Source organism: Streptomyces sp. NRRL B-24484, assembly GCF_000717715.1.
Classification (GTDB): domain Bacteria; phylum Actinomycetota; class Actinomycetes; order Streptomycetales; family Streptomycetaceae; genus Kitasatospora.
Window position 1 is genome coordinate 1 of sequence record NZ_JOAI01000036.1, and the last position, 57,292, is coordinate 57,292.

Genomic DNA, 57,292 nt, shown 5'->3' on the forward strand with positions numbered 1-57,292 from the left:
TGGATCTCGAAGGGCTCCCCGATGATGTCGCCCACCGTCATCCGCGGGTTCAGCGAGGTGTACGGGTCCTGGAACACCATCTGGATGTTGCGGCGGACGGCCTTGAGGGCCGCGCCGGACAGCCGGGAGATGTCCTCGCCCTTGTAGAGCACCTGGCCGGAGGTGGCCCGCTCCAGGTTCATCAGGACCTTGGCGAGCGTCGACTTGCCGCAGCCGGACTCGCCGACGATGCCGAGGGTCTCGCCCCTGTGCAGGTCGAAGGAGACGCCGTCGACGGCCTTGACCGCGCCGACCTGCTTCTTGAAGAGGATGCCCTGGTGGAGCGGGTAGTGCTTGACCATGTCCTTGACCTCCAGGATGGGCTCAGCCATGGAGGGTCTCCTTCCAGAGGTGGCAGGCGCTGCGGCGGCCGTCGAGCTCCGCGCCGTCCTTGTCGAGCACCTGGTGCAGCACCGGGACGTCGGTGCGGCACAGGTCGGTGGCCGCGTCGCAGCGCGGGTTGAACGCGCAGCCGGACGGCACCTTGAAGAGGTTCGGCGGCAGGCCCTTGATGGCGTACAGGTCCTCGCCCTTCTGGTCCAGTCGCGGGATCGACCGGAGCAGGCCCTTGGTGTAGGGGTGGGCGGGGTTCTTGTACAGCTCGTGGACGGGCGCCGTCTCGACGATCCGGCCGGCGTACATCACGGCGATCTTGTCGGCCACGTCGGCGACCACGCCGAGGTCGTGGGTGATCAGGATCAGGCCCATGTTGTGGAGGCGCCCTCGTGCACGCGGAACATCTCGCCGAGCTGGTAGCCGACGGAGAGCACCGGGTTCAGCGAGGAGAGCGCGTCCTGGAAGATCATGGCGATCTTGCGGCCGCGGATCCTCCGGCGCTGCTCCTCCTTCATGGCGAGCATGTCCTCGCCGCGGAAGAGGATACGGCCCTGGGTGATCCGGCCGGGGGGCATGTCGAGGATGCCCATGATCGTCTGGGCGGTCACCGACTTGCCGGAGCCGGACTCGCCGAGCACGGCGAGGGTCTCGCCGGCGGCGACGGAGTAGTTCACGCCGTTGACGGCCTTGGCGACGCCGTCGCGGGTGCGGAACTCGACGTGGAGGTCGCGGACCTCCAGCAGCGGCGTGCCCACGGCGAGCCGGTCGGTCTGCTTGGTCTCGGTGGCGGTGGTCATCCGATCGTCACCCTCTCTCAGCGCAGCTTCGGGTCGAGGGCGTCGCGGACCGCGTCGCCGACCATGATGAAGGCCAGCACCGTGACGCTCAGCGCCGCGGCCGGGAAGAGCAGCACGTGCGGCGCCTCCAGGAAGCGGTTCGAGGCGTCACTGATCATCAGGCCCCAGGAGATCTGCGGGGGCTGCACGCCGATGCCGAGGTAGGACAGCGCGGCCTCGGCGCCGATGTACACGCCCAGGCTGATCGCGGAGACCACGATGACCGGGGCGACGGCGTTCGGCATGATGTGCCGGAAGGTGATCCGCAGGTTGCCGGCGCCGAGCGCCTTGGCGGCCACCACGTAGTCGTTGTGCTTGTTGGCGATCACCGAGGCGCGCATGATCCGGAAGATCTGCGGCCAGCCGAGGGCGGCCAGCACCATCGACACCGACAGCACGTTGCCGGAGCCCCAGAACGACATGATCAGCATGCCGCCGAGCAGCGACGGGACCGCGAAGAAGATCTCGGTGAAGCGGGACAGCACGCTGTCGAGCACACCGCCGACCCAGCCGGCCAGCAGGCCGAGCAGGCAGCCGACGACGGTCACCAGGGTGGTGGTCAGCACGCCGACCACGATGGAGTTGCGGGCCGACCACACCGTGCGGGTGTAGACGTCGCAGCCCTGCACGTCGAAGCCGAACCAGTGGTCGGCGCTGGGCCGCTTCAGCGAGTCCGCGAGGTCGCAGGCGTCGTTGGCGAACGGGCTGCCGCTGGTGAACAGTTGCGGGACGGCCGAGACGATCAGCAGCAGCAGCACCAGGGTCGCGCCGATCACGAAGACCGGGTTGCGGCGCAGGTCGCGCAGGGCGTCGCTCCACAGGCTGGCGACGCGCTCCGGCTTCTGCTTCGGCTCCTGCCCGCCGGCCGCGGCGGCGCTGCCGCTCGGGGCCTCGGGGTCGACGACGATCGTGTCACTCATAGCGGATCCTCGGGTCGAGCACGGCGTACAGCAGGTCCACGAGCAGGTTGGCGACCAGGTAGACCAGCACCAGCAGGGTCACCACACCGACGATGACCACGCCCTGCTTGTTGTAGATGGACTGCGCGAGCAGGCCGCCCACCCCGTGGATGTTGAAGAGCTTCTCGGTGATGACCGCACCGCCCATGAGCGCGCCGAGGTCGGCGCCGAGGAAGGTGACGATCGGGATCAGGGCGTTGCGCAGCGCGTGGCGGCCGATGACCCGGCGGCGGCTGAGGCCCTTGGCGACGGCGGTGCGCACGTAGTCGGCGCGCATGGTCTCCATCAGGCTGGTGCGGGTCAGCCGGGCGACGTACGCCAGCGAGGTGGAGGCGAGCACGAGGGCCGGCAGCAGGTAGGCGCGCAGGCCGTCCTCCTCCCGGAAGGAGACCGGGAAGAAGTCGATGCCGTAGTCGTTGCGCAGCTTGACGCCGAGCAGCAGCTGGAGTGCGGAGCCGAGCACGAACACCGGGACGGAGATGACCAGCAGGGTGGAGATCAGCACCAGTTGGTCGAGGAACTTGCCCCGGCGCAGGGCCGCCAGCACGCCCGCGGACACACCGATCACGGCCTCGATCGCGAAGGCGACCAGGGCCAGGTTGACGGTGTACGGGAGCGCCTCGCTGATCATGTCGATGACCGCGCGACCTCGCATGTCCTCACCGAGGTTGCCGGTGAAGACCCCGCTGATGTAGTGCCAGTACTGCACCAGGAACGGGTCGTTGAGGTGGTACTTCTCGCGGATCAGCGCGGCGACCAGCGGGTCGGGGCGCTTCTCGCCGGAGAGCGCCTGCACCGGGTCGCCGGGCAGCGCGTTCACCAGGTAGTAGATCAGAAGCGTCGCGCCGAGCAGTACAGGGATCGCCTGTATCAGTCGGCGGATGACATAGCGGCCCATCAGACCTCCACACTTTCGGGCAAGGAAGGAGGCGGCCGGCCGGGTCCGTGGACCCGGCCGCCCGCCCCCGGTCGTCTGCTACCGGGTCAGCCGGCGAGCTCGACGTTGGCCAGGTCCATGCGGCCGAAGGCGTCGGTGTCGACGTTCTTCACGGACTTGGTGTACGCGGCGGAGGACATGTTGGTGTACACGGGGATGTACGGCAGGTCCTGGACGAGGACGTCGTCGGCCTGCTGGTACAGCTTCAGGCCCTCCTCCTGGGTCTTCGCCTGGTCGGCCTGGGAGAGCAGGCTCTCGAACTTGTCGTTGACGTAACCGCCGTAGTTCGAGCCCTGGTCGATGGCGACCTTGGAGAAGATCGGGCGCAGGTAGTTCTCGGCGGACGGGTAGTCCATCGACCAGCCCATGCGGAAGGCGCCGGAGTACTGCTTCTCGCCGAGCGAGTCGAGCAGCTTGCCGAACTTCTCGAACGGCTTGGCGGTGACCTCGACGCCGAGGTTCTTCTTCAGCTGGTTGGCGACGGCCTCGATCCACTCCTTGTGGCCGCCGTCGGCGTTGTAGCCCAGCTCGATGGTGTTGTTCGGGACACCGCCGGCCTGGGTGAAGAGCTCCTTGGCCTTGGCCGGGTTGTAGGTGCCCGACTCGCCCAGGGCGCCCTTGCGGTAGCCGGCCACCAGCGGGCTGATGAAGTCGTCGGCCGGGACGCGGCTGCCGTTGAAGATGGTCTTGCTGATGGCCTCGCGGTCGATGGCCATCGAGATCGCCTTGCGGATCTCCGGCTTGCCGTAGGTGGCCGGGTTGGTGGCGATCGGGAAGCCGATGTAGCCGACGCCGGACTCCGGCTTGTAGATGTAGCGGTCGCCGAACTCCGACTTCACCGAGGACATCGCCGAGGTGGGCAGCTTGTCGGTGATCTGGATCGCGTCGGTGCGCAGGTCGTTGTAGGCGGTGTCCAGGCTGTCGTAGATCTTGAAGGTGACGCCCTGGAGCTTGGCCTTGCCGTCCGCAGCCGGGAAGGCGTCGTAGCGCTTCACCTTGATCTGCTTGTTGTGCTCCCAGGAACCGTCCATCTGGAACGGGCCGTTGCCGACCGGCTTCTCGCCGAAGGCCTTGGGGTCGGTGAAGAACGCCTTGGGCAGCGGGTAGAACGCGGTGTAGCCCAGCATGGTCTTGAACTGGGAGAACGGTGCGTTCAGGGTGACGGTGAAGGTCTTGTCGTCGATGACCTTCAGGCCCTTGAGCTCCTTGGCGGTGGGCTTCTTGTCCTTGCCCGGGGCGAGCTCCTCGGAGCCCTCGATCTTGGCGAAGAAGGGCAGGCCCTCCTGCGCGTTGTCCTGGTTGGCGCCGTAGTTCCAGGCGTCCACGAAGGACTGGGCGGTGACCTTCTCGCCGTTGTGGAAGGTGTAGCCGTCCTTCAGCTTGATCGTCCAGACCTTGCTGTCGGTGGAGTCGATGGACTCGGCCACGCGGAGCTTGGGCTCGCTGGTCTTGACGTCGTAGTCGACCAGACCCGCGAAGAGGGCGTTCAGCACCTCGGCACCCTCGGACTCGGCCGTGTTGGTCGGGACCAGGCCGTGCTGCGGCTCGCCGAGCTGGACGGCGATCGAGCCGCCGTCCTTGGCAGCGGCCTTGTCGCTGCTCTTGCCGGACGTGCTGCACGCGGTCGCCGCGAGGGCGACTGCGGTGGCCGCGACGATCCACTTGGCCGGGGTTGCTCCGCGCATGGGGGGATGCCTCCTGATGTGGTTTCAACGCGGAGGCACCACAGGGGGAACGGCCGGCGGCTACGTCGCGGCCATGAGGTGCCTCCTCGCCCGAGGCTTCGGCGCGCACCCCTGCGCGTGACCCGTGACCCGAGCTCGACTGTCCCACTATCGGACACTCCGAGATGTGGATCTGACCATTAGCGATCTCAATTTGGTCACATGCGCGATGAATTGGTTTCGCAAATTGGACATCTGGGGCATACCCAACCGGCATCAAACGGACAGTCGTCCTGCATGACGGTCGGTCGCGCACGATTACCGGACGCCGTCCGCTCTCCGGATACCGGACGTCCGGCCCGGCCGGAGGGCGAACGAACGGCCGGCCCCCGCCCCCCGGAGGGGGTGGAGGCCGGCCGTCGGATGCCGTACTGCGGGCGTCAGCCCTTCTTGGCGCGCGAGGCCGTGCGGCCACGGTCCTTGGCGTCCAGGACGACCTTGCGGATGCGCACGGTCTCCGGGGTCACCTCGATGCACTCGTCCTCGCGGCAGAACTCCAGCGACTGCTCCAGCGAGAGCTTGCGCGGCGGAACGATCGACTCGGCGACGTCGGCGTTCGAGGACCGCATGTTGGTGAGCTTCTTCTCCTTGGTGATGTTCACGTCCATGTCGTCGGAGCGCGAGTTCTCACCGACGATCATGCCCTCGTACACCTCGGTGCCCGGGTCGCAGAACAGCACGCCGCGCTCCTGCAGGTTGGTCATCGCGAAGGCGGTGACCACACCGGAACGGTCGGCGACCAGGGAGCCGTTGTTGCGGGTCGTCAGGGCGCCGAACCACGGCTCGTAGCCCTCGTGGATCGAGTGCGCGATGCCGGTGCCGCGGGTGTTGGTGAGGAACTCCGTCCGGAAGCCGATCAGGCCGCGGGACGGCACCACGAACTCCATGCGGACCCAGCCCGAGCCGTGGTTGGACATGTTGTCCATCCGGCCCTTGCGGATGCCCATGAGCTGGGTGACGGCACCCATGTGCTCCTCGGGCACGTCCACGGTGAGGCGCTCGACCGGCTCGTGGGTCTTGCCGTTGACCTCGCGGGTGACCACCTGCGGCTTGCCGACGGTCAGCTCGAAGCCCTCGCGGCGCATGGTCTCGATGAGGATGGCCAGCGCCAGCTCACCGCGGCCCTGCACCTCCCAGGCGTCCGGGCGCTCGGTGTCCAGCACGCGCAGCGACACGTTGCCGATGAGCTCGCGGTCCAGGCGGTCCTTCACCTGGCGGGCGGTGACCTTGCGGTCGACCTTGCCGCCGGACTTGGCGTCCGCACCCTTGCCGGAGCCGCCCTTGCCGACCAGCGGCGAGGTGTTGGTGCCGATGGTCATCGAGATGGCCGGCTCGTCCACCGTGATCAGCGGCAGGGCGATCGGGTTCTCGGTGTCGGCCAGGGTCTCGCCGATCATGATCTCGGAAATGCCGGCGACGGCGCAGATGTCGCCCGGGCCGGCCACCTCGGCCGGCTTGCGGGTGAGCGCCTCGGTCATCAGCAGCTCGGAGATGCGGACGTTCTGGATCGAGCCGTCGCGCTTGATCCAGGCCACCGTCTGGCCCTTGCGGAGCTCGCCCTGCTCGACGCGGAGCAGCGCGATGCGGCCGAGGAAGTTGTCGGCGTCCAGGTTGGTGACGTGCGCCTGCAGCGGGGCGTCCTCGTCGTAGGTCGGCGCCGGGACGTGCTCCAGGATGGTGGAGAAGAACGGCTCCAGGCTGGTGGAGTCGGCCGGGACGGTGCCGTTCTCCGGCTTGGTCAGCGAGGCGACGCCGTCACGGGCGCAGGCGTAGACGATCGGGAACTCGATCTGGTCCTCGTCCGCGTCCAGGTCCAGGAACAGGTCGTAGGTCTCGTTGATGACCTCGTCGATCCGGGCGTCCGGACGGTCGGTCTTGTTGATGCAGAGGATGACGGGCAGCCGCGCGGTGAGCGCCTTGCGGAGCACGAAGCGGGTCTGCGGCAGCGGGCCCTCGGAGGCGTCGACCAGCAGGACGACCGCGTCCACCATCGACAGACCGCGCTCGACCTCGCCACCGAAGTCGGCGTGGCCCGGGGTGTCGATGATGTTGATGGTGATCGGCGCGCCACCGTCCTTGGGGTGGTACTTGACCGCGGTGTTCTTCGCGAGAATGGTGATGCCCTTCTCGCGCTCCAGGTCGTTGGAGTCCATCATGCGGTCGTCGAGGTGCTGGTGGGCGGCGAAGGCGCCGGCCTGCTTCAGCATGGCGTCGACCAGGGTGGTCTTGCCGTGGTCGACGTGGGCGACGATGGCGACGTTACGGATGTCGTTGCGCGTGGGCATGCGGAGCGGATTCTCCCGGTTCGTGGGTTTCGGCGCCCGGCTGCGTGACGCCGACTTGCGATCCCTGTCGATCGCGGCCGCCCGTTCCGCCTGCTACTACCGGTCCACCCGCCGGGCACACCATGCCACGGCTCCTCCTATGGTACGGGGATTCGTGTCAAGGGCCGAAACGGCGGGTGGCACCGGGTGCAAGATCACATCGCGCCGCCGGACCGGGCGTACCCGTCCGGTGGCCCTCCCGGGTCAGTCCTGCCGGAAGCCGACGTCCTGGTAGCGCGGGGTGGTGAAGCCGTACGCGCCGGCCCCGGCGACCCCGTTGCGGACGGCCACCAGGTCGGGTCGGCGGTAGAGCGGGACGACGTCGGCGAGCTGCCAGAGCCGGGCGTCGGCCTGCTGGAGCAGGTCCTGCCGGGCGGCGGGGTCGAGTTCGGCGGCGGAGCGGTCCAGCAGCCGGTCGATCTCGGCGGTGCCGCCGCGGCCGTAGTTGCGGCCGACCACCGGCAGGCCGTCCGGGCCGGGCTGCGGCTTGGCGTACAGCGGCCGGGTGTCGGAGGGGTAGGCGCTGGCGGGCCAGGAGAACAGGGCGAGGTCGAAGTCGCCCTTGGCGAGGTGGTCGGTGACGAAGGTGTCCGCGGGGACGGGCTCGGCGGTGACCGCGACGCCGGCCGCGGCGAGGTCCGCGGTGAGCGCGTCCGCGGTGCGGCGGGCGGTGGTGGAGCCGTCCGGGATGAGCAGGGTGAGGGCGAGCGCCTTGCCGTCCTTGCTGCGGGTGCCGTCCGAGGAGACCCAGCCGGCCTTGTCGAGCAGGGTGCCGGGGGCGGCCGTGCCGAGTGCCCGGCTGTTGTCGCGGTAGCCGTCCTGGCCGGCCACCAGCAGGTGGTTGCCGAGCGGGACGACGCCGAGGCCGAGCGGGCCGAGGGCGGCGGTGGCGACCTTCTGCCGGTCGACGGCGCGGGCGACGGCCTGCCGGACGGCGGTGTCGGCCAGCGGCCCGCGCGCGGTGTTCAGGGTGAGCTGGGTGAAGGCCGCGGCGGGTGCCCGGTGCAGGGTGAGGCCGGGCAGCGTCTCGGCCCGGTGCAGGGCGTGCGCGGAGGCCTCGACCATGGCGGCGGCGTCCGGCGGCGCGGCGGCGGTGGTGCCGTCCGGCACGGCCCGGTCGACGGAGCCGGTGACGGCGGCGATGTCGAGCCGGTCCCCGGCCAGGGCGTCCAGCCGGCCGGCGGTGGGCACGGCCAGGAAGTCGATCTCCTGGGCCTTCGCCGGGTCGCCCCACCAGCGGGGGTTGCGGGTGAGCACCGCGCGGCCGCCGTCCTTGTCCCAGCCGGTCAGCGCGAACGGTCCGGCCGAGGTGCGGAAGCCGCCGTCGAGCGGCTGGTTGAAGGCGTCGGCGGTGGCCGTCCGGGCCGCCGGGTACAGCGGGGAGAAGAGCGAGCGCCAGTCCGCGTACGGCTGCTTGAAGACCACCTTCACCTCGTGCGGGTCGCTGCCCTGCTCGACGGAGGCGATGGCGCCGTAGCCGGCCGGGCGATCGCTGCGGAAGGCCGGGTCGGCGCCGGACAGCGCCTTCCACTGGGCGGCGAAGTCGGCGGCCGACAGCGGCGAGCCGTCGCTCCACACCGCGGCGGGGTTGAGCCGGTAGGTGACGGTCTGCGGGCTGCGGCCGGCCGGCGTGGACTCGGCGCCGGCCAGGTAGTCCGGGTCGGGGGTGGCCCGGCCGCGGTCGTCCAGCCGGAACAGGCCGGGCAGCAGGGCGCGGGCGATCAGCTCGGAGTCGGCGTCCGCCGCGGGCTGGTAGACGTTCAGGGTGGCCGGGACGGCGTCGACCGCCCATCGCACGGTGCCGCCGTCGCGGGTGTGCGCGCGGTCGGCGGCCGTGACGTCGGAGACGGCGGGGCCGTCCGGGGAGCCGCCGGTGCAGCCGGCGAGCCCGGCGGCCAGGCAGAGGGCGGCGGCCGCGGCGGCGGCCCGGTCGGCGGCTCGGCTGGCGCGCATGCGCTCCTCCGTCGGGGTGTGGCCGGCCCGAGGAATCCGGGAGTGCCCCCAACGAAAGGCCATCGGCCGCGCCCGCCCCGCGGCGACACGGCGCCCGGGCGGACAGATCCACCCGGGCGGCGTAGGCGGCGGCCTCAGAGCGTCAGTTCGAACCAGACGATCTTGCCGTTGGGGGTGCGGCGGCTGCCCCAGCGCTCGGCCAGCAGGCTGACCAGCTGGAGGCCGCGCCCGCCCTCGTCGGTCTCCTGCGCGCGGCGCTGGCGGGGCTGCGCGTAGCCGTCGTCCCAGACCTCGCAGACCATCGTGCGGTCGCGCATCAGCCGCAGCCGGATCTCGCCGCGGCCGTGCCGCAGCGCGTTGGTGACCAGCTCGCTGACCAGCAGCTCGGTGGTGTCGACCAGCTCGTCGAGGCCGCGGTTGATCAGCCAGTCGCAGGAGTTCTCCCGGGCCCGGCCGACCGAGGTCGGCTCGGCGGGCAGCCGCCAGTCGCCGACCGAGCCGTCCGGCAGCGCCTCGACCTTGGCCATCAGCAGCGCGATGTCGTCCTCGCCGTGGTGCGGGATCAGCTCGTCCAGCACCTCGTCGCAGAGCTGCTCCAGGTGCTTGGAGCCGTGGGTGAGCGCGGCCCGGAAGGCCCGCAGGCCCTCGTCCAGCTGGTGCTTGCGGGACTCCACCAGGCCGTCGGTGTAGAGGCCGAGCACCGCGCCGTCCGGCAGCGTGATGGTGACCTCCTCGAAGGGCTCGCCGCCGACGCCGAGCGGCAGGCCCGGCGGCACGTCGAGCATCCGGGCCGGCTCGCCCGGGCTGAGCAGCGCGGGCGGCAGGTGGCCGGCGCTGGCGAAGGTGCAGCGCTGGGTGACGGCGTCGTACACGGCGTAGACGCAGGTCGCGAGGTAGACCTCGGCGCCGGAGGCGCCGGTGGCGTCGCCGTCGCCGAGGCCGCGGGCGATCTCGTCGAGGGCGCCGAGCACCTCGGCCGGGTCGAGGTCGAGCATGGCCAGGGTGCGCACCGCGGTCCGCAGCTGGCCCATGGCGACGGCGGCGCGCAGGCCGCGGCCCATGACGTCGCCGATCACCAGCGCGGTGCGGCTGCCGGGCAGCGGGATCACGTCGAACCAGTCGCCGCCGACCTCGGTGTTGTTGTTGCTGGGCAGGTAGCGGCGGGCGATCTCCAGGCCGGTGGCGGCCGGGTTGCCCGGGGGCAGCAGGCTGCGCTGGAGGATCAGCGCGCGCTCGTGCTCGCGCCGGTAGAGCCGGGCGTTGTCGACGCAGACCGCGGCGCGGGCGACCAGCTCCTCCGCGATGGCGACGTCCCGCGCGTCGAAGGGTTCGGAGCCGATCGCCCGGGAGAGCTGGACGAGGCCGAGCACCTGGTCACGGGCGACCAGCGGGACGACCAGGGTGGAGCGCAGCAGCGGGTCCGGGCCGGGCTGCGGGACGACGCTGCGGCCGGTGCGCAGGGCGCGGGCGTGCGGCGAGCGCGGCGGGTAGCAGAGGATCCCGCCGGCCTCGGCGACCGGGACGGCGGCCAGGCCCTCGCCGAGGACGGAGGCGGCGCCGCCGACGACGCTGGAGACCGCGACGCGGCGCAGTTCGCCGGAGCCGTCGAGCAGGCCGGGGCCGCCGGAGAGCGGGCCGGAGTCGCCGGAGAGCAGGGCGGTGTAGAGGTCGACGGTGGCGACGTCGCAGAACTGCGGGACGATCACGTCCAGGAGTTCCTTGGCGGTGGTCTCCAGGTCGAGGGTGGACCCGATGTGGGTGCTGGCCTCGTTGAGCAGGGCGAGGCTGCGGCGGACGCCGGCGGCCTCGCGTTCGGCGACGTGCCGGCTGGTGACGTCCTGCACCTGGCCGGCCACGCCGAGCGGGGCGCCGCCGGGGCCGTTCAGCCGGAACAGGGAGGCGGACCAGCGGCGGCGGCCGTCGCGGGTGCCGGCGGCCGGGACGCCGCCGTTGAAGCGCAGGTCGAGGATGGGCTCGCCGCCGGTCAGCACCTTGCGCAGGGCGACCTGGAGCCGCTCGGCCTCGCCGGGGGCGAAGAGCTCGGCGGGGGCGAGGCCGGGGAGGTCCTCGGGGTCGCGGCCGACGCAGGCCGCGAAGGCCGGGTTGACCCGCTGCAGCCGCAGGTCGGGGCCGAAGAGGAAGAAGCCGGTGGGCGTCTGGCCGAAGACCGCCTCGGAGGCGGCGAGGCCGTCCTCGACGGTGCGCAGCCGGCCGACGTCGACGGCGAGGCAGGTGGCGCCGGCGGCGGGGCCGCTGTCGACGGGCATCAGGTAGAGCTCGGCCAGGCCTTCGCCGCCCGCGGTGTCGCGGTACGGGGTGGTGCCCGTCCACTCCTCGCCGGCGAGGACGCGTTCCAGGCGGGCGCGGCCGCGCTGCCAGTGCTCGCGGGGGACGAGGGTGGTGATCGGGTCCGAGCCCAGGGCGTCGGCGGCGGGTACCCCGAAGAATTCGGCGGCCCGGCCGCTCCAGTGGCTGATCCGGCCGTCGGGGCCGATCGCGAAGGTGGCGACCCGCAGGTAGCCGTAGATCGAGCCGGGTTCGCCGGGGCCGCGACCGCCGGCGTCGCGGCGCGGGACGACGCCCTCGTCGTCGGGTGCGCCGGGCTGTCCGGGCACGGCGGCATGACCGCTGCTGCTCGGCGCCTGCGGCGCCGGAATGCTGTTCAACGGACCGACCCCTCCAACCAGTGCCCATCCGGATGTCGAGAAGACCGAGTATTCATCATCCGGGTGCGAGCGCACACGCCCCCGAGCATCACAACATCGAATCGGGGGAGGCCCGCGCGGTGCTCCTTACCCGGCCGTAGCTGTTCGAACCGGCCTGGCCTGCACGGATCGGGCGGTTCGGTCAAGAGCCGGGTCGGACATGGCTGCGTCGTGCACGGATCTGGCAGGATCGATCTGCCGGGTGGCTCGAAAACACCTGAGGATTCGGGCATTTCATCACATGACACATCATCAGCGCCAGCCCGTCGGAATGCCCGTTCCTGAGTGTTCCGCGACACGTCGCCCGGTGGTCACGGCGGGGTCGCCCGAGGCCCGCGGGGAGCGCGCGACCCGCCCTCCGAAATCGGAAAAGTCAGACTTTACGGTCCACCTGCCGGACGCCGCCGCCACCGTCCGCACCGGCGTGCCTGCGCGGTGCACGGCCACCGCGGGCGACCGCGCTACTCCTCCGAGTAGCCGCCCTCGGGGTCGTCGGGGGACAGCTCGAACCAGACGACCTTGCCCATGCCCTCGGCTCGCGCTCCCCAGCGCAGCGCGAGCCGGCGGACGAGCTCCAGACCGCGTCCGCCCTCGTCGGCCTCGGCGGCGTGCCGCTCGCGGGGCGGGTCGGGCAGCGGGTCGCTGATCTCCACCAGCAGCATCTCGCCGAGGGTCAGCCGGACGCCGATCGGTGCGCTGGCGTACCGGACGGAGTTGGTGACCAGCTCGCTGACCAGCAGCTCGGCGGTGTCGGTGAGGCGCTCGGCGCCCCACTCGGCGAGGGTGCCGCGGACGAGGCGGCGGGCCCGGGAGACGGCGGTCGGCTCGGCGGGCAGCGTCCAGCCGGCGGTGGGGGTGCCGGCCTCGCCGTGGCTGAGCCGGGCGAGCAGCAGGGCGACGTCGTCGGGCTCGCGGCCCTGCTCCATGGTGTCGAGCACGGCCTCGCAGGCCTGCTCGATGGAGGCGTAGGGCTGTTCCAGCACGCTGATCAGCCGGCCGAGGCCGACGTCGAGGTCCTTGTCCCGGGACTCCACCAGGCCGTCGGTGCACAGGGCGAGCAGGGTGCCCTCGGCCACGTCCAGCTCGACCGACTCGAAGGGCACGCCGCCGACGCCGAGCGGGGCGCCGGAGGGCAGGTCGAGGACCTGGCCGACACCGCCGGGCAGCGGGCCGCCGGCGGCCGGGGCCGGGCCGTCGCCGTCCTTGGGCACCACCAGGACGGGCGGGATGTGGCCGGCCTTGGTGACGGTCAGCCGCCGCCGGACGGGGTCGAAGACGGCGTACACGCAGGTCGCGAGCAGCGCCTCGTCGGGGCCCTGGGCGAGGTCGTCGGCCAGCTCGTGGACGTGCCGCAGCAGGATCTCGGGCGGCAGGTCGAGGGCGGCCAGCACGCGGACGGCGGTGCGCAGCCGGCCCATGGTGGCGGCGGCCCGCAGGCCGTGCCCCATGACGTCGCCGACCACCAGGGCGGTGCGGTCGCCGGGCAGCGGGATCACGTCGAACCAGTCGCCGCCGACCTCGGTGCCGCTGCTGCCGGGGACGTAGCGGTAGGCGACCTCGACGCCGGTGGGCTGCGGGACCTGCTGGGGCAGCAGGGTGCGCTGCAGGGTGAGGGCGGCGGTCCGCTCGCGGGCGTAGAGGCGGGCGTTGTCGAGGGAGCTGCCGGCCCGGTCGGCGAGTTCGACGGCGAAGGCGAGGTCGTCGCGGTCGAAGCCCTCGCGGTAGCCGGCCCGGCTGACCACCAGCAGGCCGATGACGATGCCGCGGGCGCGCAGCGGGACGACCAGCCGGGAGTGCACACCGAGCTCGTGCGCGGCCTGGGCCTTCGGGTCGCCGGGGTAGCTGAGGTCCTCGGCCTCCTCCTTGCCGCTGAGCAGTTCGGGGATGCCGGTGCGCAGCACCCGGCCGAAGGCGGACTCCTCGGTGAAGGTGATCCGGGCGCCGCGGCGGAGCATCACCTCGACCTCGGGGCCGTCCTGGACGGAGGCGGTGCCGAGCTGCAGCAGCGAGGTGCGGCGGTCGTGGCCGTGCCGGGGCAGGTCGTCGCCGTGCGCGACGGCCTGCAGCAGGATGACGGCGGAGTAGTCGGCGAGCCGGGGCACGACGGCGCCGGCGAGTTCCTGGGCGATCCGGGAGGCGTCGAGGAGGTCGCCGATGCGGGAGCCGAACTCGTTGAGCAGGGAGAGCCGGCGGCGGGCGTGCTCGACCTTGGAGACGGCCCGGTAGCGCTCGGTGACGTCCATGACGGTGCCGGAGATGCCGAGCACCCGGCCGGCCCGGTCGGTCATCCGGCTGTAGGAGATCGAGCGGAAGCCGGAGCGGGCGGTGACGGGGGCGGCGAGGGTGACGTCGATGACCGGTTCGCCGGTGGCGAGGACCTGCCGCTGGATGGCGGTGATCTCGTCGGCGGCCCGCTCGGGGAGGGTCTCGCCGGTGGTGCGGCCGACGTGCTCCTCCATCGGGACGCCGTTCATGTCGGCGAGGGTGCTGTTGACGGCGGTGTAGCGCAGCTCGGTGTCGAGGACGGCGATGCCGAGCGGGGACTGCTCGAAGAGCGCGTCGCGGACGGCGAGGTCGCGTTCGACGGCGGCGACGGTGCGGGCGTCGGCGAGCGCCACCTGCAGGAAGGGCGTGCCGTCGCCGTCGACGAGCAGTGAGATCCGCACCTCGACGGGGACGTTCACCCCGTCGCGGTCGGTGAGCCGGGTGATGCCGTGCCAGCTGCCGATCCGCAGCGTCTCCTGGATCGCCAGCCGGGCCTGGCCGACGAGCTCGGCGTCGCCGATCAGCTGGTCGATCCGCCGGCCGACCAGGAGTTCGCTGGGCCAGCCGAGCATCTCCTCGGCGGCGGGGCTCCAGAGCACCACCCGGCCGGAGGTGTCGAGGATCGCGATGGCGACCTTGACCACGTCGAAGAGGCTGCCGCGGGCCGGCTCGGCGACCTTGGCGCCGGCGGCGGGGGTGCCGGGGAACGGCAGGATCGGGCGGCCGCGGGGCGAGGCGGCAGGCGGGATGTCGCGGGGCTGCGGGCTCGGCCGGGTCTGCTCGGCGGGGCGGGTGCGGCCGCCGCGGCGCAGTCGGGCGCGGGCGGCGGCGCTGCCGGAGGTGCCGCCGGGCACGCCGGGGGCGGCCGTGCGCTGCGATCCGCGCCGGGGGAGGCGACGGGCCCGCCGCTCTCCCCCGCCGTTTCCCGTGGTCGACACCGACGGCGCCTCCGGCTCGTGGGCTGGACACCGCGGCCGGGGCCGGGTGCGGGAGGGGTCGGCGGGGCGCCGCCGCGCCCCGCCGATCCCGATGAATTCTGCCGAACTGTGACATACCCCATGCCATGGGTCGATATCCCGGCAAGTGGGTCGTCTTTCCCGATTCGACCGCGTCCGGCGGCCCCGGTTCGGCTGCGTGGAGCAATCGGCGGCGGGCGCCCCCGCAGGGTCCCGTACCCCGTCCGGGGGCTGCTCAGCCGCGGATCGGCCCGGCGCCCGGGTCCGGCGCGGGCCCGGTCCGCGGCGGGCTCAGCCCGCCGCGAGCAGTTCGGCGACGTGCGGGAGGACCTCGCGGTCGTGGGCGAGCCACTCGACGTCGTCGAGCTCGTCCGGGCCGAGCCAGCGCAGCTCGGAGTGGTCGGCGAGCGGGCGGGGCTCGCCGGAGAGCAGTTCGGCGGCCCAGATCCGCAGCTCCAGGCCGGCCCGCACGGGCCAGCTGCCGGGCAGCGGGCGCAGCGCGCGGGCGCGGACGCCGAGCTCCTCGGCGAGTTCGCGTTCCAGCGCCTGCTCCTGGGTCTCACCGGGTTCGGCCTTGCCACCGGGGAACTCCCAGTAGCCGGCGGTCTCGGGGGGTGCGCTGCGGCGGGCCGCGAGCACCCGGCCGCGGTGCACCAGGGCGCCGCCGACGACGTACCGGACCTCGGGCTGCGGGGCGTCCTGCTGGGTGCGGGGTGCGACGGCCTCGACCCAGTACAGCTGCTTGTGGCCGCGGGCCTCGAACTCGGCGGCGAGCGCCTCGGCCTCGGCCCGGCCGAGCCCGGTGGCCACGGGGAAGCGGTTGCCGTTGTCGTCCTGGCGCATCACCCGGTGATCGTCCATGGCGCCACCGTAACGGGCCCGGCCCGGTGGGGGACGGGCCGGACCCGTTCGCCGACCGTAGGCGCCGTTTGCTACCGGCCGGTACGCCGCCGGTTAACAGCGGGTTAGACGGTGCGGCCGGCGGCGGCGCGGTCGGCGGCGGCGGTGCCGGTGACCCGCGCTCGGCGGCACCGGTCAGCGGCGGGCGAGCAGTTCGCCGTGCAGGACGGCGAACCAGCCGTCCGGGTCGGCGGCCCAGCGGCGCCAGCCGGCCGCGATCCGGGCCAGGTCGGCGGGGTCGGCCAGGCCCTCCGCGAGGGCGGTGGCGGCGGTGGCGGACTTCTCGGTGCGCTCGGCCCAGGTCTCGCCCCACCACCGGCGCCGCTCGGGATCGGCGAAGGTCCAGCTGCCGGAGCCGGCGGTGAGGTCGGTGAACCCGGCGGCCCGGGCCCAGGCGGCCAGCCGGCGGCCGGCGTCGGGCTCGCCCCCGTTGGCCCGGGCGATCCGGCGGTAGAGCGCGGACCACTCGGCCAGTTCGGGGAGCTCCGGGTACCAGGCCATCGCGGCGTAGTCGGCGTCGCGGACGGCGACCAGGCCGCCGGGTGCGGTGACCCGGCGCATCTCGCGCAGCGCGGCCACCGGGTCGGCGACGTGCTGGAGCACCTGGTGGGCGTGCACCACGTCGAACGCGCCGTCGGCGTACGGCAGCCGGTGCACGTCGGCGACCTCGAACACCACCGTGGTCAGCCCGCGGTCGGCGGCGTGCGCGGCGGCCCGGGCGAGCACCTCGGCGGAGGTGTCGACGGCGACCGTCCGGCCGTCGGGGCCGAGCCGTTCGGCCAGGTCGGCGGTGATCGTGCCCGGTCCGCAGCCGACGTCCAGCAGTCTTTGCCCGGGGCGGAGTTCGGGCAGCAGGTAGGCGGCGGAATCGGCGGCGGTGCGGCTGCTGTGCGAGCGCAGCACGGACTCCTGGTGGCCGTGCGTGTAGGCGGCCCGACGGTTCGTCATGTTCGGCTCCTCTCGGCTCCTTCCGATGCCGACGAGCGTAGACCCGTCTCGCATGACGGGAAATATCGTCTCGTCATTCAAGACGATGGCCGGTCGGCGTGGTCACCGGAAGGGCCGCGCGACGACAATCGGAGCATGGGAAAGACCTACGAACGCATCGACGGCCGGCTGCGCGCCTTCATCGAGGAACAGCCGGTCTTCTTCACCGCCACGGCGCCGCTGGCCGGCGACGGCCACGTCAACCTGTCCCCCAAGGGCCGGGCCGGCACGCTCGCCGTCCTGGACGAACTCACGCTGGCCTACCTGGACTTCGGCGGCAGCACGGCGGAGACCCTGGCCCACGTGCGGGAGAACGGCCGGATCACGCTGATGTGGTGCGCCTTCGCCGGGCCGCCGACCGTGGTGCGGGTGCACGGCCGGGGCGAGGCCGTCTTCCGCGACGACCCGCGCTTCGCCGACCTGATCGGGCACTTCGACCCGGCGGCCGACGGCTCCGCGCTGCGGGCCGTGGTGCTGGTGCACGCCGAACGGGTCAGCGACTCCTGCGGGTTCGCCGTGCCGTTCATGGACTACCGCGGCGACCGGGAGCTGCACGCCCAGTACTTCGACCGCAAGACCGACGAGGAGTTCGGCGTCTACTGCGAGGGCAAGGAGTACGTCGGCACCAGCATCGACGGCCTGCCCGCACTGCCGCTGCCGCTGCCGCCGCGGACCGGCTGAGGGCCCGCGGCGGCAGCGGCGGCCGGTCAGTTCAGGGTGAACCAGGTGGAGCGGGACTTCTTCCACTCCGGGTGGGTGAGGTCCTTGGCCTCGGTGCCGTCGTTGTACAGGTCGGCGGCGCCGTCGTCGGTGATCAGCTGGGCGCGGCCGCCCGGGACGGTGAGGTCCGGCACGTCCACCACGGCCTCCCAGGCGCCGGCGTCGGTGGTCGGCAGGTCGCGCAGCTTCACGGGTGCGTCGGTCGCCACGCCCGTCCATCGGTAGAGCGCGTACGGGTCGGAGTTGTCGTCCGCGGCCCAGGAGCCGGCCACGATCAGGTACTGGTCCGCGGCGTTCTTGCGGATGTCCCGGACGGACAGCCCGCCCAGGTCCAGGGTGATCGGGGTGCCGAACGCGGCGTGCACCGAACCGCCCGGCAGCTGGCCGTAGTTGGTGACCGGCACCAGCAGCGCCTTGCCACCGTTCGCCGGCGGAACCAGCGGCGCGCGGAAGGCCACGTACGCGGTGGTGGTGCTGCCCGGCGCGAACTCCAGGCCCTCGACGTTGAAGCCGTTGATCTGCTTCGGGACCTGGCCGGAGGCCGCGCCCGCGGCGAAGCCGAAGCGGTTGCCGTTGGCCTTGTCCCAGGTGATCAGGTCGTCGCGCAGGCCCTTGTACTTACCGCCGAGGGCCAGCTGGGTGGCCGCGCCGGAGCCGGTGACGGTGGTGGTGAAGACGGTGGTGCGGTCCGGCTTGAGGCTGCCGTCCTTGCCGTTGCCGAGCGAGCCCGTCCAGTAGATCGTGTTGCCGACCCGGGCCCCGCCCTCGATGTCGATCTCCTTGGAGACGCCGAGCGCGGACGAGAAGTCCCAGGTGCGGACCGGTGCGCCGGAGACGTTGCGGTCGTACAGGCGCAGCACGTTGGACTCGTCGTCCGCGACCACGATGTAGCCGCCGCCCACGTCGACCGCGGCCGAGGCGTCGCTGGAGCCGGTCAGGTAGCGGCTGTCGGCGGCGTACTGGACGGCCGCGGAGGCCGCGTAGTGCAGGGTCTTGGTGGCCGTCTTGCCGCCGAGGCCGGTGACCTTGACGGTGAGGTCGGTGTAGCCGACGCCGCGGGCCGCGACGGCCAGGGTGCGGCTGCCGGTGGTGCCGGTGACCGTCACGTCGCCGGTCTGCGCGACCGAGCTCCTGGTGGTGGCGGAGGCCGCCACGGTGAGCGCGGAGACGTCCGCACCGCTCTGCGCCACCGTGACGGTGACGGTCGGGTCGCCGGTCGCACCGACGGCGCCGGACAGGTAGCTCGCCGACAGGGTGATGGTGGGCGTGCCGTACGTCACCGCGGAGGCGGGAACGGCGACGACGGGGACGGAGGCGAGCACGAACGCGGCCGCGGCGAGCGCGAGCGAACGGTGACCGGACACGGGGGGTGGGCCCTTCGACGGGGTCGGACGAGGACCGGACCAGGGTGGGGGCCGTGCGCGAACTCCGGCCGTACGGCACCCGGCCGGACGACGAACGGCACCGCTCGAAAACCGTACGCAGGATGCCGTGGCCATGGCCGGTCACCGGGCCGGACGGCCGGTGACCGTACGGTGGGGCGGTAGCCGACCGATCGGAGGACCCGTGTCCCGCCGCCCGTACGTCCTGCTGAGCGCCGCCGTCTCGCTCGACGGCCACCTCGACGACGCGTCACCGGAGCGGCTGCTGCTCTCCAATCCGGCGGACTTCGACCGGGTGGACGAGGTCCGGGCCGGCTGCGACGCGCTGCTCGTCGGCGGCACCACGCTGCGCCGCGACAACCCGCGGCTGCTCGTCAACTCGCCCGAGCGGCGGGCCGCCCGAGTCGCGGCCGGCCGGCCGGAGTACCCGCTCAAGGTCACCCTCACGGCGAGCGGCGGCCTCTCGCCCGCGCTCAACTTCTGGCACACCGGCGGCGCCAAGGCCGTCTACACCACCGACGCCGCCGCCCCCGCGCTGCGCGGTGCGCTCGACGGGCTCGCCGAGGTCGTCGCGCTCGGCGCCGAGGTCGGGCTCGGCGCCCTCCTCGACGACCTGGGCGCGCGCGGCGTGCAGCGGCTCATGGTCGAGGGCGGCGGCAGCATCCACACCCAGTTCCTCGCCCAGGGCCTCGCCGACGAACTCCAGCTCGCCGTCGCCCCGCTGCTGGTCGGCCAGCCGGCCGCCCCGCGCTTCCTCGGCCCGGCCGACTACCCGGGCGGACCCGCCCGGCGGATGCGGCTGCTGGAGGCACGTACGGTGGGCGACGTCGTCCTGCTCCGCTACGCCCCGAAGGAGTCCACCCCGTGACCAGCGACGCCGTCCCCGGCACCGACCTGTACTGGCTCGCGCGCGCCGTGGAGCTCTCGCGCCGCTGCCCGCCCTCCGCGACGGCCTTCTCGGTCGGCGCGGTGGTCGTCGGCGCCGACGGCGAGGTGCTCGCCGAGGGCTACAGCCGCGAGGTGGACGAGAAGAACCACGCCGAGGAGGCCGCGCTCGCCAAACTGCCCGCCGGCGACCCGCGGCTGCGCACCGCCACCGTGTACAGCTCGCTGGAGCCGTGCGGTCAGCGCGCCTCGCGGCCGCTCACCTGCGCCCAGCTGATCGTCGCGGCCGGGGTGCCGCGGGTGGTGGTGGCCTGGCGCGAGCCGGACCTCTTCGTGCAGGCCTGCCAGGGCACCGCCCTGCTGGAGGCGGCCGGTGTGGAGGTCGTGGAGCTGCCGGAACTCGCCGGTCCGGCCCGCGAGGTCAACGCGCACCTGCTGGGCGGCTGAGCCGGCCGGGTCCGTCCCGGCCCGCTTCGACGGCACTTTTGTATCCTGGAGAGACAAACACGCCGTTTCCGAGGAGCCGCCCCGCATGCCTGCCACGACGCTCACCACCCGCGCCCTGCTCCTCGACATGGACGGCACCCTGGTCAACTCGGACGCGGTGGTCGAGCGGTGCTGGCGCCGCTGGGCGGCCCGGCACGGCCTCGACGGCGACGCCGTCATGCGCGTCGTGCACGGCCGCCAGGGCCACCTGACCATGGCCGTGCTGCTGCCCGACCGCCCGGTGGAGATCAACCTCGCCGAGAACCGGCAACTGCTGGCCGAGGAGACCGCCGACACCTACGGGGTCGTCCCCGTGCCCGGCGCCGAGGCCTTCCTGGCCGCCCTCCACGGGCAGCCCCACGCCCTCGTCACCTCGGCCGACGAACCGCTCGCCCGCGCCCGGATGGGCGCTGCCGCGCTCCCGCTGCCGGAGACGATGATCACCGCAGGCTCGGTCGGCGCCAGCAAGCCCGACCCGGAGGGCTTCCTCAAGGGCGCCGCCGCCCTCGGCTTCGCGCCCGCCGACTGCCTCGCCTTCGAGGACTCCGAGGCCGGCATCACCGCCGCCCTCGCCGCGGGCATGCCGGTGGTCGGCATCGGTCCGCGCGCCCTGCCGCACCCCGCCACCGTGCACGCCGAGGACCTGACGCAGGTCGCGGTCGCCCCGCAGCCGGACGGCTCGCTGCGGATCACCGTCGGCTGAGCCCGGCCGTCCCGGCCCCGGCCGGGGAACGCGGGTGTCGTCCCGGCACGTCACCTCCCGGCCCGTCACCGTGCCGTGCAGGGCGGCCAGTTCCCCGGCGTCGGCGCCATCAGGCCGGCGCGGTGCGGCACGGTGGCGCCCGGCCGGGCACTCGGCGGCCCGGCGACTCCTCCTGACGGTCGGCGACTGTCGTCGGCACCCTGTTCCGGGCCGCCCGGCGCGGCCGCCCGCCGGGTGCGGCGCGTCCGCGAGTCGTACGGTGGAGGGAGGTCGACCGGGGATCGTCGGCCCCTCGCTCCGTGCCCGGGCCGCCCCAGGGGGTCGGCACGGTCAGGAGCTTCTGTCATGGGCACCAAGACGATCGAGGAACTGGCGGGCGCCGTCCACGGGAGTGTGGTCGGGCCCGGCGACGAGGACTACGACGAGGCCCGCAAGGTCTACAACGCGATGATCGACCGCAAGCCGGCGGCCGTGGTGCGCTGCGCCAACGCCGGCGACGTGATGGCGGCGGTCGACTTCGCCAGGAACAACGGGATGCCGCTGGCCGTCCGCGGCGGCGCGCACAGCGTCCCCGGGTACGGCACCTGCGACGGCGGCGTGGTCGCGGACCTCACCGGCATGCGCGGCGTCCGGGTCGACCCCGTCCGCCGCACCGCCCGGGTGGACGGCGGCGCCACGCTCGCCGACCTCAACGCGGCCACCTACCCCTTCGGACTCGCCGTCACCGGCGGGATCATCTCCACCACCGGCGTCGGCGGACTCACCCTCGGCGGCGGATTCGGCTACCTCGCCCGCAAATTGGGCCTGACCTGCGACAACCTGCTGTCCGCGGACGTGGTCACCGCCGACGGCCGGCTGCGGGTCGTCAACGAGAAGGAGGAGCCGGACCTCTTCTGGGCCCTGCGCGGCGGCAGCGGCAACTTCGGCGCGGTCACCTCCTTCGAGTTCAGGCTCGGCCCGGTCAAGGACGTCTTCGGCGGTCCGATGCTCTTCGAACTGGACCACGCCGAGGCCGTGCTGAAGCGGTACCGCGAGTACATCACCGAGGCCCCGGAGGAGCTCGGCGTCTTCCCCGGCTTCCAGATCGCCCCGCCGCTGCCGTTCATCCCGGAGGAGCGGCACGGCGACACCTTCGTCCTCGTGGTGGCCTGCTGGGCGGGCCCGCCGGAGGAAGCCGAAGCGGCGATCCGGCCGATGCGCGAGGTCGCGCCGCGGGTCGCGGAGATGGTCGGCCCGATGCCGTACCCCGCGCTCAACAGCGCCTTCGACCCGCTGGTGCCGCCGGGCCTGCAGCACTACTGGAAGGGCGTCTTCTCGACCGAGCTCACCGACGACGCGATCGCAGCCCACCTGGAACACGGGCCGAAGGTGCCGAGCATGAGCTCCACCATGCACATCTACTCGATCAACGGGGCCTGCCACCGGGTGCCGCCGGAGGCGACGGCCTTCGCCCACCGCGAGGCCACCTTCGCCACCGTGATCGCGGGCATGTGGCCCGACCCGGCCGAGAACACGGCCAACACCGCCTGGGTGCGCGACTACTACACCGCCGTCGCCCCGCACTCCGAGGCCGGCGGCTACGTCAACTTCATGGCCGACGACGACCAGCACCGGGCCGCCGACAACTACGGCTCCAGCTACGCCCGGCTGGTGGAGGTCAAGCGGGCCTACGACCCCGGCAACCTGTTCCGGGTCAACCACAACATCAAGCCGTAGCCATAGCCATATCCGCGGCCGCGGGCGCGGGCGCAGCAGCGGCCGTCAGCCGAGGACGGCGCCGGCCAGCTGCATGATGACCGGGGCCTCGGCGCCGTCCAGGCCGGTCGGGTTGAGCGAGTAGACGACCGTCCGGGAGAGGTCCCGGGTGGCGAACACACCGCTCGTCCAGCCCGGCCTGGAGCCGGTCTTGCCCCAGATCTCCACGCCGCCGACCTCCGTCCGCTCCAGGCCCATGCTCATGCAGGCCCGGCCGGCGTCCGGCCCGGTCTCGCAGTGGCTGCTGTGGTGGGTCGGCACGTCGGGGACGGTGAACAGCGCCTGCTGCTGGGCGGGCGGCAGCAGACGGCCGCGGAACAGCGCGGTGATGAAGCGGTCCAGGTCGGCGGCGCTGGAGATCAGCCCGCCCTCCGCCCACGGCCAGGGGCTCTGCTCGGTCACGTCCACCTGCCGCGGGGTGCCGTCCGGGCCGGGCACGGTCAGCCGGGGGCGGGCGGTGGGGTGCCGCAGCGCCGGGTCGTCCACGGCCGGCACCGAGGTGTCGTGCAGCCCGAGCGGGCGGATGATCCGCTGCTGCACCTCGTGGGCGTAGCCGTGCCCGGTGACCTTCTCGACGAGCAGGCCGGCCACGAAGGTGTTCATGCCGTTGTACTGCTGCGCGGTGCCGGGCGCGAAGGCCATCTCCTGGCCGTTCATCGTGGCCACCACGCGCTCCGGCGACCAGGACTCGAAGCGGTGGTCGACGAACCACGCGGCCGAGCCGTCGCCCCACGGGCCGTCGGCGCCGTTCGGGAGCCCGCTGGTGTGGTTCAGCAGCTGCCCGACCGCGATCGGCGGGAAGGACGCCGGCAGCAGGCCGGGCAGGTAGTGCTGGACGGGGGTGTCGAGGTCGAGGCGGTGCTCGGCGGCCAGTTGGAGCACCACCGTCGCGGTGAACACCTTGGAGATCGAGCCGATCCGGAACCGCCCGTCGGCGTCCGGGGCCCGGCCGGTGGCCGGGTCGCCGATGCCGCCCACCGCGTCCAGCCGGCCGGCGCGGCCGGAGACGTGCACCAGCGCCCCGGACACCTCGGCGGTCGGCAGCCCGGCGAGCACCCGGCGGACGGCGGCCCGGTCCAGCGGCGGCACCGGGGCGGTGGCCTGCACCTGCACCGCGGCGGTGGGCCGCGGGGCGGCCGAGGCGGGACCGGCCGCCGTGCCCACGGCCAACGCGGCGAGCACCGCTCCGGCGGCGGCAACGGCGGTCCAACGGGTACGGCGCACAACTGCGGTCACGACGCGATCTCCTGACGTCCGGTCATCACGGGCCGGGCCACCCGGCCCCGCACAGGAGTCTTGCGAAACCGGCTCCCGGATCCATCGGGGACGAACCCCCACCCGCCCCCGATCCCGCACCCGGGACAACCCCGATCCGACCCGGGCGCCCCTCCGGGACGGAGGACCGCCGCACCCGGCCGACCGGAACCGGAACCGGCGAAGGGGCCGGCTCCCGGAGGAGCCGGCCCCTTGCGGGCCGCAGGTCCGCCGCGCACCCGGCGCGGCGTCGGAGCGGGTCAGACGTTGAAGCGGAACTCCACCACGTCGCCGTCCTGCATGACGTACTCCTTGCCCTCGATGCGGGCCTTGCCCTTGCTGCGGGCCTCGGCGATGGAGCCGGTCTCGACCAGGTCGCCGAAGGAGATGACCTCCGCCTTGATGAAGCCCTTCTGGAAGTCGGTGTGGATGACACCGGCGGCCTCGGGGGCGGTGGCGCCCTTCTTGATCGTCCAGGCCCGGGTCTCCTTGGGGCCGGCGGTCAGGTAGGTCTGCAGGCCGAGGGTCTCGAAGCCGACCCGGGCGAGGGTGGCGAGGCCGGGCTCGTCCTGGCCCATGGACTGGAGCAGCTCCAGCGCCTCCTCGTCGTCGAGCTCGATCAGCTCGGACTCGATCTTGGCGTTCAGGAAGATCGCCTCGGCGGGGGCGACCAGGGCGCGCTGGGCGTCCTTGAAGTCCTCGTCGGCGAGCTCGTCCTCGTCCACGTTGAAGACGTAGAGGAACGGCTTGGCGGTGAGCAGGTGCAGCTCGCGGATCGGGTGGGTGTCGAAGCCCGCCTCGAAGAGGGTCTTGCCGGTCTCCAGGATCGCCTTGGCGGCCTCGGCGGCGGCCAGCACCGGCGCGGTGTCCTTCTTGAGGCGCGCCTCCTTCTGCAGGCGCGGCAGGGCCTTCTCGACGGTCTGCAGGTCGGCGAGGATCAGCTCGGTGTGGATGGTCTCGATGTCGTCCTTGGGCGAGACCTTGCCGTCGACGTGCACCACGTCGGGGTCGGTGAAGGCGCGGACGACCTGGCAGATCGCGTCCGACTCGCGGATGTTGGCGAGGAACTTGTTGCCCAGGCCCTCGCCCTCGCTGGCGCCGCGGACGATGCCGGCGATGTCGACGAAGTCGACGGTGGCCGGGAGGATCCGCGCCGAGCCGAAGATCTCGGCGAGCTTCGCCAGCCGGGTGTCCGGGACACCGACGACGCCCACGTTGGGCTCGATGGTGGCGAACGGGTAGTTGGCCGCCAGCACGTCGTTCTTGGTCAGGGCGTTGAACAGGGTCGACTTGCCGACGTTCGGCAGGCCGACGATTCCGATCGAGAGCGACATGAAGCGATGTCCCGTGGGCTTGGAGGGCGTGGAGCGGCCGGAGGCGGCCGATCCCCCAGTCTACGGGGCGCGCTCAGTCCCTCCGGTCGGGCTCCAGGAACTCCAGCCGGTTGCCGAGCGGGTCGGCGCTGTGGAAGCGGCGGCGGCCGGGGACGGAGTCGTCCCAGCGGACGGGGTGGCCGTGCTCCTCCAGCCGGGCGGCCAGCGCGTCCAGGTTGTGCACCAGGATGCCCGGGTGGGCCTTCGGCGAGGGCGCGAAGTCGGGGACGACGCCGAGGTGCACCTCGGCTCCACCGCCGCGGAACCAGCAGCCGCCCCGCGCGGCCAGCAGCGGCGGCTTGGCCAGTTCGGTCATCCCGAGCACTCCGGCCCAGAACGCCCGGCAGGCCGGCTTCGCCCCGGCCGGGACGTCGAGCTGCACGTGGTGCACCCGCTCGAAGGCGAAGTCCGTCATCGCGCCCCTCCACCGGCGACCGCTCCGGGTCACCCTCGCTCCGGTTCGTCCCCGTCCGGACCCCGTCGGGCCGGGCGCCGGGCCGCCTCGGTCGTGGACGACGCTACCGCGCCCCCGGACACGCCCGGTCGGGAATTCCGGCATTACACACTGTGGCGATGATCGGACCGTACGTTGGGTGGGTGGAGCAGCAGAGCATCCGTACCCAGCCCCCCGGGCCCCGGCGGCGGCCGCCGTCCGGCGCCGACCGGGCCGCCGTTCCGAGCCCCGCCGCACCCGTCGACTCCCGGTTGCGCTCGGCGTCCGGCGGCGCGGTGGTCCGCCGGCCGCGCCTGCCGTGGGCGGGGCGCGGCCGGGAACGGACGGGGCGGCCGGCCCGGCTGACGGCGGTGGGCGCGGGCGTGGCCGCGGTCGTCGGGACGCTGCTGGTCGCCGGGGTGGACCGGATGCTGTCCGGGGGCCTCGGCGTGCTGTTCGGCCTCGGCTACCTGGTGGTCTGCTTCCAGTTGGCCGTCCGCGTCCGCTACCCCGACCTGCCGGCCGCACCGATCGCGGGGCCGATCGCGTTCGCGCTGGCGCTGGCGCTGCTGCAGCCGGTCGGTACGGCCGGCCTGACCGGCCGGGTGGTGGCGCTGGCCAGCGGGCTCGCGGTGCGCGCCGGCTGGCTGTTCGCCGGGACGGGCGTGGCAGCCGTGATCGTGGCGGCCCGGTTCGTGGCCCAGCGCCGGATCCGCCGCACCAAGTAGCACCGCAGGGGTGGTCCCTTCCCGGTGCGCCCCTGGTGGTGCAGCCGCCCTGGCCAACTCGCGTGGGCGGCCTAACTCGCGTGGGCGGCGGCGGCCATCGCGGCGCCGACGATGCCGGCGTTGTTGCGGAGCTCGGCCGGGAGGACCTCGGCGGCGCGCTTGCGCAGCAGCGGCAGGAACTTCTCGTGCTTGCGGCTGACGCCGCCGCCGATGATCATCAGCTGCGGCGAGAAGAGCATCTCGACCAGGTCGAGGTACTCGTCGACCCGGACGGCCCACTCGGCCCAGGACAGCCCGTGCCGCTCCCTGGCGGCCGAGGAGGCGCGCCGCTCGGCGTCCTTGCCGCGCAGTTCCAGGTGGCCGAGCTCGGTGTTGGGCACCAGGGCGCCGTCGACGAAGAGCGCGCTGCCGATGCCGGTGCCGAAGGTGAGCAGCAGGACGGTGCCGCCGCGGCCGCGCCCGGCTCCGTGGGTGACCTCGGCGATGCCGGCCGCGTCCGCGTCGTTGACCACGGTGGCGGGCAGGTCGAGGGCCTCGCGGAAGAGCCCCTCGGCGTCCATGCCGATCCAGTCCTTGTCGACGTTGGCGGCGGTGCGGGTGCGGCCGCGGACCACCACGCCGGGGAAGGTGAGGCCGACCGGTCCCTGGTGGCCGAAGTGCCGGACGACCTCGACGACCGCCTCGACCACCGCGTTCGGCGAGGACGGCTGCGGGGTGAGCACCTTGAAGCGCTCCTCGGCGAGCCCTCCCCCGGCCAGGTCGACCGGGGCGCCCTTGATCCCCGAGCCGCCGATGTCCACGCCGAATACCGTCGCCATCCCGCCGTTCCTCCCTCGAAGCGTTGTCCACAGCCTGTGCACGGACCGCGGCCTGCGCACCAACCTACGGGCGCGGCGCCGCCCCCGCCCGCCGTGCCGTCCCTCCGGTACCCGGTGGCGGGCAGCGCGAAGCCCGGGCGTCCGCGGTGTGCGAACGCCCGGGCTCGGTGCGGGTCGGGGCCGCCGCGCCCCGGGCTCGGCTCAGAGCTTGCCGGCGGCCTCGGCGCGCAGGTCGCGGCGGAGCTCCTTGGGCAGCGAGAACTGCAGGTGCTCCTCGGCGGTCTTCACGGCCTCGACGTCGGCGTAGCCGCGCTCGGCGAGGAACTCCAGGACGCCGTCGACGAGGATCTCGGGGACCGAGGCGCCGCTGGTCAGGCCGACGGTGGTGACGCCCTCCAGCCAGGCCTCGTCGATCTCGTCGGCGAAGTCGACCAGGTGGGCGGCCTTGGCGCCGTACTCCAGGCCGACCTCGACCAGGCGGACGGAGTTGGAGGAGTTCTTGGAGCCGACGACGATCAGCAGGTCGGTCTCGGGCGCGAGCTTCTTCACCGCGACCTGGCGGTTCTGCGTCGCGTAGCAGATGTCGTCGCTGGGCGGGCTGACCAGCAGCGGGAAGCGCTTCTGCAGTTCGCCGACGGTGGCCATGGTCTCGTCGACGGAGAGGGTGGTCTGGGAGAGCCAGACGACCTTGGACTCGTCGCGGACCTGCACGCCTGCGACGTCCTCGGCACCGTCCACCAGGTGGATGCGGTCCGGGGCCTCGCCCATCGTGCCGATGACCTCCTCGTGGCCCTCGTGGCCGACGAGCAGGATGTCGTAGCCCTCCTCGGCGAAGCGCACGGCCTCCTTGTGCACCTTGGTCACCAGGGGGCAGGTGGCGTCGATCGTGGCGAGCTTGCCGGCCTTCGCCTCGTCGTGCACGGACGGGGCGACGCCGTGCGCCGAGAAGACGACGATCGAGCCCTCGGGCACCTCCTCCGTCTCGTCGACGAAGATCGCGCCCTTCTTCTCCAGGGTCTGCACGACGTACTTGTTGTGGACGATCTGCTTGCGGACGTAGATCGGGGCCCCGTACTGCTCCAGGGCCTTCTCCACGGCGATGACGGCGCGGTCGACGCCCGCGCAGTAGCCCCGGGGGGCGGCGAGCAGGACACGGCGCTGTGCAGTGGTGGACATGGCTCCATCGTACGGGCGCCCCGCCGCGGCGCCCCACGCGCAGGGGGCCGACGCGCAGGGGCGCCCCGGGCGCCGGGGCGCGCGGGCCGCCCCGGCGGGGCCGCGGCGTCAGCGTGCGGCGCTAGCCTCGTGGGCATGGCGAACAGCAGCTCCCCCGAGGCGCCCGTCCCGGTCGGCAAGGTGTCGGCGATGATCGGCGGTTGGATCGACCGGCTGGGCGAGGTCTGGGTCGAGGGGCAGATCGCGCAGCTGAACCGGCGCCCCGGCGCCGGGATGGTGTTCCTGACGCTGCGCGACCCTGAGCGGGACGTGTCGCTCACGGTGACCTGCTTCCGTTCGGTCTTCGAACAGGTGGCGGAGGTCGTCCAGGAGGGCTCGCGGGTCCTCGTCCACGCCAAGCCCGAGTGGTACACCGCGCGCGGCACGCTCTCGCTGCGGGCCTCGGAGATCCGGCTGGTCGGGCTCGGCGAGCTGCTGGCCCGGCTGGAGCAGCTGAAGCGCAAGCTCGGCGCGGAGGGGCTGTTCGACGCGGAGCGCAAGCGGCCGCTGCCGTTCCTGCCGCACTGCGTGGGGCTGGTGACCGGCCGCGGCTCGGCGGCCGAGCGGGACGTGCTGGAGAACGCCCGGCGGCGCTGGCCGGCCGTCCGGTTCGAGGTGCGCAACGTGCTGGTGCAGGGCCCGAACGCGGCGGCGCAGGTGGCGGGGGCCGTCCGCGAGCTGGACGAGCACCCGGAGGTGGACGTCATCGTGGTGGCCCGCGGCGGCGGCAGCGTGGAGGACCTGCTGCCGTTCTCCTCGGAGGAGCTGGTGCGCACGGTGGCGGCGGCCCGGACGCCGGTGGTCAGTGCGATCGGGCACGAGCCGGACCAGCCGCTGCTGGACTACGTCGCCGACTTCCGGGCGTCGACGCCGACCGACGCGGCGAAGCGGGTGGTCCCGGAGGTGGGCGAGGAGCTCGCCCGGGTGCGCCAGCTGCGGGACCGCGCCCGGCGCTGCGTGGTGGGCCGGGTCGAGCGGGAGCTGCACGGGCTGGAGGGGGTGCGCAGCCGTCCGGTGCTGGCCGCACCGCACCGCCTGGTGGCGGACCGGTCGGCGGAGGTGACGGCGCTGGCGGAGCGGTCGCGGCGGGTGCTGGGGCACCGGCTCGACCTCGCGCAGACGGACCTCGGGCACGCGCTGGCGCGGGTGGTGGCGCTGTCGCCGCTGGCGACCCTGCAGCGCGGCTACGCGGTGCTGCAGAAGGCCGACGGGGCCGTGGTGACGGACCCGGCGCAGGTGACGGCCGGCGAGGAGCTGCACGCGCGGGTGGCGGAGGGCGGCTTCGGGGTGACGGCCGCGCCGGAGTGAGCGCGGACCGGCGGCCGGGCCGGGCTCATTCGACCGGGGTGCGGGCGTGCGGGGGGCGGCTCATGCTCTCCTGCACGAGGGTGTTCCACTCGCGGCTGAGGTCGGCGAGCTCGGCCTGCGCCCGGTCGGCCGCCTCGTGGGCGTGCCGCAGTTCGCGGTGCACGGCCTCCAGCAGGCGCAGCAGGGCGTCGGCGCCGAGCTGTCGGCCGTCGGCGAGCGGCGGCGCCGGGGGCGGCGGTATCGCGGGCGGCGCGGCCGGCGGCAGTGCGGCCGCGCGGGCGGCGACGAGCTCGGCCTGACGGGCCGTCCTGGCCTCGGTCTCGCGCATCCACCGCCTGGTCCGCGCGAGCGCGTACTCGGTGGTGGACAGCGCCGCCACGGCCAGGCAGCCGAGGAACGGGATCCAGCGGGTGTCGTAGGTGCCGGCGACGATCAGTGCTGTTCCGCCGACCGCGCCCACTGCTCTGAGCGCATCGGCCGCCACCGGAGAGAATCTCGGCATTCCAGGCCTCACCTCTGCATGTGCACTGCCCCTCCCCCGCGGTTCTCGTCCGGCGGAAAAGAACCGCGCTCGCTTTCCTGCTGCAGGCCGATCGCCTGGGAGATGGAGGCGAGAAGGAATTTCCGGATCATGGGGTGGGTGACACCCCAGGCATCCAACGCTTCCTCAGGGGTGATGGGTGAGCGTACTCCCCGAGGGAGATCATTTGCGGATTCCTCGGAAATCACTCCGCCGCGGACCAGGAGCTCGTGCAGGTCGAGGTGGACGACCTGCGCGATTCTCTGGAATTGGGAGGGGCGGGGAAGGGTCTCGCCGCGCAGCATGCGCCCGACCGCGGAGGCGCTCATGCCGGTGTCCCGGGCGAGGGCGAGCCGTCCGCCGGCGCCGGGGGTGAGGTCGTAGCCCGCACGCCGGGCGGCCTCGTGAACGACGGCGCCGAAACGTTGGGCGGGGGTGGTCTCCGAGGCGGTGTCCTCAGTCGGCTGCATGGCGGGCAAGGCTAGCGCGTGTCATGTCCCAGATGCATCGACTTGCATGTCTGCAAGCCAGTGACGATCTGTCAGGTCCCGCCAAATCTGGATAGCAGTGAGGCGAACTGACGGAATTTCGGAATCGCTTGCACGCATGCATGCCCGCTCGTATCGTTGCGGCACCTGCTCTCCGGGAGGTCCGGTATGGATGGGACGCTGCGTGGAACGCCGCGTGGAACACCGCACCTGATCGAGGCCGCCAAGGCCGGCGACCGGGACGCCTGGGCGGAGTTGTACCGCCGATATCGGGGGCCCGTCCTGGCCTTCCTCACACGGCGCACCGGGAATCGCGCACTCGCCGAGGACCTGACCCAGGACACGTTCGTCCGCGCAATGGCGTGCATTGACGGGTTCCACTGGACGGGCAAGGACATGGGGGCGTGGATTTTCACCATCGCCCGGAACATCATGTTCGACCACGACAAACGGCGGGCCACCCGCAGCGAGTCGACGGTGGCCGCGGTCGCGGATTCCGATGCGGGAATCTGCGTCGAGGACCTGGTGGTCTCGCTCGTCGAGGCCGAGCGCGTTTTCGCCGCGCTCGCGACATTGACCGAGCACCAGCGGACGGCGCTCACGCTGCGCTACTGGGACGACCTCAGTTCGCGGGAGGTGGCGGCCGCGATCGGCATCCGGGTGGGCGCCGTGAAGACCCTCACCTGGCGGGCCCGCAGCACCCTCCGCCGCACCCTCGCGTCGGCCGCCGCCGAACGCCGCGCCGCAGCCGAGCACTGCACTCCCGCCGAACGCGGTACGCCGGCCGAACGCTGCGCACCCGCGGAGCGCTGCACCGCGCCCGAGCGCCGCAGCGCTGCCGCCCGGCGGCCGGTCACCCCGCGGTGATCCACCGCCGGTGATCCACCGCCGGTGATCGACCCGCAGTGATCGGCCCCGCGGTGATCGACCCGCCGCGATCGGTCCTCGACGAGCCGCTGCCGCGAGAGCGGCCGGGCGTGCCCGCCGAAGCCGAGGCTGCGGTAGAACTGCTCGCCGTCGGCCGTGGCGTGCAGGTCGATCCGGGTCACCCGCCGCTCGTCGAACCAGCCGATCAGCGCCTCCGTGCAGGCCCGGGCGTGGCCGCGCCGGCGCCGGCCGGGGTCGGTGCCGACGGTGAGGACGAAGCCGGACCGCCCGTCCGGCTGCCCGGGGGCGGCAGCCGCTCCTCCGGGTGTCGATCGCGCAGGCCGCCGGCCCGCCCGGGCGGTCCGGGTCGTCCACCACGCAGGCCTGCAGGGTGCGCAGGTCGGCGGGCGGGGGCGAGGCGCTCGCGGAGCATCCGCTCGGCGGTCGCGCGCCACGGCCCGGCCGGCCCCCGGTCGCCCGGCTCCCCCGGCCCGGCGGAGGGTGCGGCGGCCATCGCCGCGAACATCGGCGCCCGCGGCCGGACCGGTTCGGGAGCGTCCGCCGCCCGGGCCTCGCGGACGGCGGGTTCGTCGTCATGGCCCCGGAGGCTGCCCGGACGGGGTCTGCGGACGCACCGGATTTGTCGTCCGCAGCCCCTACGCTGGCCGCATGGCAGATCAGCAGCAGGGCGGCCCGGAGACGGCGGGCGCGGGGCAGGCGGCGGGCGGGGCGGGCGGCGACGAGGCGCTCGGGTACGAGCAGGCCAGGGACGCGCTGCTGGAGGTCGTCCGGCGGCTGGAGACCGGTGGCACGTCGCTGGAGGAGTCGCTGGCGCTGTGGGAGCGCGGCGAGCAGCTGGCCAAGGTGTGCCAGCGCTGGCTGGACGGCGCCCGGGCCCGGCTGGACGCGGCGCTGGCCGCCGAGGAGACCGCCGGCGAGTGATCCCGCCACCCCGGCCGCGGGGCCGGCCGGCAGGTGACCCGGACCGCACCGCACGGGTGTGAGCGGCGTCACGCCTGCTTGCGGAATAGTTTAAGTTTCACCTAACGTTGGATCCCGGTGAACGGTCCTCCCGGCCGTCTCGACCGCTCCCCGTCTTCCGTTTGAGGTGGATTCCGCAATGACTCTGGCACTCGACGCCGCCGCCCAGGACCTGCTCTTCCGCGAGGCCCGTACCGCCAACACCTTCACCGACGAGCCGGTCAGCGACGAGCAGGTCCGGGCCGTCTACGACCTGGTCAAGTTCGGTCCCACCGCCTTCAACCAGCAGCCGCTGCGCATCGTGCTCGTCCGCACCGACGAGGGCCGCGAGCGCCTGCTGCAGCACATGGCCGAGGGCAACCGCGCCAAGACCGCCACCGCGCCGCTGGTCGCGATCCTCGCGCAGGACAACGAGTTCCACGAGGAGCTGCCGACCCAGCTGCCGCACTTCCCGCAGGCGAAGGACATGTTCTTCTCCGAGCGCCCCGTCCGCGAGGCCTCCGCCACGCTGAACGGCGCCCTGCAGGCCGCCTACTTCATCATCGGCGTGCGTGCCGCCGGCCTGGCCGCCGGCCCGATGACCGGCTACGACGCCGCGGGCCTGAACAAGGAGTTCTTCGCCGACGGCGAGCACTCCGTGCTGGCCGTGGTCAACATCGGCAAGCCCGGCGACGACGCCTGGTTCCCGCGCTCGCCGCGCCTGGAGTACGACGAGGTCGTCACCACCGTCTGATCCCGCTCCGGGCCGCGCACGGTCCGGGCACGCCGAAGGCCCCCGCGGTTCACCGCGGGGGCCTTCGCGCTGCTCTCCTCCGGCGGGCGCGGGGGGCGCGCGCCGGGCCGCGCGCTACTTCAGCGCGGCGGCCAGCTGGGCCAGTTCGTCGTACGAGGCGGAGCCGGTGACGACCGTGGTGGCGGTGCCGACCGGGGTGGTGAGACCGCGGTACTTGGTGCCCTGGAAGCGCTGCCAGTCCTGGCCTGCCACCGGCGTGCTGCCGTCCGGCCTGCCGCCCGGCACCACGGTGCCGATCACGTCGTCGCGGGTGCCGTTGGACTGCTCCACCGCGGCGTACTGGCCGGACGGGGTCACGAAGCCCAGGTGCCACAGGGCGTTGCCCTTGCCGTCCTTGCGGTACTCGACCGAGGTCGCCCGCCACTGCCCGGAGAGTCCCTGCGGGCCGAGCACCGGGTAGGGCGCGGCCCGCTTCGCCGAGGCCAGCGCCGACCGGTAGTCGACGACGTGCACGCCGTCGCCGCCCTCGTGCGGGATGAAGAGGTACCCGAAGAAACCCACGACACCGACCGCCAGCATCGACAGGATCATGTCCCGTACCGTCTGCCGACCTCTCTTGCTGCTGCTGCCTGCCACCCGTCCATGGTGGACCATGCCCCCCGCGCCCCCGACCACCGGGTACCCCCCGCGGGGGTGAAGCGGGACGAACCGCCGCATACCTCCTGGTCGCACGGGGTGCGCCACAGACACCCGTCCGGGTGCCGGATACGATCGCAACTACCCTCACCACGGCGTTCCGACCTGGCAGTAGTCGGGCGCTCACTGGCCGTCGCGTACAGAGAGGTAACGACGATGACCACGCAGTACCCGCACCACCTCCCCAGCTCGCTGGAGGTCGCTCCGGAGGCCCCGGACCGCAACCTCGCCCTGGAACTCGTCCGCGTCACCGAGGCCGCCGCGCTCGCGGCCGGCCGCTGGGTCGGCCGCGGCGACAAGAACGGCGCCGACGGCGCGGCCGTGAAGGCCATGCGCACCCTCGTCTCCACCGTCTCGATGAACGGCGTCGTCGTCATCGGCGAGGGCGAGAAGGACGAGGCCCCGATGCTGTACAACGGCGAGCGGGTCGGCGACGGCACCGGCGCCGAGTGCGACGTCGCCGTGGACCCGGTGGACGGCACCACGCTGACCGCCAAGGGCATGCACAACGCGGTCGCCGTCCTCGCGGTCGCCGACCGCGGCACCATGTTCGACCCCAGCGCGGTCTTCTACATGGACAAGCTGGTCTGCGGCCCGGAGGCGGCCGACTTCGTCGACATCACCGCCCCGCCCGCCGTCAACATCCGCCGGGTCGCCAAGGCCAAGGGCATCGCCGTCGAGGACGTCACCGTCGTGGTGCTCGACCGCCCCCGCCACGACGGCCTGGTCAAGGAGATCCGCGAGGCCGGCGCCCGGATCAAGTTCATCTCCGACGGCGACGTCGCCGGCGCCATCATGGCCGCCCGCGAGGGCACCGGCGTCGACCTGCTGATGGGCATCGGCGGCACCCCGGAGGGCATCATCGCGGCCTGCGCGATGAAGTGCATGGGCGGCGTCATCCAGGGCCGGCTGTGGCCGAAGGACGAGGCGGAGCGGCAGAAGGCGCTCGACGCCGGCCACGACCTCGACCGCGTGCTCAGCACCGACGACCTGGTCTCCGGCGAGAACGTCTTCTTCGTCGCCACCGGCATCACCGACGGCGAGCTGCTGCGCGGCGTCCACTACCGCCAGGAGACCGCCACCACCAGCTCGCTGGTGATGCGCTCGAAGAGCGGCACGATCCGGCGGATCGACTCCACCCACCGGCTGTCCAAGCTGCGGGCCTACAGCGCCATCGACTTCGACCGCGCCAACTGACGCGATCCGTCGCGCACGGCGGCCCCGGGCACCGCTGCCCGGGGCCGCCGTCGCGCGTCAGCCGGCTATCCGGCCCGTCGACACCCGCCGCGCCTCGCGCAGCTCCGCCTCCCGGCGCCGCCGCCGGGCCAGCACCACCCGGCGCTCGGCTGCGGTCAGCCCGCCCCACACCCCGTACGGCTCCGGCATCGCCAGCGCGTGCTCGCGGCACTCCAGCAGCACGGGGCACCGGGCGCAGACCTGCTTGGCCTGCTCCTCACGCGCGAGCCGGGCCGCCGTCGGCTCCTTGGACGGCGCAAAGAACAGCCCGGCCTCGTCGCGGCGGCAGGCCGCCCCGGTGTGCCACGGGCTGTCCTCCAGCGGGTCCGCAGGGGCCGGCACCGCCACCGGACTGCGGCGGACGGCGGCGGAGCCGGTGGCGCTGGACTCGATGGGATGCAGCACGGCTACTCCTGACGCGGTACGGGACTCGGGGAAGCTCGTCCCTGCCCGACTGCCCCGTGCCCACCCGCCGCGGCGCCGCCGCCGTACGGGATCACAGCCGTAACAGGAACCGATGTGCGTGGGGAACTACCCCCTCGCCCTCCGATTCATGCACACCGCACGCAACCGGCTACTCCCTGCACTCGACGCAACGGCGAGTGCCCGCAGCACAGTTGGTCGGGCGGCAGACTCCGCCCGGCCCCGGAGCGGCCCGGACGGGGTCAGCGGTCGAGCTGCTTGCGCGCCCACTCCCGCAGTTTCTTGCCGCGGCGCGGCTTGGCCTCGCAGCCGCCGAAGACCGCCGCGCCCTTCACCCGCACCACCGGCGCGTACGGGTCGGCCGCGGTCTGCTCGCGCACCGAGAAACCGCCGAAGATGCCCACGCCGCCGCCGTGCAGGCTGACGTTCTCCGGCACCTTGATGTCCACCCCGCCGAAGATCGCGGTCACCTCGATGACCACCTCCGGCGACTCGAAGACCGCGTCGGTGAGGTCGATCTCCACCCCGCCGAAGACCGCGACGGCCTTCAGGTGCGGGCCGACCCGCCAGCGCCCCTTGCGCTCCGCCCCGCCGAACACCGCCACCATGGTCGGCGCCTCCTGCCGGGCCGGCGGCAGCGGCGTGCGCTGCTGCTGCAGCGGCGGCTTCTCCATCGACAGCGGCGCGCCGGTCGCGACCGGCAGGTCGCGGGTGAGCGGGACAAGGTCGCCGAAGGTCTTCGCGGCGTACGCGGCCTCGATCCGCTCCGAGTGCTCCCCCACCGTCAGCCGGCCCTCGGCGTACGCGTCGCGCAGCAGGTCGGCGACCCGCTCGCGGTCGGCGTCCGAGCACCGCAGATCGGCCTCGGCGACCGGTGCGGCGACCGGTGCGGCGACCGCGGGCTGCGCCTGCGGGACGGCGGCCGGCTCCTGCTTGGTCATGGGTACGGGCTGCTGCCCCTGGTCGTCGGGCGACGGCGAAGTGTCCACGGCCAAAGCCTAGCCACCGGGATCACTCCGAACGAGAGTTCGGCGAAGAAAGGCGTGAGCCCCGTCACGCAGGCTCACCTGCGCTCCGCCGCCGCACCCCCTGCACCTACATTGGAGGGTGCTTCGCAGACGCAGCCGAACTCGCTAAGGATCTCCCCCCATGGCCACCCCGGAATTCGAGTACCGCGACCTCCTCCCGATCGGCGCCGACCCCACGCCGTACCGGAAGCTCACCTCCGAGGGCGTCTCCACCTTCGAGGCGGACGGCCGCACCTTCCTCAAGGTCGAGCCGGAGGCGCTGCGGCTGCTCACCGCCGAGGCGATGCACGACATCTCGCACTACCTGCGCCCGGCCCACCTCGCCCAGCTGCGCCGCATCCTGGACGACCCGGAGGCGAGCCCCAACGACCGCTTCGTCGCGCTCGACCTGCTGAAGAACGTCAACATCTCGGCCGGCGGCATCCTCCCGATGTGCCAGGACACCGGCACCGCCATCGTCATGGGCAAGCGCGGCCAGAACGTCCTCACCGCCGGCCAGGACGAGGCGGCGATCGCCCGCGGCGTGTACGACGCGTACACCAAGCTGAACCTGCGCTACTCGCAGATGGCGCCGGTCACCATGTGGGACGAGAAGAACACCGGCAACAACCTGCCGGCCCAGATCGAGCTGTACGCCACCGACGGCGACGCCTACAAGTTCCTCTTCATGGCGAAGGGCGGCGGCTCCGCCAACAAGTCGTACCTGTACCAGGAGACCAAGGCGATCCTCAACGAGTCGTCGATGCTCTCCTTCCTGGAGCAGAAGATCCGCTCGCTGGGCACCGCCGCCTGCCCGCCGTACCACCTGGCGATCGTGGTCGGCGGCACCAGCGCCGAGTTCGCGCTCAAGACTGCCAAGTACGCCTCCGCGCACTACCTCGACAACCTGCCGACCTCCGGCGACGCGAAGACCGGCCACGGCTTCCGCGACCTGGAGCTGGAGCAGAAGGTCTTCGAGCTCACCCAGAAGATCGGCATCGGCGCGCAGTTCGGCGGCAAGTACTTCTGCCACGACGTCCGCGTGATCCGCCTGCCGCGCCACGGCGCCTCGCTGCCGGTCGCGATGGCCGTCTCCTGCTCCGCCGACCGCCAGGCGCTCGGCAAGATCACCGCCGAGGGCGTCTTCCTGGAGCAGCTGGAGACCGACCCGGCGAAGTACCTGCCGGACACCACCGACGCCCACCTCGACGACGAGGTCGTCAAGGTGGACCTCAACCAGCCGATGGCCGACATCCGGGCGCAGCTGTCCAAGTTCCCGGTGAAGACGCGCCTCTCGCTCAGCGGCACCCTGGTCGTCGCCCGCGACATCGCCCACGCCAAGATCAAGGAGCGCCTCGACGCCGGCGAGGGCATGCCGCAGTACATGAAGGACCACCCGGTCTACTACGCGGGCCCGGCCAAGACCCCCGAGGGCTACGCCTCCGGCTCGTTCGGCCCGACCACGGCCGGCCGGATGGACTCCTACGTCGACCAGTTCCAGGCGGCCGGCGGTTCCATGGTCATGCTCGCCAAGGGCAACCGCTCCAAGCAGGTCACCAAGGCCTGCAACGAGCACGGCGGCTTCTACCTCGGCTCGATCGGCGGCCCCGCCGCCCGCCTCGCCCAGGACTGCATCAAGAAGGTCGAGGTGCTGGAGTACCCCGAGCTCGGCATGGAGGCCGTCTGGCGCATCGAGGTCGAGGACTTCCCGGCGTTCATCGTCGTCGACGACAAGGGCAACGACTTCTTCGCCGAGGTCACGGACGGCCCGCTGATCACCAGCCTGCGGGTCCGCTCCGCGGAGTAGGCGCACAACGGCGCGCGCCCCGGTCCGCGAGGGCCGGGGCGCGCTGTGCGTGCTTCAGGTCAGGGGCAGTTGGTCACGTTGCCGAGCGGCTCGAAGGTCTCGTCCGTCTTCGGGTCGGCCTTGACCGGCTGCTCGCCGGCCGGCTCCTCCGGCTGCTCGGCGAGAACCGAAAGTGCCTGCTCGATCGTGTTCGGGTCGACCGGAGCAGCGGTGTGCTCGGCGGCGACGGGCTCGGTCGTGGTGGTGGTCTCGTCGGCCATGGTGCGCCGCCTTTCAGGTCATCAGATCTCGGTGCCCTGGATCGTCCCGGGCGCCAGCCCAGTATCGTAGGGGTCGTTAAATGTCTTATAAACGTCCCGTCCTGCGCACGGTTCGCGGATGTTTGCGCGCTTCCTCATAAGCTGACGCCCCGCCATTCCGGCGGACGACACCGCGCGGAACCACCGACTGACGCCTTCGGGGGAGGACATGGAGCTTCACGGGACGGCCTCGGCCGATGCGCTGCGCTTCCAGGTGCTCGGCCCCGTCCAGGCCTGGCGCGGGGAGGAGCAGCTCGCGCTGGGTTCGCCGCAGCAGCAGGCGGTACTGGCGGCCCTGCTGCTCAACCGGGGCCGACCGGTGACCACCGACGACCTGGTGGACGGCATCTGGGGCGACCGTACTCCGCCGCAGGCGGTGGCCGCGCTCCGCACGTACATTTCACGCCTGCGGTCGGTCATCGAGCCCAACCGGGCCGTACGCAAACCGGCCGAGATTCTGGTCTCGGTCAGTGACGGCTACGCGCTGCGCATCCCGGACGGCTCGCTCGACCTCGCCGCCTTCGAAAGCCGGGTCGCGCAGGCCGCCGACGCCCGGGCCGGCGGCGACTTCCGCACCTCCCACGAATCGCTGCTGGCGGCGCTCGCCCTGTGGCGCGGCAGACCGCTGCCGGGCATCCCCGGCCCCTATGCGGAGACCCAGCGCACCCGGCTGTCCGAGCGGCAGCTCACCGTGGCGGAGGAGCGCTGCGCGACCGCGCTCGAAGTCGGTCTGCACGCGGAGGTGGTGTCCGAACTCAGCGCACTCGCCGCGGCGCACCCGCTGCGCGAGCGGCTGCGCGAGCTGCTGATGCTCGCCCTGTACCGGTGCGGTCGACAGGCCGAGTCGCTCGGCGTCTACGCGGACACCCGCAAACTGCTCATTGACGAGCTCGGCGTGGAGCCCGGCAGCGGTCTCGCCGCCATGCACGCCCGGATCCTGGCCGGCGACCCCGCGCTGATGCCCGCCACGGTCACGGTCGCTCCGCCCGCCGACGAGGAGCCGTCGTCCTTCGTCCCGCCCGCCCAGCTTCCGGCCGACGTCTCGGACTTCAGTGGCCGCAGCAAGATCGTCAACGAGTTGCGGGACGTGCTGCGCGGCGGCTCCGGCCAGGCCGTGGTGGTCACCTCGCTGGCCGGCATCGGCGGCGTCGGCAAGACGACCCTCGCGGTCCACGTCGCGCACAGCCTGCGCCCGGACTTCCCGGACGGCCAGCTGTACGTGGACCTGCGCGGCGCCGGCGCCTCGCCCGCCGATCCGGCCGTGGTGCTCGGCGACTTCCTGCACGCGCTGGGTGCGTCCGACACGCCCGACTCGCTCGATCAGCGTTCGGCCCTCTACCGCTCGCTGCTGGCCGACAAGCGGATGCTGATCCTGCTCGACAACGCCAGGGACGCACGGCAGTTGACGCCGCTGATCCCCGGTGTCTCCGGCAACGCCGTCATGGTGACCAGCCGTTCGCGGCTGGCCGAGATCCCCGGTGCCCACCTGGTGGACATCGAGGAACTCAGCCCGGACGAGGCGCTGGCGCTGTTCTCCGCGATCGTCGGCCACGACCGGGTGGCGGCCGAACCGGCGGCCGCGCTGGCCGTGGTGACCGCCTGCGGCTTCCTGCCGCTCGCGGTCCGCATCGCCGCCGCCCGGCTGGCCAGCCGTCCGCGGTGGAGCGTCTCCGACCTGGCCCGTCGGTTAGCCGACCAGCGCAACCGCCTCCAGGAGCTCCAGCTCGGCAACCTCGCGGTGGAGACCACCATCGGCCTCGGCTACGCCCAGTTGCAGCCGGACGAGGCCCGGGCCTTCCGTCTGCTCTCCGTGGTGGACTCGCCGGACCTGCCGCTGCCGGCCGTGGCCGCGCTGCTCGGCACCGACGAGCAGACCGCGGAGGACCTCGCCGAGGCACTGGTCGAGGCCAACATGCTGGAGTGCTTCACACCGGGCCGGTACCGCTATCACGACCTGCTCCGGCTGTTCGCACAGCGGCAGAACGAGAAGCTCGGTGACACCGACGCCCAGCAGGCTTCCCTGGCGCGCCTGTTGGACCTCCTGCTGGCCAGCCTGCAGAACGCCGCCCAGGTCATTGAGCCGGACGACGAGCTGACCGAGCTGCTGCACGAGCCGTCCGTACCCGGCCTGCGGATGGACGACAGCGCCTCGGCCCGGGAGTGGCTGCGCACCGAACTGGCCCTGGTGTTGAGTGCGGTGGAGACGGCCGTTCAGCAGCCGGCCGAGCTGCTGCGGCCCGGGGTCGACCTGGTGCTCGTGCTGCGCGCCCTGACCGAGGACCCTACCCTCGGGCTGCGGATCGCCGAGGCGCTGCGCACGGCGGACGGGCACGCCCTCGCGTACGGGGACACCGATGCCCTGGCGCGTATCCGCTATGCGCTGGGGCACCTCCGGCTGATGGCGGGTGAACTCGCCGACGCCGAGTCCTCACTGCGCCGGAGCCTGGCGCTGCAGGACCCCGATGCCCTCACCCACCTGCGGATCTCGGTGGCCAACGACCTCGCCGTGGTGCTGATCCAGGCCGGCCGCCCGGCCGAGGCACTGCCGTTCTACCAACAGGCGCACGCGATCAGCCGTGCCCTGGGCGCCGCGGTCGGCGAGGCCCGCCTGCTGGCGAACATGGCACGGGCGTACGTGGGGCTGGACCGGCACGAGGAGGCGGTGGAGTCCGCCCGGGCGGCGGTCATGGCCGCCCGGACCTCCGGCAACACGCCCTGCCTGGCGGACACTCTCTACCAACTCGGCGTGGTGCTGCGGGCAACCGGTTCGACGGCCGAGGCGGCCGAGCACCTGCGCGAGGCGCACGGGCTGTACCAGTCCCAGCAGTACCGCTTCTGGGAGGGCTACTCGCTGGCCCGGCTGGCGGCCTGTCTGGTGGACGAGGCGCAGTACTCGGAGGCGGCCGCCGCGGCCGGGGAGTCGCTGTCGATCGCGCAGGAGATCGACGCCGCCTACTGCCAGGGCCTGGCCAACGCCGCGCTGGGCGAGGCGCTCCTGGAGCTGGGGCAGCCCGCTCGCGGGCTGGCCTGTCTCCAGGAGGCGCACTCGGTCTTCAGCCGGCTCGGTGTGCCCGAGGCCCAGCCCGTGCGGGACCTCATCGTGGTGCAGGAGCACACCGAGCCCTTCTCTCCCCCCGCGCCGTAGGCCGTCCGTCCCCCCGACGGGCGGCCCCTCCCCCTTGGGGCGCCGGCGCTCCCGCAGCCCCCCGGCTGCGGGAACGCTTTGACGCTTCCCCGGCGCTGAGAACACTCTGGCAGTCACCGATTGACGTTCGATAAACGCCCAGATGCAGGGCGTTTCCGCAGGTCAGAACAGTTGTCCGGCGCACGCCGACAACTGCACCACCCCGCTCCGCCCCGGTCTGCCCCCGCGCCCCGGGGCCGTTTCGTCCGAAACCCGGCCAACTGCGGCCGACTGCGGCGAGTTGGCCGGAAAGGGGCCCCACGGCGCAGTGGTCACGCTTATCCTCGAAGGCCAGCAGACACATCGACAAACCGACGCGGGGGCGGACACTGTGGCGGGCCTCGCCCCGCCGGGGAGCCAGGTGGAGAGAGAGGTGCCCAGGGCGTGACAACCGGACAGATCTCGGACCCGGCGCACGCCGGTCACCGGCGCCGTTCCGAACGGGCCCTGCAGGCCGTCGCCTTCGACGCGATCGGCCCGCGTTACGACGAGGTCTTCCCGGACCGCACCGGTCAGACCGCCTGCGGCGACTGGCTGCTCAACGAACTCGCCCTCGGCGCCCGGGTGCTGGACGTCGGCTGCGGCACCGGCGAGCCGACCGCCCGCCAACTCGCGGACGGCGGGCTGCGGGTGACCGGCATCGACCTCTCGGACGGGATGCTGGAGGCCGCGCGGACGGCCGTGCCGGAGGCCGACCTGCACCGGATGGACATGTACGACCTGGCGACCCCGCGGGCCGCCGCGGCCTGGGGCGTGCCGGAACTCGGCCCGGACGCGGCCGGCTCCTTCGCCGCGGCCACCGCCTTCTTCTCGCTCGTCCTGCTGCCGCGGGCGGAGATCGCCGCGGTGCTCGGCCGGGTCCGCACCCTGCTGCGGCCGGGCGGGCTGCTGGCGCTCGGCATGGTCGAGGCGGACCTCGACGACGCGCCGCTGCCCTTCCTCGGCCGCGAACTGCGGATCAGCGGCTACCTCCGCGAGGAGCTGGTCCAGACGCTGTCCGCGGCCGGCTTCGAGGTCGAGGCCTGCACCGGCCACCCGTACGCCCCCGCGTCGACCGCCCTGCCGCCGGAGGAACAGCTCTTCCTGCGCTGTCGGCGCACCACCTGAGAGACCCGTCGGCCCGACCACCCTCGACATCTCAAGAACGGGCAGCCCGTGCGCGACCACTCCTCGCCCCAGGCAGGGCGGCCGACCGCCGCCGTGCCGCTGGTCGGCGCCCAGCGCTCCGCACCGCAGCGGGACGACCGGCCCGGACTCGTCGAGCGGCTCGGGTACCTGGAGGCCGCCACCCGGCGGATCAACGGCTCACTGGACCTGCGCACCACCCTCCGCGACCTCGGCCGTTCGATCGTCCCGGCGCTGGCCGACGCGGCGGTGGTGCACCTGCGCGACCCGCTGCCCCCGGTGGAGCGCGACCCCGGGCCGCCCACCGCCCTGCGCCTCCACCACGGCCACGGCACCCGGCTCGGCCGGCGCTCCCGGCAGTGCCGGCCGCTGCCCGGCGGCCCGCTCGCCCGGATGCTGGCGGGCCAGGCGCCGTGCGGGCCCGCGGTGCTCGGCACCCCCGCCGCCGACCGGCTGCGCCCGTTGCTCACCGAGCTGTACGGCGCCCGCACCCTCGGCCGGCTCGCCGCCGGGACGGCACTGCTGCTCCTGCCGCTGCGCGGGCGCAAGGCCGTGCTCGGCCTGCTGCTGCTGATCCGCCGCCCGGGCAAGGCCGGTCCGGCCCGCTTCGAACCCGCCGACACCGCGATGGCCCGCCACCTGGCCACCCAGGCCGGCCTCGCCGTGGACACCGCACTGCGCTACGCCCGGGAGTTCGAGACCGCCCGCGAGCTGCAGCGCCGGATGCTGCCGGCCCACCTGCCGCAGCCGCACGGGGTGCGGCTCGCCCACCGCTACCTGCCCGGCGAGCGCGGCGCCCAGGTCGGCGGCGACTGGTACGACTCGGTCGAACTCCCCGGCAACCGGGTGGCGCTGATCGTCGGCGACGTGATGGGCCACTCGCTGACCTCCGCCGCCGTGATGGGCCAGCTGCGCACCAGCGCGCAGACCCTGGCCGGCCTCGACCTGCCGCCGCACGAGGTGCTCTACCACCTGGACGAACAGGCCCAGCACCTCGGCGCCGAACAGCACCTGGCCACCTGCGTCTACGCGGTCTACGACCCGATCGCCAACCGGGTCGTGGTCGCCAACGCCGGCCACGTGCCGCCGGTGCTGATCGGCCCGGACGGCACCGCCGAACTGCTCGACCTGCCGCCGGGCGCGCCGATCGGCGTCGGCGGCGTCGACTTCACCTCCACCGAACTCCCGGCGCCGCCCGGCTCGGCCCTGCTGCTCTTCACCGACGGGCTGGTGGAGAGCCGGCGCCGCTCGCTGGCGACCGGCCTGGAGCAGCTGCGCGCCCGGCTCGCCGCCGCCCACCGGCACTCCCCCGAGCACGTCTGCCAGGAGGCGCTGCGGGTGCTGCCGCCGGGCGAGCGCGCCGACGACATCGCCCTGCTCGCCGCGGCCTTCGACGGCATCCCTGCCGAGGACGTCTCCTACTGGTACCTGCAGCCCCGGCACGAGACGCCGGGGCGGGCCCGGCGGCTCGCCGCGCACGCGCTGCGCCGCTGGGGGCTGGAGGAGCTGACGGAGACCACCGAGCTGATGGTCAGCGAGCTGGTCACCAACGCGATCCGGCACGCCACCCGGCCGGTGACGCTCCGCCTGGTGCGGACCTCACGACTGCGCTGCGAGGTCGGCGACGACAGCCCGGCCCTGCCCCGCGCCCGGCGTGCCGGGCCGGACGACGAGCACGGCCGCGGCCTGCAGATAGTCGCCCGGTGCGCCGACGACTGGGGCGCGACCCGGCTCGGCGCGGGCAAGGTGGTCTGGTTCGAGCAGCGCCTGCCGACCCGCTGCCGCGCCGTCCCGACCCAGGCCCGGGACACGCCCTGACGGCCGCCCCCGGAGGTCGGGCCGACCTGCCCGGGGCGCCCCCGGCCCCCCGGGCAGCACCGTGCTAGGGCCGTTCGAACTCCGGGTGGGTCCGGACGAGTTCGTCGAGGGTGGCGGTCAGGTCGGGGCCGAGGACGGCGGCGGCCAGTGGCGGGGTGCGGCGCAGGGCGAGGACGGTGCGGAGCACGTCCGCGTGGTGCAGCAGCCGCAGCGAGTCCAGGTACTCGCGCTGCTCGGCGGCGCGGCCCGCGGCCCCGGCCGTGCGCCAGGCGGTGAGCAGCGACTTGACCACGGTGAACATCATCCGGCGGCCGCGGACGAGCTCGGGGCGGGCGTTGAGGCCGAACACGTCGATGGTGGCCTCGCCCTTCGCGGTGAGCGGGTCGTAGGCGCCGGACTCCAGGTAGAGCACCAGGTGTTCGGCCGGGTCCTCGCGGGCCGGGTCGACCAGCAGGTGCTCGCCGGTGACGGGGTCGCAGGGGAAGCGGTCGCGCTTCTGGTTGCTGTTGCAGTGGGCGCAGGCGAGCAGGTGGTTCTGCCAGTCGAAGGTCCGCAGCGGGTCGCGGGCGATCGGCTCGAAGTGGTCGATGTCGGTGCCGAGGTTGTCCCCGCAGTACATGCACCGCTCCAGGCCGGGTGCCATCCGGCGGAGCATCAGGCGCAGTTGGGCCTTGGGCTGGCGGGCGGTGCGCCAGGCCGCGCGGCCGGCCGCGGTGGTCGGGCCTGCGGTGCGGATCGCGGCGGTGCGGCGGGCCAGTTCGGCGGCGAGGGCGGGGGCGAGCGGCGGCCGCTGCAGCGGGATCACGGCTGGTCGCCCAGCAGCCGGGCGGCGAGTTCGTCCGCGCGGGCGCCGAGGGAGCTGTTGAGCTTGGCGCCGAGGCGGCGGTAGGCGTCGAGTTCGGCGCTGGTGGCGCGGCCGCTGTAGAGCTTGCGCTCCAGCCGGACGAGCAGGCGGCGCTCGGCCTCGGCGGCGGCGGAGTAGGCGCTGGGCAGGCCGAAGAGTTCGGAGAGCGCGGTGTCGTCGCCGCTGCCGTACAGGACGCGCTGGTGCAGGTCCTCGTCGAGGACGCGGGGGGCTTCGGCGGTGCCGGGTGCGGCGAGGCGGACGAGGGTGCCGGGGTCGGCGGCCTGGCAGACGTACGGGCTGTGCGTGGCGACCAGGAACTGCGTCTGCGGGAAGCGCGTGGTGAGCCAGCCGCCGATCTGCTGCTGCCGGACGGGGTGGAGGTGGAGGTCGACGTCGTCGATCAGTGCGATGCCGGGGCGCGGCACGGTGGTCGCGCCGTTCGCGGGCTCGGTGCGGGCGTCGCCGGCGAGGGTGCAGACGATCGCGGCGAGGGCGGCGGTGCCGCTGCCGAGGGCGGCGAGCGGGCGGGCCGGTCCGTCCGGCGGTGCGACCAGCGCGCGGCCGGGGTCGGTGATCCGCCAGCCGTCGGGGAGCGGGCCCTCGGCGAGCAGGGCGGCGGCGGCCGGAGTGAGGGTGGTGGGCGGGGTGCGGTCGGCGCCGAGGTGGTGGGCGCGGGGGCGGCCGGTGCGGGCCGGTTCGCCGGTACCGTCCCAGTGGCCGAGGCCGGGCAGGTCGACGGTGCCGGGGGCGCCGCCGGCCGGCTCGGGGCTGCCGGGGGCGCCGAGGGCGCGGGCGAGGGCCTGCAGCAGGGTGGTCTTGCCGGAGCCGTTCGGCCCGGCGAGGACGGTCCAGCCGGGGCCGGGGTCGACGGTGAGGTCGGCGGCGCGCGGGCCGTCGAAGCACCTGAGGCCGGTCACCCTGATCCGCGACACGTACACGCGCCCACCCCCTTCGTTCGGATCTTCGAGGGAGGTATGCCCAACGCGCCGTGCCGCGATGCCGACGGCGGTGCGTGGACGGCGGAGCTACTCGACGATGCGGACGGGGAGGTCGCGCAGGACGTTCTTGAGGGCGGCGGCGAAGCGGTCGTACTCGTCGGTGCGGGCGGAGCCGGGCCGGGTGGCGAGGCCGATCCGGCGGCCGGGTGCGGGGGCGGCGAAGCGGGCGGCGGCGAGCCGGTCGGAGCGGCCGGCCTCGACGTCGAGGGCGGTGACCGGCAGCAGGGTGGTCCCGAGTCCGCCGGCGACCAGCTGGACGAGGGTGGAGAGTCCGGCGATCCGGGTGGTGCCGGCCGCGCCGTCGGCGCCGACCTCGCGGCAGATGTCGAGGGCCTGGTCGCGCAGGCAGTGGCCCTCTTCGAGGAGCAGGACGTCGAGGTCGAGCAGGACGTCCCGCGGGACGTCGGTGCGGCCGGCCAGCTCGTGCCCGGGCGGGGTGACCAGGACGAAGTCCTCGTCGAAGAGCGGGATGTCGCGGGTGGGCGCGGCGCCGCCGGCGGGCAGCGCGAGCAGCAGGACGTCGAGCCGACCGGCGGCGAGCCCGTCCAGCAGCGAGGGGGTGCGCTCCTCGTGGACGTGCAGTTCCAGCTCGGGGTAGCTGTCGCGGACCAGCCGCAGCACGGTGGGCAGCAGGTAGGGGGCGACGGTGGGGATCACGCCGAGGTGGAGCGGCCCGGTGAAGGGGCGGCGGGCGGCCTCGACCGCCTCGGTGAGGGAGTGCAGGGAGCCGAGGACGCGGCGCGCGTGCTCGGCGACGCGCTCGCCCAGCGGGGTGATGATGACGCGTCGCGTCGTACGCTCGACGAGCTGGGCGCCGAGGGCGTCCTCCAGTGCGGCGACGGCGCCGGACAGGGCGGGCTGGCTGGTTCCGGTGGCGGCGGCGGCCTCGCGGAAGTGCCGGTGCTCGGCGACGGCGACGAAGGCGCGGAGCTGGGCAACGCTGGGGGTGCGGGGCTTGCTGTGGTGCGGGGCAGTACTGATAGCTCTCTCCGATCAGATGTGACGAGTCTAGCTATTTCCCCGATCAGTCCATGGTGTGCGAGGGTGGATGGCGTCCGAATACGTCGAACCATAGGCAATTCGGGCACTTTCCCTCATATCTCAAACCAGGAGTAGCGAACGTGCTCACGATCGGTGACAAGTTCCCCGAGTTCGAACTCAACGCCTGCGTCGACCTCGACGCCGCGAACGCCTTCGCCGAGATCAACCACAAGACCTACGAGGGCAAGTGGAAGATCGTTTTCTTCTGGCCGATGGACTTCACCTTCGTCTGCCCGACCGAGATCGCCGCGTTCGGCAAGCTGAACGAGGAGTTCGCCGACCGCGACGCGCAGGTCCTGGGCGTCTCCGGTGACTCCGAGTTCGTGCACCACGCCTGGCGCAAGGACCACAAGGACCTGCGCGACCTGCCGTTCCCGATGCTGGCCGACGTCAAGCACGACCTGATGCGCGCCTGCGGCGTCGAGGCCGCCGACGGCACCGCCCAGCGCGCGGTGTTCATCGTCGACCCGAACAACGAGATCCAGTTCGTCATGGTGACCGCCGGCTCCGTCGGCCGTAACCCCAAGGAGGTCCTGCGGGTGCTCGACGCCCTGCAGACCGACGAGCTGTGCCCGTGCAACTGGACCAAGGGCGAGGACACCCTCGACGCCCAGGCCCTCCTGGCGGGCTGACCGATGGCCCTCGACGACCTCAAGGCCGCCCTCCCCGGCTACGCCAAGGACCTCAAGCTCAACCTGAGCGCGGTCATCGGCAACTCCGACCTCCCGGCGCAGCAGCTCTGGGGCACCGTGCTGGCCTGTGCGATGGCCACCCGCTCCCCCGCCGTGCTGCGCGAGCTGGAGCCGGAGGCGAAGGCGAACCTCAAGCCGGAGGCGTACGACGCCGCCAAGGGCGCCGCCGCCGTCATGGGGATGAACAACGTCTACTACCGGACGCTGCACCTGCTCTCCGACAAGGAGTACAGCGGCATGCGGGCGGGCCTGCGGATGAACATCATCGGCACCCCGGGCGTCGAGAAGGCCGACTTCGAGCTGTGGTGCTTCGCGGTCTCCGCGATCAACGGCTGCGGCCAGTGCCTCGACTCGCACGAGGCCGTCCTCAAGAAGGCCGGTGTCGAGCGCGAGGTGATCCAGGCGTCGATCAAGATCGCCTCGGTGATCCAGGCGGTCGCCGCCACCCTCGACTCCGAGGCCGCCATCGCGTCCATCTGACGCACCCGGCGAACCACGAGGGGCGCGGGGAACCGCGCGGGACGGAAGACAGCTGAGCTCGGCTGCTCCCACCGCGCGGTTCCCCGCGCCCCTGGCGTCATTTCTGGCGGGCGTTCTCCAGGGCCTCGAAGACCTCCAGGCCGGCGGCGTTGCGGCGGCGCAGGTGCGAGACGACGGTGTTGGTCACCGCGATCAGCGGGACGGCCACGATGGCGCCGCCGATGCCGCCGACGATCGAGCCCGCGGCCACGCCCAGCACCACGGCGAGCGGGTGCACGGCCACCGCGCGGCCGAGGATCAGCGGCTGCAGCAGGTGCCCCTCGATCTGCTGGACGGCGACGAGCACGACCAGCACCATCAGCGCCGTGAACGGTCCGACGGTGACCAGCGCGATCAGCACCGCGATGGTGCCGGTGACCAGGGCGCCGACCAGCGGCACGAAGGCCCCGAGGAAGATGATCACGGCCAGCGGCATGGCCATCGGGACGCCGAGCAGCTGGATGCCGATGCCGATGCAGAGCGCGTCGATGAAGGCGACGAAGACCGTGCCGCGCACGTAGGCGGTGAGCGTGGCCCAGGCCTTCGGGCCGGCGCCGGCCATGGCGTAGCGGGAGTGCCGGGGCAGGCAGCGCAGCGCCCAGGACCAGATCCGGGCGCCGTCGTAGAGCAGGAAGAACGTGGTGAAGGCGGCGAGGACGACGCCGGTGAGCACCTCGACGGCGATGGTCACGCCGGTGAAGCCGGCCGAGGTGATCTGCTCGGAGTTGCTGCCGATGGCGGTGGAGATCTGCCGGGCGAAGTCGTTGATCTGCTGCTGCGTCAGGTGCAGCGGGCCGGTCACCAGCCACTCGCGGAGCTGGTTGACACCGTCCTGGACCTTGCCGGTGACGGACTCCAGGTTGCTGGTCACCTGCCAGACCACGAACCAGCCGACCAGGCCGATGCCGGCGAGGCCGCTGAGGAAGGTCCCGGCGGCGGCCAGCGAGCGGGGCACGCCAAGTCGTTTGAGCCAGGAGACGGTGGGCTCCAGCAGGGCGGAGATCAGCAGCGCCGCGAGCACGGCGAAGGCGACCAGCCGCAGCATGTCGACGACCCGGAACAGCACGTAGAGGGCGACGCCGAGCAGCAGCAGCCGCCAGGTGGACTCGGCGGCCACCCGCAGGCCCCACGGCACCGCCTCGACCGGGGTCGCGGGGCGGCCGGGGTTGTGGACCTCGCGGACGATCGGCGGCAGCCGCTCGGGTTCGGCCCGCCGCGGCACGGGGACGTGGTCGGCCGTCCCGTCCTCGCCGTCCGCGGCGGCGAACGCGTCGGCCTGGGCGGCAGCCCGGCGCCGGCGCTCCAGTGCGGCCCACACGCCGGCGGCGACCGCGCCCGTCCTGGCGAGCACCTTGAGCATGCTGCGGTCCCGCGTTCCGTCGGCCCTGTCGGCTGCCACGTCCGCGCCCTCCCCGTTCGTCCTGTCCGCCAGACGGTACCCGCCCGGGGTGTCCGCGGTCCCGTCCGCCCCGGCGCCCTTCTGCAGCACGGAAGATGACGAATCAACGCAGATCGGATGGTTTCGGACACCGTCGAGCGGGGAGGACACCGAACAAAGGACCAACTGCCGGCGGACCGGCCGGTGCCGGAGGTCCAGGACCCGCTCCGGCGCCCCGCGTCCGCATCGAGCCGCACCGCCCGTGAGCGCCCTGGTCAGCGCCGCCCGGGCGGCGCGGCCCGCCCTCGGCCCCGCGGCACGCGGAAGGCCCCCGACCGGAGCGGTCGGGGGCCTTCGCTGCACGAGGGTGCCGGCAGGATCAGTACCAGTGGTGGGACTGCCAGAACGACCAGGCGCCGCAGGGGCTGCCGTAGCGGCTGTTCATGTAGTTGAGGCCCCACTTGATCTGGGTGGCCGGGTTGGTCTTCCAGTCGGCGCCGGCCGAGGCCATCTTGGAGCCCGGCAGGGCCTGCACCAGGCCGTACGCGCCGGAGGACGCGTTGGTGGCGGTGTAGTCCCAGCCGCTCTCGCGCTTCACGATCTCGCTGAAGCAGGAGAACTGGTCGGCGTCGCCGACGATCTGGGCGGCCATCGCCTGGACCGAGCCGGCCGGGACCGCGGCGAGCGCGGTCCGCGCGGCAGCGCGGTTGGCGGCCTCTTCGTCTGCCTTGCGCTTCGCCTCTTCGGCGGCCTTGGCGGCCTTCTCCGCGTCGGCCTTGGCCTGCGCGTCGGCGGCGGCCTTCTGGCGCGCGGCCTCTTCGGCTGCCTTCTTGGCGGCCGCGTCGGCGGACACCTGCTGGGCGCTCGCCTGGCGGGCGAAGTTGTCGCTGATGGTCTGTGCCTGGGCGCCGGAGGGCACATCGGCGAGCAGCGTGGCGCTCGCGACGTCGACCGTCTGTGCGGTCGTGCCCTCGCTGCCCGAGGCCGCGCCCACGACCGCACCGACAGCGGTGACGGCGGTGGCGGAGGCCACAGCAACTCCCCGGACCGAGATCCGAGTCACATGGTTTCCTTCCGGCGGCGACCGCGCGTGACCGTACGGACGCAACATGCCCCTTGCCGCTCGCCTCCGTCGGTACTGGTCACGGGAGACACTGGCCCGACTGCCGGGCCGAGCGGACTCGGAACGGCGTGGTGAACGGGCGGCGTACGACTCATCGGTGTTCAGTTGTGTGCCCGCCGACCGGAGTTGCCGGGCGCGATTCTGCCGTACGCGGGGCCTGACAGAACCCTCACCATGCCGCACCGGGACGTGTCTACGCAATTCCCGGTTGCGTGGCGGATCTCACAATCTTTGCGAGCTGGGCTTTTGCCCGAAAGGTCGTCGACGACCCGTCCGATCCGGTGACAGATCGAGGGGCCCGCCGCTATGCGGCAGGCCCCTTGACGGTCATTCATACTGATTTGTCCGCTTTTGTCACTGCCGTTCCTACGGCTGGATGTCCTCCAGCATCTCGGTGACCAGGGCGGCGATCTGCGAGCGCTCGGAGCGGGTCAGCGTGATGTGGGCGAAGAGCGGATGCCCCTTCAGCTTCTCGACCACCGCGACCACGCCGTCGTAGCGGCCGACCCGCAGGTTGTCCCGCTGGGCCACGTCGTGGGTGAGGACCACCCGCGAGCCCTGGCCGATCCGGGACAGCACCGTCAGCAGGACGTTCCGCTCCAGCGACTGGGCCTCGTCCACGATCACGAAGGCGTCGTGCAGCGAGCGGCCGCGGATGTGGGTGAGCGGCAGGACCTCCAGCATCCCGCGGGAGATGACCTCCTCGATCACGTCCGGGGTGGTGACCGCGGAGAGGGTGTCGAAGACGGCCTGGGCCCAGGGCCCCATCTTCTCGGCCTCGCTGCCCGGCAGGTAGCCGAGCTCCTGGCCGCCGACCGCGTACAGCGGGCGGAACACCATCACCTTGCGGTGCTGGCCGCGCTCCAGCACGGCCTCCAGGCCGGCGCACAGCGCCAGCGCCGACTTGCCGGTGCCGGCCCGGCCGCCCATCGAGACGATGCCCACCTCGGGGTCGAGCAGCAGGTCGAGGGCGACCCGCTGCTCGGCGCTGCGGCCGCGCAGGCCGAACGCCTCACGGTCGCCGCGCACCAGGCGCACCCGCCCGTCGTGGGTGACCCGGCCGAGGGCCCGGCCGCGCTCCGACTGCAGGACGAGCCCGGTGTGCACCGGCAGCTCGGCGGCGCCGTCGACGTCCACCGCGGCGTCGTGCGGGGCTCCGAAGAGCGCGTCGACCTGGTCGCCGGGGACGTGCAGCTCCGTCATGCCCGTCCACCCGGAGGTGATCGCGAGCTCGGCCCGGTACTCCTCGGCCAGCAGGCCGACCGAGCTGGCCTTGATCCGCAGCGGGAGGTCCTTGGAGACGACGGTGACGTCGTACCCCTCGGCCTGCAGGTTGCGGGCGACCGCCAGGATGCGGGTGTCGGACTCGCCGCCGCCCGCGCGGTAGCCGGCCGGCAGGATCGACGGGTCGGAGTGGTTCAGCTCGACCCGGATGGTGCCGCCGAGCTCGCCGACCGGGATCGGTTCGTCGAGCCGGCCGTGGCGGATCCGGTAGTCGTCGAGGAGGCGCAGCGCCTGGCGGGCGAAGTAGCCCAGCTCCGGGTGGTGCCGCTTGGCCTCCAGCTCGGTGACCACGACCACCGGCAGGACGACCTCGTGCTCCTCGAAGCGGGTCATGGCGAGCGGGTCCGCCAGGAGCACGCTGGTGTCGAGAACGTACGTGCGCCGGTCTGGTGTCCGGCGGCTCTTGGAACTGACCACTAGGCCTCCAGAGCGGATGACCCAGCGTCACCCGCGGCTCACCGGTCCCCGCGACCCCGGTGGCCGGGGTACCGGTCTGACCGGTATATGCCCCCGTAGTGGCTCGTGCATACCCCTGGGCGTGAACTGCCGGGTCACAACAGGAGCACGTTTTGGGGCCGTGGCCTGCGGGTATTTCGTTTGACCCGGCGTCAGTGCCGTCCGGCCGGAGGGCTCAGAGGCCCAGGCGGCGGTTGCGCAGCTGGAAGTCGCGCAGCGCCCGGAGGAAGTCGACCTTGCGGAAGGCGGGCCAGTACGCCTCGCAGAAGTAGAACTCGCTGTGGGCGCTCTGCCAGAGCAGGAAGCCGGAGAGCCGCTGCTCGCCCGAGGTGCGGATGACCAGGTCGGGGTCGGGCTGGCCCTTGGTGTAGAGGTGCTCGGCGATGTGCTCGACGTCGAGGATCTCGGCGAGCTGCTCGATCGAGGTGCCGCGGTCGGCGTGCTCCTGGAGCAGCGAGCGGACGGCGTCGGCGATCTCGCGGCGGCCGCCGTAGCCGATCGCGACGTTGACGGTGACGCCCTCGATGTGGGCGGTGTCGTGGGCCGCCTCCTTGAGCACCTGGGAGGTGCGCGGGGGCAGCAGGTCGAGCGCGCCGACCGGGTTGATCCGCCAGCGGCGGGCCTCGGCGAGGCCGCGGACGGCGTCCTCGATGATGCCGAGCAGCGGGACGAGCTCCTCGGCGGGCCGGGCCAGGTTGTCGGTGGAGAGCATCCACAGGGTGACGACCTTGACGTGGGTCTCGTCGCACCAGCCGAGGAACTCGCTGATCTTGTCGGCGCCGCGCTGGTGGCCCTGGGCGGTGGTGCCGCCGGTGGCCTTCGCCCAGCGGCGGTTGCCGTCGAGGATCACGCCGATGTGGCGGGGGGTGTTGTCGAGGTGGACCTCGACCCGCCGGCCGTACAGCCGGTAGGCGTTGTCCAGCAGGGTGCGCAGACCCGGCGTTCGCTCGACGACATCGCGCAGACCCATGTTCCTCGGCCCCTCCGTGCTCGTCCGCCGCTCGCCCACCTGGTGCGGAATTCCTGGCGCAGCCTACTCCGGCAGTGCGCATGGAGGTAAAGCCGCAGGTACCGATGGGGTCACGGCTTCGCCCCGGGAGCGTCCCGGGGCCGCGCGGGCCGCTCGGACACGATCCGGTCTCCGCTTCCTTAAGCCAGCCGTAAGACGGCGTAAAGCCGCCGTCCGCTTCTTGACGCCCGGCATTGGTCTAGTCCAGCTTGTGAGCGAGGGCACACCGGAGCCCTTCCCACACCTCCGCGGCCCCAGCCGTCCCTCCCCCACGCGGAGCCGCCGCGACCCCCACCGCGGCGGCTCCCCTCCGCCTTCCTTCCAGGAGCCCGCCCATGGCCCGTCACCTCGCGCAGCCGTCCCACCGGCGGCGCCGCTCCAAGCTCCCGGCCGCAGTCGCCGCCGGCACCACGGCCCTCGCCCTGGCCGGCGCCGGTCTGGCGCTGACCGCCGGCGGGGCCGGCGCCGCCGTCGGCAACCTGGTCACCAACGGCGGTTTCGAGGCCGGCAACCTGTCCGGCTGGACCTGCACCGGCACGGCGAGCGCCGCCTCCTCGCCGGTGCACGCGGGCTCGTACGCGCTGAGCGCCGCGCCGAGCAGCTCCGACACCGCCGAGTGCACCCAGACCGTCAGCGTGCTGCCGAACACCAGCTACACGCTGGCCGGCTTCGTGCAGGGCCCGTACGTCTACCTCGGTGCCCGCGGCACCGGTTCGACCGACCCGTCGACCTGGTCCAGCCAGAGCAGCTGGAACCAGCTGTCCACCACCTTCACCACCGGCGCGAGCACCAACAGCATCACGCTGTACGTGCACGGCTGGTACGGCCAGGCCGCGTACAACGCGGACGACATCACGCTGACCGGCCCGGGCGGCACCGCCTCCCCGAGCTCCTCGCCGACCTCGCCGAAGCCGAGCACCTCCGCCTCGGCCTCGCCGACGTCCTCGCCGACCTCGTCCCCGACCTCCTCGCCGACGAGCTCGCCGACCTCCAGCCCGACGTCGAGCCCGACCTCCTCGCCGACGCCGCCCAACGGCAACCTGCCCAAGCACCTGCTGACCGGCTACTGGCAGAACTTCGACAACGGCGCCCCCGTGCAGAAGCTGCGCGACGTGCAGAGCGCGTACGACGTCATCGCCGTCTCCTTCGCCGACGCGACGGGCACGCCCGGCGCGATCAGCTTCACCCTGGACCCGGCGCTCTCGTCCAAGCTCGGCGGCTACACCGACGCCGACTTCAGGGCGGACATCGCCGCCAAGCACGCGGCCGGCAAGCGCGTCGTCCTCTCGGTCGGCGGCCAGAACGGCGCGATCAGCGTCGCCAACGCCTCCGCGGCGGCCAACTTCGCCAACACCGCCTACGCGCTGGTCCAGCAGTACGGCTTCGACGGCGTCGACATCGACCTGGAGAACGGCGTCGACCCGACGTACATGTCGCAGGCGCTGCACACCCTGCAGTCCAAGGTCGGCGCGAACTTCGTCCTGACCATGGCCCCGGAGACCATCGGGATGTACAGCACCGCCGGTGCCTACTTCCAGCTGGCGCTCAACACCAAGGACATCCTGACCGTCGTCAACACCCAGTTCTACAACTCGGGCGGCATGAACGGCTGCGACGGCAAGGTCTACACCCAGGGCACGGTCGACTTCATCACCGCCCAGGTCTGCACCCACATCCAGGGCGGCCTGCGGCCGGACCAGGTCGGCATCGGCGTCCCGGCGTCCAGCCAGGCGGCGGGCGGCGGCTACGTCAACTCCACCGTGGTCAACAACGCGCTGGACTGCCTCGCCACCGGCACCCACTGCGGCAGCTTCGTCCCGCCGACGAAGTGGCCGACCATCCGCGGCGCGATGACCTGGTCCACCAACTGGGACCTCAAGAACGGCAACGACTTCTCCACCAACGTGGGCGCCCACGCCCACGCGATGCCGTAACCCGCACGGGGCGCGCCGCCTCCTGAGGGTGGGGGCCGGTGCGTCGCTCAGGAGCCCGCCGTACCGCTGGGGTACGGCGGGCTCCGCCCATGTCCGCGTCCGGCGCGCGTCGCGTCGGACGCGGACGGCGCGTCAGGCCGCGGCCAGCACCGCGAGCAGGGTGCCCAGCAGCAGCGGCGGCCCGAACGGCAGGGCGTCCCCGCGGCCGGCCCGCCGGGTCACCAGCAGCAGCACCCCCCACACCCCGCCGAGCAGGAACGCCGCGAACACCCCGCCGCCGACCGCCCCCCAGCCGTACAGGCCGAGCACCGCACCGAGGCTCGGCGCCAGCTTGGCGTCGCCGAGGCCGATCGGCAGCAGCAGGGCCAGCCCGCCGTAGAGCAGGCCGAGCGCGGCGGCCGCCAGCAGGCAGCGCAGCAGCACCGCCGGCCGGTGGTCGGCGAGCGGCAGCAGCACCGCCGTCCCGGCGAAGAGCGGCAGGGTCAGTGCGTCCGGCAGCCGCAGCACCGCCGCGTCGACGAAGCCGAGCACCACCCCGAACAGGCCCGCCCAGCAGAACAGCGCGGCGGTGCCGGCGTCCGTCGCCGCCGAGCCCAGCGCGGCGCCGACGGCGACCGCCACCAGCTCCACCGCGCCCGGCCGCGGGGGCGTCCCCGCCTCCCCGCAGCCCGCGCAGCGCCCGTTCGGCCACCTCGCCCGGCTCGCCCACCCGCCCGCCGGACAGCACTGCCGCAACGGCTCGCCGTACGGCACCGCGTGGCGCACAGCGGCGGCGCGCAGCAGCGGTGCGGCGGCCAGCCCCAGCAGTGCGCCGGCCCATGGCCCGATCATTCCGTCCCCCGTCGG

General features: G+C 73.2%; 46 protein-coding genes and 3 pseudogenes. 17 read left to right on the top strand and 32 right to left on the bottom strand.

The features are described 5' to 3' along the window. The 11 genes and pseudogenes from IE98_RS0127650 to IE98_RS0127700 form a co-directional block, all read right to left on the bottom strand. A partial coding sequence (locus IE98_RS0127650; protein WP_030273523.1) for an ATP-binding cassette domain-containing protein occupies positions 1-371 on the bottom strand: 371 nt, incomplete at its 3' end. Beyond that, positions 364-1,172: pseudogene (locus IE98_RS43180) on the bottom strand (ABC transporter ATP-binding protein). The pseudogene IE98_RS43180 and the gene IE98_RS0127650, both read right to left, overlap by 8 nt. Positions 1,173-1,189: 17 nt before the next feature. Further along, positions 1,190-2,131, bottom strand: a complete 942-nt coding sequence (locus IE98_RS0127660; RefSeq protein WP_030273525.1) for an ABC transporter permease — start codon at positions 2,129-2,131, stop codon at positions 1,190-1,192. Further along, a complete protein-coding gene (locus IE98_RS0127665; protein WP_030273527.1) occupies positions 2,124-3,068 on the bottom strand; it encodes an ABC transporter permease in 945 nt (314 codons plus the stop codon). Before IE98_RS0127665 ends, IE98_RS0127660 begins: the two co-directional genes overlap by 8 nt. A gap of 86 nt (positions 3,069-3,154) precedes the next feature. After that, positions 3,155-4,792, bottom strand: coding sequence for a peptide ABC transporter substrate-binding protein (locus IE98_RS0127670; protein ID WP_030273528.1), 1,638 nt, complete (start codon positions 4,790-4,792; stop codon positions 3,155-3,157). A gap of 419 nt (positions 4,793-5,211) precedes the next feature. Continuing rightward, the gene (typA, locus tag IE98_RS0127675; protein WP_030273531.1) at positions 5,212-7,116 is read right to left on the bottom strand and encodes a translational GTPase TypA; all 1,905 of its coding nucleotides are present in this window, start codon (positions 7,114-7,116) and stop codon (positions 5,212-5,214) included. 243 nt (positions 7,117-7,359) lie between these two features. Then, positions 7,360-9,108, bottom strand: a complete 1,749-nt coding sequence (locus tag IE98_RS0127680; RefSeq protein ID WP_030273533.1) for an ABC transporter family substrate-binding protein — start codon at positions 9,106-9,108, stop codon at positions 7,360-7,362. A 134-nt stretch (positions 9,109-9,242) separates the two neighbouring features. Continuing rightward, complete coding sequence (locus tag IE98_RS0127685) at positions 9,243-11,774, bottom strand: SpoIIE family protein phosphatase (protein ID WP_420706224.1); 2,532 nt, start codon at positions 11,772-11,774, stop codon at positions 9,243-9,245. Positions 11,775-12,274: 500 nt separating this feature from the next. Then, positions 12,275-15,016 (bottom strand): SpoIIE family protein phosphatase, encoded by a 2,742-nt coding sequence (locus IE98_RS0127690; protein WP_052391049.1) that lies wholly within the window; start codon positions 15,014-15,016, stop codon positions 12,275-12,277. Positions 15,017-15,325: 309 nt separating this feature from the next. Then, positions 15,326-15,895 carry a (deoxy)nucleoside triphosphate pyrophosphohydrolase gene (locus tag IE98_RS52310; protein WP_324605802.1) on the bottom strand — a complete coding sequence of 190 codons (570 nt, stop codon included), beginning with the start codon at positions 15,893-15,895 and terminating at the stop codon, positions 15,326-15,328. 174 nt (positions 15,896-16,069) lie between these two features. Next, on the bottom strand, positions 16,070-16,882 hold the full coding sequence (locus IE98_RS0127700; RefSeq protein WP_030273540.1) for a methyltransferase domain-containing protein: 813 nt from the start codon (positions 16,880-16,882) through the stop codon (positions 16,070-16,072). 135 nt (positions 16,883-17,017) lie between these two features. Here IE98_RS0127700 and IE98_RS0127705 point away from each other — a divergent pair, with 135 nt between their 5' ends. Next, positions 17,018-17,602 (top strand): pyridoxamine 5'-phosphate oxidase family protein, encoded by a 585-nt coding sequence (locus IE98_RS0127705; protein WP_030273543.1) that lies wholly within the window; start codon positions 17,018-17,020, stop codon positions 17,600-17,602. Between the two features lie 26 nt (positions 17,603-17,628). On the opposite strand, the gene IE98_RS0127710 is transcribed toward IE98_RS0127705, so the two are convergent. Next, the gene (locus IE98_RS0127710; RefSeq protein ID WP_030273545.1) at positions 17,629-19,005 is read right to left on the bottom strand and encodes a DUF3616 domain-containing protein; all 1,377 of its coding nucleotides are present in this window, start codon (positions 19,003-19,005) and stop codon (positions 17,629-17,631) included. Positions 19,006-19,207: 202 nt separating this feature from the next. On the opposite strand from IE98_RS0127710, the pseudogene IE98_RS50175 reads away from it, so the two are divergent. The 3 genes and pseudogenes from IE98_RS50175 to IE98_RS0127730 all read left to right on the top strand — a co-directional run bounded on the left by IE98_RS50175 (position 19,208) and on the right by IE98_RS0127730 (position 22,813). Beyond that, a pseudogene (locus IE98_RS50175) lies at positions 19,208-20,355 on the top strand (dihydrofolate reductase family protein). A gap of 85 nt (positions 20,356-20,440) precedes the next feature. Continuing rightward, positions 20,441-21,097 (top strand): HAD-IA family hydrolase, encoded by a 657-nt coding sequence (locus tag IE98_RS0127725; RefSeq protein WP_030273550.1) that lies wholly within the window; start codon positions 20,441-20,443, stop codon positions 21,095-21,097. Between the two features lie 345 nt (positions 21,098-21,442). Next, entirely contained in the window at positions 21,443-22,813 is a 1,371-nt protein-coding gene (locus IE98_RS0127730; protein ID WP_030273552.1) for an FAD-binding oxidoreductase, read from the top strand. A 45-nt stretch (positions 22,814-22,858) separates the two neighbouring features. On the opposite strand, the gene IE98_RS0127735 is transcribed toward IE98_RS0127730, so the two are convergent. The 3 genes from IE98_RS0127735 to IE98_RS0127745 form a co-directional block, all read right to left on the bottom strand. After that, positions 22,859-24,088, bottom strand: coding sequence for a serine hydrolase domain-containing protein (locus tag IE98_RS0127735; protein WP_043175286.1), 1,230 nt, complete (start codon positions 24,086-24,088; stop codon positions 22,859-22,861). Positions 24,089-24,366: 278 nt separating this feature from the next. Next, positions 24,367-25,440: a redox-regulated ATPase YchF gene (ychF, locus tag IE98_RS0127740; protein WP_030273556.1), complete on the bottom strand. Its 1,074-nt coding sequence runs from the start codon at positions 25,438-25,440 to the stop codon at positions 24,367-24,369. 73 nt (positions 25,441-25,513) lie between these two features. Continuing rightward, positions 25,514-25,894: a VOC family protein gene (locus tag IE98_RS0127745; protein ID WP_030273558.1), complete on the bottom strand. Its 381-nt coding sequence runs from the start codon at positions 25,892-25,894 to the stop codon at positions 25,514-25,516. Between the two features lie 158 nt (positions 25,895-26,052). On the opposite strand from IE98_RS0127745, the gene IE98_RS43185 reads away from it, so the two are divergent. Next, entirely contained in the window at positions 26,053-26,640 is a 588-nt protein-coding gene (locus IE98_RS43185) for a DUF6542 domain-containing protein (protein WP_159401088.1), read from the top strand. Positions 26,641-26,711: 71 nt separating this feature from the next. Here IE98_RS43185 and ppgK read toward each other — a convergent pair whose 3' ends face one another. Both ppgK and IE98_RS0127760 read right to left on the bottom strand, forming a co-directional pair. Then, complete coding sequence (gene ppgK, locus IE98_RS0127755) at positions 26,712-27,458, bottom strand: polyphosphate--glucose phosphotransferase (protein WP_030273562.1); 747 nt, start codon at positions 27,456-27,458, stop codon at positions 26,712-26,714. A gap of 201 nt (positions 27,459-27,659) precedes the next feature. Continuing rightward, positions 27,660-28,634 (bottom strand): 4-hydroxy-3-methylbut-2-enyl diphosphate reductase, encoded by a 975-nt coding sequence (locus IE98_RS0127760; RefSeq protein ID WP_030273564.1) that lies wholly within the window; start codon positions 28,632-28,634, stop codon positions 27,660-27,662. A gap of 135 nt (positions 28,635-28,769) precedes the next feature. Here IE98_RS0127760 and xseA point away from each other — a divergent pair, with 135 nt between their 5' ends. Beyond that, on the top strand, positions 28,770-29,981 hold the full coding sequence (gene xseA, locus IE98_RS0127765) for an exodeoxyribonuclease VII large subunit (protein ID WP_030273566.1): 1,212 nt from the start codon (positions 28,770-28,772) through the stop codon (positions 29,979-29,981). Between the two features lie 25 nt (positions 29,982-30,006). Here xseA and IE98_RS0127770 read toward each other — a convergent pair whose 3' ends face one another. Both IE98_RS0127770 and IE98_RS0127775 read right to left on the bottom strand, forming a co-directional pair. Further along, positions 30,007-30,483, bottom strand: coding sequence for a hypothetical protein (locus IE98_RS0127770; RefSeq protein WP_159401089.1), 477 nt, complete (start codon positions 30,481-30,483; stop codon positions 30,007-30,009). Between the two features lie 8 nt (positions 30,484-30,491). Next, positions 30,492-30,971: a helix-turn-helix domain-containing protein gene (locus IE98_RS0127775; RefSeq protein WP_052391051.1), complete on the bottom strand. Its 480-nt coding sequence runs from the start codon at positions 30,969-30,971 to the stop codon at positions 30,492-30,494. Between the two features lie 186 nt (positions 30,972-31,157). On the opposite strand from IE98_RS0127775, the gene IE98_RS51145 reads away from it, so the two are divergent. After that, positions 31,158-31,856 (top strand): RNA polymerase sigma factor, encoded by a 699-nt coding sequence (locus IE98_RS51145; RefSeq protein WP_052391052.1) that lies wholly within the window; start codon positions 31,158-31,160, stop codon positions 31,854-31,856. Between the two features lie 179 nt (positions 31,857-32,035). Here IE98_RS51145 and IE98_RS51150 read toward each other — a convergent pair. Further along, a pseudogene (locus IE98_RS51150) lies at positions 32,036-32,311 on the bottom strand (hypothetical protein); the annotation flags it as partial. Positions 32,312-32,525: 214 nt separating this feature from the next. On the opposite strand from IE98_RS51150, the gene IE98_RS0127785 reads away from it, so the two are divergent. Beyond that, on the top strand, positions 32,526-32,798 hold the full coding sequence (locus IE98_RS0127785; protein WP_030273573.1) for an exodeoxyribonuclease VII small subunit: 273 nt from the start codon (positions 32,526-32,528) through the stop codon (positions 32,796-32,798). A gap of 178 nt (positions 32,799-32,976) precedes the next feature. Continuing rightward, the gene (locus IE98_RS0127790; protein WP_030273575.1) at positions 32,977-33,570 is read left to right on the top strand and encodes a malonic semialdehyde reductase; all 594 of its coding nucleotides are present in this window, start codon (positions 32,977-32,979) and stop codon (positions 33,568-33,570) included. Positions 33,571-33,684: 114 nt separating this feature from the next. Here the strand turns inward: IE98_RS0127790 and IE98_RS0127795 are convergent, their stop codons facing one another. Continuing rightward, entirely contained in the window at positions 33,685-34,224 is a 540-nt protein-coding gene (locus IE98_RS0127795; RefSeq protein ID WP_052391053.1) for a DUF4245 domain-containing protein, read from the bottom strand. Positions 34,225-34,422: 198 nt separating this feature from the next. Between IE98_RS0127795 and glpX the strand changes: the two genes are divergently transcribed. Beyond that, a complete protein-coding gene (gene glpX / locus IE98_RS0127800; protein WP_030273579.1) occupies positions 34,423-35,463 on the top strand; it encodes a class II fructose-bisphosphatase in 1,041 nt (346 codons plus the stop codon). 57 nt (positions 35,464-35,520) lie between these two features. Here glpX and IE98_RS0127805 read toward each other — a convergent pair whose 3' ends face one another. Next, positions 35,521-35,907, bottom strand: a complete 387-nt coding sequence (locus IE98_RS0127805) for a WhiB family transcriptional regulator (RefSeq protein WP_030273581.1) — start codon at positions 35,905-35,907, stop codon at positions 35,521-35,523. A 260-nt stretch (positions 35,908-36,167) separates the two neighbouring features. Then, positions 36,168-36,914 (bottom strand): DUF1707 SHOCT-like domain-containing protein, encoded by a 747-nt coding sequence (locus tag IE98_RS0127810; protein ID WP_234443695.1) that lies wholly within the window; start codon positions 36,912-36,914, stop codon positions 36,168-36,170. A 160-nt stretch (positions 36,915-37,074) separates the two neighbouring features. Between IE98_RS0127810 and IE98_RS0127815 the strand changes: the two genes are divergently transcribed. Beyond that, positions 37,075-38,739 carry a fumarate hydratase gene (locus IE98_RS0127815; RefSeq protein WP_030273585.1) on the top strand — a complete coding sequence of 555 codons (1,665 nt, stop codon included), beginning with the start codon at positions 37,075-37,077 and terminating at the stop codon, positions 38,737-38,739. A gap of 59 nt (positions 38,740-38,798) precedes the next feature. Here the strand turns inward: IE98_RS0127815 and IE98_RS0127820 are convergent, their stop codons facing one another. Beyond that, positions 38,799-38,999, bottom strand: a complete 201-nt coding sequence (locus IE98_RS0127820) for a hypothetical protein (RefSeq protein ID WP_030273588.1) — start codon at positions 38,997-38,999, stop codon at positions 38,799-38,801. A 208-nt stretch (positions 39,000-39,207) separates the two neighbouring features. Between IE98_RS0127820 and IE98_RS0127825 the strand changes: the two genes are divergently transcribed. The 3 genes from IE98_RS0127825 (at position 39,208) to IE98_RS0127835 (ending at position 45,165) form a co-directional block, all read left to right on the top strand. After that, positions 39,208-42,183: an AfsR/SARP family transcriptional regulator gene (locus tag IE98_RS0127825; protein ID WP_052391054.1), complete on the top strand. Its 2,976-nt coding sequence runs from the start codon at positions 39,208-39,210 to the stop codon at positions 42,181-42,183. Positions 42,184-42,606: 423 nt separating this feature from the next. Beyond that, complete coding sequence (locus IE98_RS0127830) at positions 42,607-43,329, top strand: class I SAM-dependent DNA methyltransferase (RefSeq protein WP_052391055.1); 723 nt, start codon at positions 42,607-42,609, stop codon at positions 43,327-43,329. Between the two features lie 48 nt (positions 43,330-43,377). Continuing rightward, positions 43,378-45,165, top strand: a complete 1,788-nt coding sequence (locus IE98_RS0127835; RefSeq protein WP_052391056.1) for an ATP-binding SpoIIE family protein phosphatase — start codon at positions 43,378-43,380, stop codon at positions 45,163-45,165. 64 nt (positions 45,166-45,229) lie between these two features. Here the strand turns inward: IE98_RS0127835 and IE98_RS43190 are convergent, their stop codons facing one another. The 3 genes from IE98_RS43190 to IE98_RS0127850 form a co-directional block, all read right to left on the bottom strand. Next, on the bottom strand, positions 45,230-45,970 hold the full coding sequence (locus IE98_RS43190; protein ID WP_052391057.1) for an HNH endonuclease: 741 nt from the start codon (positions 45,968-45,970) through the stop codon (positions 45,230-45,232). Then, complete coding sequence (locus tag IE98_RS51155; protein ID WP_234443696.1) at positions 45,967-46,929, bottom strand: AAA family ATPase; 963 nt, start codon at positions 46,927-46,929, stop codon at positions 45,967-45,969. The genes IE98_RS43190 and IE98_RS51155 overlap by 4 nt, the downstream gene beginning before the upstream one ends. 108 nt (positions 46,930-47,037) lie before the next feature. After that, positions 47,038-47,991: a LysR substrate-binding domain-containing protein gene (locus tag IE98_RS0127850; RefSeq protein ID WP_030273599.1), complete on the bottom strand. Its 954-nt coding sequence runs from the start codon at positions 47,989-47,991 to the stop codon at positions 47,038-47,040. A gap of 140 nt (positions 47,992-48,131) precedes the next feature. Here IE98_RS0127850 and IE98_RS0127860 point away from each other — a divergent pair, with 140 nt between their 5' ends. Further along, positions 48,132-48,683: a peroxiredoxin gene (locus IE98_RS0127860; RefSeq protein WP_030273601.1), complete on the top strand. Its 552-nt coding sequence runs from the start codon at positions 48,132-48,134 to the stop codon at positions 48,681-48,683. A 3-nt stretch (positions 48,684-48,686) separates the two neighbouring features. Continuing rightward, positions 48,687-49,223, top strand: a complete 537-nt coding sequence (locus IE98_RS0127865; protein ID WP_030273602.1) for an alkyl hydroperoxide reductase — start codon at positions 48,687-48,689, stop codon at positions 49,221-49,223. A 97-nt stretch (positions 49,224-49,320) separates the two neighbouring features. Here IE98_RS0127865 and IE98_RS43195 read toward each other — a convergent pair whose 3' ends face one another. From IE98_RS43195 to IE98_RS0127885, 4 genes are all read right to left on the bottom strand, one after another. Beyond that, a complete protein-coding gene (locus IE98_RS43195; protein WP_030273603.1) occupies positions 49,321-50,661 on the bottom strand; it encodes an AI-2E family transporter in 1,341 nt (446 codons plus the stop codon). 358 nt (positions 50,662-51,019) lie between these two features. Beyond that, positions 51,020-51,703 (bottom strand): transglycosylase SLT domain-containing protein, encoded by a 684-nt coding sequence (locus IE98_RS0127875; protein WP_030273604.1) that lies wholly within the window; start codon positions 51,701-51,703, stop codon positions 51,020-51,022. A 426-nt stretch (positions 51,704-52,129) separates the two neighbouring features. Continuing rightward, the gene (locus tag IE98_RS0127880; protein ID WP_030273605.1) at positions 52,130-53,464 is read right to left on the bottom strand and encodes a PhoH family protein; all 1,335 of its coding nucleotides are present in this window, start codon (positions 53,462-53,464) and stop codon (positions 52,130-52,132) included. Between the two features lie 214 nt (positions 53,465-53,678). Next, on the bottom strand, positions 53,679-54,473 hold the full coding sequence (locus IE98_RS0127885; protein WP_052391058.1) for an isoprenyl transferase: 795 nt from the start codon (positions 54,471-54,473) through the stop codon (positions 53,679-53,681). Between the two features lie 374 nt (positions 54,474-54,847). On the opposite strand from IE98_RS0127885, the gene IE98_RS0127890 reads away from it, so the two are divergent. After that, positions 54,848-56,446 carry a chitinase gene (locus IE98_RS0127890; protein ID WP_030273609.1) on the top strand — a complete coding sequence of 533 codons (1,599 nt, stop codon included), beginning with the start codon at positions 54,848-54,850 and terminating at the stop codon, positions 56,444-56,446. A 132-nt stretch (positions 56,447-56,578) separates the two neighbouring features. Here the strand turns inward: IE98_RS0127890 and IE98_RS0127895 are convergent, their stop codons facing one another. Continuing rightward, positions 56,579-57,277 (bottom strand): prepilin peptidase, encoded by a 699-nt coding sequence (locus IE98_RS0127895; RefSeq protein ID WP_063749015.1) that lies wholly within the window; start codon positions 57,275-57,277, stop codon positions 56,579-56,581. Positions 57,278-57,292 lie beyond the last annotated feature (15 nt).

Bases quoted from the DNA above. Each gene is read 5' to 3' on its own strand.
- IE98_RS51145 (WP_052391052.1), top strand. From the start codon at position 31,158: ATGGATGGGACGCTGCGTGGAACGCCGCGTGGAACACCGCACCTGATC.
- glpX (WP_030273579.1), top strand. From the start codon at position 34,423: ATGACCACGCAGTACCCGCACCACCTCCCCAGCTCGCTGGAGGTCGCT.
- ychF (WP_030273556.1), bottom strand. From the start codon at position 25,440: ATGTCGCTCTCGATCGGAATCGTCGGCCTGCCGAACGTCGGCAAGTCG.
- IE98_RS0127725 (WP_030273550.1), top strand. From the start codon at position 20,441: ATGCCTGCCACGACGCTCACCACCCGCGCCCTGCTCCTCGACATGGAC.
- IE98_RS0127795 (WP_052391053.1), bottom strand. From the start codon at position 34,224: ATGGTCCACCATGGACGGGTGGCAGGCAGCAGCAGCAAGAGAGGTCGG.
- IE98_RS0127815 (WP_030273585.1), top strand. From the start codon at position 37,075: ATGGCCACCCCGGAATTCGAGTACCGCGACCTCCTCCCGATCGGCGCC.
- IE98_RS0127770 (WP_159401089.1), bottom strand. From the start codon at position 30,483: ATGCCGAGATTCTCTCCGGTGGCGGCCGATGCGCTCAGAGCAGTGGGC.
- ppgK (WP_030273562.1), bottom strand. From the start codon at position 27,458: ATGGCGACGGTATTCGGCGTGGACATCGGCGGCTCGGGGATCAAGGGC.
- IE98_RS0127865 (WP_030273602.1), top strand. From the start codon at position 48,687: ATGGCCCTCGACGACCTCAAGGCCGCCCTCCCCGGCTACGCCAAGGAC.
- IE98_RS0127705 (WP_030273543.1), top strand. From the start codon at position 17,018: ATGGGAAAGACCTACGAACGCATCGACGGCCGGCTGCGCGCCTTCATC.
- IE98_RS0127700 (WP_030273540.1), bottom strand. From the start codon at position 16,882: ATGACGAACCGTCGGGCCGCCTACACGCACGGCCACCAGGAGTCCGTG.
- IE98_RS43185 (WP_159401088.1), top strand. From the start codon at position 26,053: ATGATCGGACCGTACGTTGGGTGGGTGGAGCAGCAGAGCATCCGTACC.
- IE98_RS0127785 (WP_030273573.1), top strand. From the start codon at position 32,526: ATGGCAGATCAGCAGCAGGGCGGCCCGGAGACGGCGGGCGCGGGGCAG.
- xseA (WP_030273566.1), top strand. From the start codon at position 28,770: ATGGCGAACAGCAGCTCCCCCGAGGCGCCCGTCCCGGTCGGCAAGGTG.
- IE98_RS0127790 (WP_030273575.1), top strand. From the start codon at position 32,977: ATGACTCTGGCACTCGACGCCGCCGCCCAGGACCTGCTCTTCCGCGAG.
- IE98_RS0127775 (WP_052391051.1), bottom strand. From the start codon at position 30,971: ATGCAGCCGACTGAGGACACCGCCTCGGAGACCACCCCCGCCCAACGT.
- IE98_RS0127745 (WP_030273558.1), bottom strand. From the start codon at position 25,894: ATGACGGACTTCGCCTTCGAGCGGGTGCACCACGTGCAGCTCGACGTC.
- IE98_RS52310 (WP_324605802.1), bottom strand. From the start codon at position 15,895: ATGGACGATCACCGGGTGATGCGCCAGGACGACAACGGCAACCGCTTC.
- IE98_RS0127885 (WP_052391058.1), bottom strand. From the start codon at position 54,473: ATGGGTCTGCGCGATGTCGTCGAGCGAACGCCGGGTCTGCGCACCCTG.
- IE98_RS0127820 (WP_030273588.1), bottom strand. From the start codon at position 38,999: ATGGCCGACGAGACCACCACCACGACCGAGCCCGTCGCCGCCGAGCAC.
- IE98_RS0127660 (WP_030273525.1), bottom strand. From the start codon at position 2,131: ATGAGTGACACGATCGTCGTCGACCCCGAGGCCCCGAGCGGCAGCGCC.
- IE98_RS0127680 (WP_030273533.1), bottom strand. From the start codon at position 9,108: ATGCGCGCCAGCCGAGCCGCCGACCGGGCCGCCGCCGCGGCCGCCGCC.
- IE98_RS0127665 (WP_030273527.1), bottom strand. From the start codon at position 3,068: ATGGGCCGCTATGTCATCCGCCGACTGATACAGGCGATCCCTGTACTG.
- IE98_RS0127760 (WP_030273564.1), bottom strand. From the start codon at position 28,634: ATGTCCACCACTGCACAGCGCCGTGTCCTGCTCGCCGCCCCCCGGGGC.
- IE98_RS0127890 (WP_030273609.1), top strand. From the start codon at position 54,848: ATGGCCCGTCACCTCGCGCAGCCGTCCCACCGGCGGCGCCGCTCCAAG.
- IE98_RS0127895 (WP_063749015.1), bottom strand. From the start codon at position 57,277: ATGATCGGGCCATGGGCCGGCGCACTGCTGGGGCTGGCCGCCGCACCG.
- IE98_RS0127730 (WP_030273552.1), top strand. From the start codon at position 21,443: ATGGGCACCAAGACGATCGAGGAACTGGCGGGCGCCGTCCACGGGAGT.
- typA (WP_030273531.1), bottom strand. From the start codon at position 7,116: ATGCCCACGCGCAACGACATCCGTAACGTCGCCATCGTCGCCCACGTC.
- IE98_RS0127670 (WP_030273528.1), bottom strand. From the start codon at position 4,792: ATGCGCGGAGCAACCCCGGCCAAGTGGATCGTCGCGGCCACCGCAGTC.
- IE98_RS0127825 (WP_052391054.1), top strand. From the start codon at position 39,208: ATGGAGCTTCACGGGACGGCCTCGGCCGATGCGCTGCGCTTCCAGGTG.